This window comes from Streptomyces sp. NPDC030814, assembly GCF_055572155.1.
In genome coordinates this window covers 460,239-508,357 of sequence record NZ_JBVIDX010000004.1, presented here as the reverse complement: position 1 = coordinate 508,357, position 48,119 = coordinate 460,239, and the positions used below count along the sequence as shown (strand labels likewise).

General features: G+C 70.1%; 51 protein-coding genes, 2 tRNA genes and 3 pseudogenes (1 of these 56 only partly in view). 26 read left to right on the top strand and 30 right to left on the bottom strand.

Translation table 11 applies throughout. The features are described 5' to 3' along the window. Positions 1-289: 289 nt before the first annotated feature. The 3 genes from ACZ43N_RS12570 to ACZ43N_RS12560 form a co-directional block, all read right to left on the bottom strand. Entirely contained in the window at positions 290-706 is a 417-nt protein-coding gene (locus ACZ43N_RS12570; protein WP_468097060.1) for an antibiotic biosynthesis monooxygenase family protein, read from the bottom strand. A 156-nt stretch (positions 707-862) separates the two neighbouring features. Beyond that, positions 863-1,747: a DUF2797 domain-containing protein gene (locus ACZ43N_RS12565; protein WP_468097058.1), complete on the bottom strand. Its 885-nt coding sequence runs from the start codon at positions 1,745-1,747 to the stop codon at positions 863-865. Positions 1,748-1,867: 120 nt separating this feature from the next. After that, positions 1,868-2,317 carry a hypothetical protein gene (locus tag ACZ43N_RS12560; protein ID WP_468097056.1) on the bottom strand — a complete coding sequence of 150 codons (450 nt, stop codon included), beginning with the start codon at positions 2,315-2,317 and terminating at the stop codon, positions 1,868-1,870. Between the two features lie 87 nt (positions 2,318-2,404). Here ACZ43N_RS12560 and ACZ43N_RS12555 point away from each other — a divergent pair, with 87 nt between their 5' ends. Next, on the top strand, positions 2,405-2,875 hold the full coding sequence (locus ACZ43N_RS12555; RefSeq protein ID WP_468097055.1) for an MSMEG_6728 family protein: 471 nt from the start codon (positions 2,405-2,407) through the stop codon (positions 2,873-2,875). A gap of 167 nt (positions 2,876-3,042) precedes the next feature. Here the strand turns inward: ACZ43N_RS12555 and ACZ43N_RS12550 are convergent, their stop codons facing one another. Both ACZ43N_RS12550 and ACZ43N_RS12545 read right to left on the bottom strand, forming a co-directional pair. Next, complete coding sequence (locus tag ACZ43N_RS12550) at positions 3,043-5,010, bottom strand: tetratricopeptide repeat protein (protein ID WP_468097053.1); 1,968 nt, start codon at positions 5,008-5,010, stop codon at positions 3,043-3,045. Between the two features lie 92 nt (positions 5,011-5,102). Then, entirely contained in the window at positions 5,103-5,411 is a 309-nt protein-coding gene (locus tag ACZ43N_RS12545; protein WP_468097052.1) for a hypothetical protein, read from the bottom strand. Positions 5,412-5,819: 408 nt separating this feature from the next. On the opposite strand from ACZ43N_RS12545, the gene ACZ43N_RS12540 reads away from it, so the two are divergent. The 3 genes from ACZ43N_RS12540 (at position 5,820) to ACZ43N_RS12530 (ending at position 7,575) form a co-directional block, all read left to right on the top strand. Then, positions 5,820-5,981, top strand: coding sequence for a hypothetical protein (locus ACZ43N_RS12540; RefSeq protein ID WP_468097051.1), 162 nt, complete (start codon positions 5,820-5,822; stop codon positions 5,979-5,981). A gap of 334 nt (positions 5,982-6,315) precedes the next feature. After that, entirely contained in the window at positions 6,316-6,864 is a 549-nt protein-coding gene (locus tag ACZ43N_RS12535) for a hypothetical protein (protein WP_468097050.1), read from the top strand. Positions 6,865-7,023: 159 nt separating this feature from the next. Next, positions 7,024-7,575 carry a hypothetical protein gene (locus ACZ43N_RS12530; protein ID WP_468097048.1) on the top strand — a complete coding sequence of 184 codons (552 nt, stop codon included), beginning with the start codon at positions 7,024-7,026 and terminating at the stop codon, positions 7,573-7,575. Here the strand turns inward: ACZ43N_RS12530 and ACZ43N_RS12525 are convergent. Next, positions 7,532-8,323 carry an IS5 family transposase gene (locus tag ACZ43N_RS12525; RefSeq protein WP_468097047.1) on the bottom strand — a complete coding sequence of 264 codons (792 nt, stop codon included), beginning with the start codon at positions 8,321-8,323 and terminating at the stop codon, positions 7,532-7,534. The two genes, ACZ43N_RS12530 and ACZ43N_RS12525, sit on opposite strands and share 44 nt — an antisense overlap. A 478-nt stretch (positions 8,324-8,801) precedes the next feature. Here ACZ43N_RS12525 and ACZ43N_RS12520 point away from each other — a divergent pair, with 478 nt between their 5' ends. The 4 genes and pseudogenes from ACZ43N_RS12520 to ACZ43N_RS12505 form a co-directional block, all read left to right on the top strand. Then, entirely contained in the window at positions 8,802-9,449 is a 648-nt protein-coding gene (locus ACZ43N_RS12520) for a hypothetical protein (RefSeq protein ID WP_468097046.1), read from the top strand. 246 nt (positions 9,450-9,695) lie between these two features. Further along, the gene (locus ACZ43N_RS12515; protein ID WP_468097045.1) at positions 9,696-10,352 is read left to right on the top strand and encodes a hypothetical protein; all 657 of its coding nucleotides are present in this window, start codon (positions 9,696-9,698) and stop codon (positions 10,350-10,352) included. Positions 10,353-10,729: 377 nt separating this feature from the next. Next, positions 10,730-10,914: pseudogene (locus ACZ43N_RS12510) on the top strand (hypothetical protein); the annotation flags it as partial. Between the two features lie 908 nt (positions 10,915-11,822). Next, a pseudogene (locus ACZ43N_RS12505) lies at positions 11,823-12,185 on the top strand (tyrosine-type recombinase/integrase); the annotation flags it as partial. Between the two features lie 94 nt (positions 12,186-12,279). Here ACZ43N_RS12505 and ACZ43N_RS12500 read toward each other — a convergent pair. Beyond that, positions 12,280-12,352, bottom strand: a tRNA-Arg gene (locus ACZ43N_RS12500). A gap of 416 nt (positions 12,353-12,768) precedes the next feature. Beyond that, the gene (locus ACZ43N_RS12495) at positions 12,769-13,566 is read right to left on the bottom strand and encodes a GntR family transcriptional regulator (protein WP_468097044.1); all 798 of its coding nucleotides are present in this window, start codon (positions 13,564-13,566) and stop codon (positions 12,769-12,771) included. 169 nt (positions 13,567-13,735) lie between these two features. On the opposite strand from ACZ43N_RS12495, the gene ACZ43N_RS12490 reads away from it, so the two are divergent. The 12 genes from ACZ43N_RS12490 (at position 13,736) to ACZ43N_RS12435 (ending at position 21,593) form a co-directional block, all read left to right on the top strand. After that, positions 13,736-14,224 (top strand): hypothetical protein, encoded by a 489-nt coding sequence (locus tag ACZ43N_RS12490; protein WP_468097043.1) that lies wholly within the window; start codon positions 13,736-13,738, stop codon positions 14,222-14,224. 15 nt (positions 14,225-14,239) lie between these two features. Next, positions 14,240-14,761 (top strand): hypothetical protein, encoded by a 522-nt coding sequence (locus tag ACZ43N_RS12485; RefSeq protein WP_468097041.1) that lies wholly within the window; start codon positions 14,240-14,242, stop codon positions 14,759-14,761. Continuing rightward, a complete protein-coding gene (locus ACZ43N_RS12480) occupies positions 14,758-15,078 on the top strand; it encodes a hypothetical protein (RefSeq protein ID WP_468097040.1) in 321 nt (106 codons plus the stop codon). The genes ACZ43N_RS12485 and ACZ43N_RS12480 overlap by 4 nt, the downstream gene beginning before the upstream one ends. Continuing rightward, a complete protein-coding gene (locus ACZ43N_RS12475; RefSeq protein WP_468097038.1) occupies positions 15,075-15,284 on the top strand; it encodes a hypothetical protein in 210 nt (69 codons plus the stop codon). Before ACZ43N_RS12480 ends, ACZ43N_RS12475 begins: the two co-directional genes overlap by 4 nt. After that, the gene (locus ACZ43N_RS12470; protein WP_468097037.1) at positions 15,281-15,661 is read left to right on the top strand and encodes a DUF6907 domain-containing protein; all 381 of its coding nucleotides are present in this window, start codon (positions 15,281-15,283) and stop codon (positions 15,659-15,661) included. The genes ACZ43N_RS12475 and ACZ43N_RS12470 overlap by 4 nt, the downstream gene beginning before the upstream one ends. Before the next feature lie 73 nt (positions 15,662-15,734). After that, positions 15,735-15,956, top strand: coding sequence for a hypothetical protein (locus ACZ43N_RS12465; protein ID WP_468097036.1), 222 nt, complete (start codon positions 15,735-15,737; stop codon positions 15,954-15,956). 19 nt (positions 15,957-15,975) lie between these two features. Next, the gene (locus ACZ43N_RS12460; protein ID WP_468097035.1) at positions 15,976-16,281 is read left to right on the top strand and encodes a hypothetical protein; all 306 of its coding nucleotides are present in this window, start codon (positions 15,976-15,978) and stop codon (positions 16,279-16,281) included. 98 nt (positions 16,282-16,379) lie between these two features. Continuing rightward, a complete protein-coding gene (locus tag ACZ43N_RS12455; RefSeq protein ID WP_468097034.1) occupies positions 16,380-17,939 on the top strand; it encodes a DUF2637 domain-containing protein in 1,560 nt (519 codons plus the stop codon). A gap of 17 nt (positions 17,940-17,956) precedes the next feature. Next, the gene (locus ACZ43N_RS12450; RefSeq protein WP_468097033.1) at positions 17,957-18,229 is read left to right on the top strand and encodes a hypothetical protein; all 273 of its coding nucleotides are present in this window, start codon (positions 17,957-17,959) and stop codon (positions 18,227-18,229) included. Positions 18,230-18,231: 2 nt separating this feature from the next. After that, the gene (locus ACZ43N_RS12445; RefSeq protein WP_468097032.1) at positions 18,232-18,822 is read left to right on the top strand and encodes a hypothetical protein; all 591 of its coding nucleotides are present in this window, start codon (positions 18,232-18,234) and stop codon (positions 18,820-18,822) included. An 8-nt stretch (positions 18,823-18,830) separates the two neighbouring features. Then, complete coding sequence (locus ACZ43N_RS12440) at positions 18,831-20,918, top strand: FtsK/SpoIIIE domain-containing protein (RefSeq protein ID WP_468097030.1); 2,088 nt, start codon at positions 18,831-18,833, stop codon at positions 20,916-20,918. Between the two features lie 177 nt (positions 20,919-21,095). Beyond that, the gene (locus ACZ43N_RS12435; protein WP_468097029.1) at positions 21,096-21,593 is read left to right on the top strand and encodes a hypothetical protein; all 498 of its coding nucleotides are present in this window, start codon (positions 21,096-21,098) and stop codon (positions 21,591-21,593) included. Positions 21,594-21,881: 288 nt separating this feature from the next. Here the strand turns inward: ACZ43N_RS12435 and ACZ43N_RS12430 are convergent, their stop codons facing one another. Next, positions 21,882-22,088: a hypothetical protein gene (locus ACZ43N_RS12430; RefSeq protein ID WP_468097028.1), complete on the bottom strand. Its 207-nt coding sequence runs from the start codon at positions 22,086-22,088 to the stop codon at positions 21,882-21,884. Positions 22,089-22,248: 160 nt separating this feature from the next. On the opposite strand from ACZ43N_RS12430, the gene ACZ43N_RS12425 reads away from it, so the two are divergent. Both ACZ43N_RS12425 and ACZ43N_RS12420 read left to right on the top strand, forming a co-directional pair. Next, complete coding sequence (locus ACZ43N_RS12425; RefSeq protein ID WP_468097027.1) at positions 22,249-22,509, top strand: GntR family transcriptional regulator; 261 nt, start codon at positions 22,249-22,251, stop codon at positions 22,507-22,509. Between the two features lie 189 nt (positions 22,510-22,698). Beyond that, complete coding sequence (locus ACZ43N_RS12420; RefSeq protein WP_468097026.1) at positions 22,699-23,271, top strand: DUF4352 domain-containing protein; 573 nt, start codon at positions 22,699-22,701, stop codon at positions 23,269-23,271. 53 nt (positions 23,272-23,324) lie between these two features. On the opposite strand, the gene ACZ43N_RS12415 is transcribed toward ACZ43N_RS12420, so the two are convergent. The 15 genes and pseudogenes from ACZ43N_RS12415 to ACZ43N_RS12345 form a co-directional block, all read right to left on the bottom strand. Next, positions 23,325-26,891 carry a phage tail protein gene (locus ACZ43N_RS12415; RefSeq protein WP_468097025.1) on the bottom strand — a complete coding sequence of 1,189 codons (3,567 nt, stop codon included), beginning with the start codon at positions 26,889-26,891 and terminating at the stop codon, positions 23,325-23,327. Next, the gene (locus ACZ43N_RS12410) at positions 26,881-27,135 is read right to left on the bottom strand and encodes a hypothetical protein (protein ID WP_468097023.1); all 255 of its coding nucleotides are present in this window, start codon (positions 27,133-27,135) and stop codon (positions 26,881-26,883) included. Before ACZ43N_RS12410 ends, ACZ43N_RS12415 begins: the two co-directional genes overlap by 11 nt. A gap of 319 nt (positions 27,136-27,454) precedes the next feature. Continuing rightward, positions 27,455-28,078, bottom strand: a complete 624-nt coding sequence (locus tag ACZ43N_RS12405) for a hypothetical protein (protein WP_468097021.1) — start codon at positions 28,076-28,078, stop codon at positions 27,455-27,457. A gap of 205 nt (positions 28,079-28,283) precedes the next feature. Continuing rightward, positions 28,284-28,454 carry a hypothetical protein gene (locus ACZ43N_RS12400; RefSeq protein ID WP_468097020.1) on the bottom strand — a complete coding sequence of 57 codons (171 nt, stop codon included), beginning with the start codon at positions 28,452-28,454 and terminating at the stop codon, positions 28,284-28,286. After that, positions 28,451-28,672, bottom strand: coding sequence for a hypothetical protein (locus ACZ43N_RS12395; RefSeq protein ID WP_468097019.1), 222 nt, complete (start codon positions 28,670-28,672; stop codon positions 28,451-28,453). Before ACZ43N_RS12395 ends, ACZ43N_RS12400 begins: the two co-directional genes overlap by 4 nt. Continuing rightward, entirely contained in the window at positions 28,672-29,055 is a 384-nt protein-coding gene (locus ACZ43N_RS12390) for a hypothetical protein (RefSeq protein WP_468097095.1), read from the bottom strand. The genes ACZ43N_RS12395 and ACZ43N_RS12390 overlap by 1 nt, the downstream gene beginning before the upstream one ends. Positions 29,056-29,106: 51 nt before the next feature. Further along, a pseudogene (locus ACZ43N_RS12385) lies at positions 29,107-29,208 on the bottom strand (HGGxSTG domain-containing protein); the annotation flags it as partial. Between the two features lie 112 nt (positions 29,209-29,320). Beyond that, positions 29,321-29,962 carry a hypothetical protein gene (locus ACZ43N_RS12380; protein WP_468097018.1) on the bottom strand — a complete coding sequence of 214 codons (642 nt, stop codon included), beginning with the start codon at positions 29,960-29,962 and terminating at the stop codon, positions 29,321-29,323. 45 nt (positions 29,963-30,007) lie between these two features. Then, a complete protein-coding gene (locus tag ACZ43N_RS12375) occupies positions 30,008-30,226 on the bottom strand; it encodes a hypothetical protein (RefSeq protein WP_468097017.1) in 219 nt (72 codons plus the stop codon). After that, a complete protein-coding gene (locus ACZ43N_RS12370) occupies positions 30,223-30,492 on the bottom strand; it encodes a DUF6253 family protein (RefSeq protein ID WP_468097016.1) in 270 nt (89 codons plus the stop codon). Before ACZ43N_RS12370 ends, ACZ43N_RS12375 begins: the two co-directional genes overlap by 4 nt. Before the next feature lie 253 nt (positions 30,493-30,745). Beyond that, the gene (locus tag ACZ43N_RS12365; RefSeq protein ID WP_468097015.1) at positions 30,746-32,542 is read right to left on the bottom strand and encodes a toprim domain-containing protein; all 1,797 of its coding nucleotides are present in this window, start codon (positions 32,540-32,542) and stop codon (positions 30,746-30,748) included. A gap of 389 nt (positions 32,543-32,931) precedes the next feature. Beyond that, entirely contained in the window at positions 32,932-33,213 is a 282-nt protein-coding gene (locus ACZ43N_RS12360; protein ID WP_468097014.1) for a hypothetical protein, read from the bottom strand. Continuing rightward, complete coding sequence (locus tag ACZ43N_RS12355) at positions 33,210-33,398, bottom strand: hypothetical protein (protein WP_468097012.1); 189 nt, start codon at positions 33,396-33,398, stop codon at positions 33,210-33,212. Before ACZ43N_RS12355 ends, ACZ43N_RS12360 begins: the two co-directional genes overlap by 4 nt. 128 nt (positions 33,399-33,526) lie before the next feature. Beyond that, positions 33,527-33,874, bottom strand: a complete 348-nt coding sequence (locus ACZ43N_RS12350; RefSeq protein WP_468097011.1) for a helix-turn-helix domain-containing protein — start codon at positions 33,872-33,874, stop codon at positions 33,527-33,529. Next, positions 33,871-34,107, bottom strand: coding sequence for a helix-turn-helix domain-containing protein (locus ACZ43N_RS12345; protein ID WP_468097009.1), 237 nt, complete (start codon positions 34,105-34,107; stop codon positions 33,871-33,873). The genes ACZ43N_RS12350 and ACZ43N_RS12345 overlap by 4 nt, the downstream gene beginning before the upstream one ends. Before the next feature lie 93 nt (positions 34,108-34,200). On the opposite strand from ACZ43N_RS12345, the gene ACZ43N_RS12340 reads away from it, so the two are divergent. Together ACZ43N_RS12340 and ACZ43N_RS12335 are read left to right on the top strand one after the other, a co-directional pair. Further along, positions 34,201-35,040, top strand: coding sequence for a hypothetical protein (locus ACZ43N_RS12340; RefSeq protein WP_468097007.1), 840 nt, complete (start codon positions 34,201-34,203; stop codon positions 35,038-35,040). Continuing rightward, a complete protein-coding gene (locus ACZ43N_RS12335) occupies positions 35,037-36,545 on the top strand; it encodes a tyrosine-type recombinase/integrase (RefSeq protein WP_468097006.1) in 1,509 nt (502 codons plus the stop codon). Before ACZ43N_RS12340 ends, ACZ43N_RS12335 begins: the two co-directional genes overlap by 4 nt. Positions 36,546-36,605: 60 nt before the next feature. Here the strand turns inward: ACZ43N_RS12335 and ACZ43N_RS12330 are convergent. Then, a tRNA-Ser gene (locus ACZ43N_RS12330) sits at positions 36,606-36,699 on the bottom strand. A gap of 364 nt (positions 36,700-37,063) precedes the next feature. Between ACZ43N_RS12330 and ACZ43N_RS12325 the strand changes: the two genes are divergently transcribed. Both ACZ43N_RS12325 and ACZ43N_RS12320 read left to right on the top strand, forming a co-directional pair. Then, on the top strand, positions 37,064-37,615 hold the full coding sequence (locus tag ACZ43N_RS12325) for an SSI family serine proteinase inhibitor (protein ID WP_468097004.1): 552 nt from the start codon (positions 37,064-37,066) through the stop codon (positions 37,613-37,615). A 346-nt stretch (positions 37,616-37,961) separates the two neighbouring features. Continuing rightward, the gene (locus ACZ43N_RS12320; protein ID WP_468097003.1) at positions 37,962-43,073 is read left to right on the top strand and encodes a PAS domain-containing protein; all 5,112 of its coding nucleotides are present in this window, start codon (positions 37,962-37,964) and stop codon (positions 43,071-43,073) included. 91 nt (positions 43,074-43,164) lie between these two features. On the opposite strand, the gene ACZ43N_RS12315 is transcribed toward ACZ43N_RS12320, so the two are convergent. From ACZ43N_RS12315 to ACZ43N_RS12295, 5 genes are all read right to left on the bottom strand, one after another. Then, positions 43,165-44,823, bottom strand: coding sequence for a long-chain fatty acid--CoA ligase (locus ACZ43N_RS12315; protein WP_468097001.1), 1,659 nt, complete (start codon positions 44,821-44,823; stop codon positions 43,165-43,167). A gap of 143 nt (positions 44,824-44,966) precedes the next feature. Continuing rightward, a complete protein-coding gene (locus ACZ43N_RS12310) occupies positions 44,967-45,557 on the bottom strand; it encodes a SigE family RNA polymerase sigma factor (protein ID WP_468096999.1) in 591 nt (196 codons plus the stop codon). A gap of 231 nt (positions 45,558-45,788) precedes the next feature. Beyond that, positions 45,789-46,955: a lipid-transfer protein gene (locus ACZ43N_RS12305; protein WP_468096998.1), complete on the bottom strand. Its 1,167-nt coding sequence runs from the start codon at positions 46,953-46,955 to the stop codon at positions 45,789-45,791. Next, complete coding sequence (locus ACZ43N_RS12300; RefSeq protein ID WP_468096996.1) at positions 46,952-47,422, bottom strand: MaoC family dehydratase; 471 nt, start codon at positions 47,420-47,422, stop codon at positions 46,952-46,954. The genes ACZ43N_RS12305 and ACZ43N_RS12300 overlap by 4 nt, the downstream gene beginning before the upstream one ends. Next, positions 47,419-48,119 carry the 3' portion of a bifunctional MaoC family dehydratase N-terminal/OB-fold nucleic acid binding domain-containing protein gene (locus ACZ43N_RS12295; protein ID WP_468096995.1) on the bottom strand. 229 nt of this gene lie beyond the right edge of the window, so the window shows 701 of its 930 coding nt (coding positions 230-930); its start codon lies beyond the right edge, outside the window — the gene reads right to left on this strand; it ends in the stop codon at positions 47,419-47,421. Before ACZ43N_RS12295 ends, ACZ43N_RS12300 begins: the two co-directional genes overlap by 4 nt.

Genomic DNA, 48,119 nt, shown 5'->3' with positions numbered 1-48,119 from the left:
GAGGCCCTGTTCATATGCGCCCAGCACCCCGCGACCACCCGATCGGGACTCCTGTTCGACGCGCATCTCTCAAGATCGAAAAGACAACAGCTTCTGAGAAACGCACAGGCGCCTCTCAGGTAACACCTGGGAAGATCCCCGACTTGCGGGACACAGCCCCTCCTACCAGGGGCTTTCCGTGCGGCCCCACGGTGTTCGCCAGGGCGCCTCACCGTGGGTCCACAGCTTCCTCCCTCACAGGAAAGCGGGGCTGACAGCCCCGCCCTTCCCTCCTTTCACGCAAGCGCCGTCATGCTTCGGCGCCGCTCGCCAGGCTGCTCGCCGGGCCGCCTGCCTGACCGCCTGCCGGTCCGTGGCCCGTCCCCTCCTTCACGAACCCGTTGCTGCGCTCGACCTTGGCGACGTGCAGGGAGTAGCTCTCGTACCACTCGGCGCGCCCCCGCTTCTGCGCCGACCGGTGTTCCGTGTCTCTCCGCCACCGCTCGATGGCCTCGGCGTCCCGGAAGTACCCCACGGTGATGGCGAGACCGCCGGGTGTCTGGGCGTGGTCCATGCCGAGAAACCCCGGCACCTCCTTCACCAACTCCTCCATCCGATCCGCCGTCTCGCCGTAGCCGCTCTGGTCCTCGGTCCGCGTGGACGTGAACACCACGGCGTAGTAGGGCGGTTCGAATGCCGGGACAGGTGCTGTCCGCTGATCGCTCATGCCCCCTACTGTCGCGTCACCCCTCGGCCACCGTCCACGGCCTTTCCGTACGGGGATCCAAGAGGGATCGAAGTCTTTACCCGCCGCCGGTGCGGAGCGGGTGGCCACCGCCGCCGTCCGACCGTGGCCGCAGGCCCGACAGCCACAACGGGGCCCTCAGAACAACCCGTCCTGCACACCTCCCCCTCGCTCCCTCAACTCCCTCACCGGCACCGTGACCACGTCACGCGCGCCCCCGCCCGTGGGAGCGGTCAGCTCCCACCCGGTCATGAGCCGCGTGTCGAGGACGACGACTCCACGCCCGGTGCCCAGATGCAGATCGGGACCGGCGGCGGCGAGCACCTCACCGCCCACGACGCCACCCGCGACCAGCTCCCTCACCACCCCGTCGGCGACCGGCAGCCCGCCCAGCCCGAACACCTCGAAGTGATCGACAGCCTGGAACGCCACCGGTTCCAAGGACTCCGGCCACCCCGGCAGCCCGAGAGCGCTGCCGTGGACGGCCGCCAACTCCCCCGTACGCTCGGCTTCTTCCGGAAGAGCGGACCGGACCAGCCTCTTCTCGGCGTACGGAATCCGGTCCGGCACCTTCAACGCGGCCCGCAGCATCTCCTCGGCCCGCCGCGCGGCCATCAGCGGCCCCTGCCCGAGCCAGGCGAAGCACACCGCCCCCTGCTCCAGCAGCCGCGCCGACCCCCGCTCGACCGCCGTGATCCCGACCTTCACCATGCCGGGCCCGAACCACGCGAGGTACACGCGGTAGGGCCGCGGGTCGTCGGCGAGGGTGTCCGCCGCCACGGAGTGCGCCCGGTCGAGCCGCGCGCACTCCTCGCACCGCGCACCGGTACTCCGTCCAGGCACCCCCACCCTCCCGGGACACGCGTGCCCCCGAGCCCCGACACATGTCCGACCGCCCCCGTCCGCGACCCCGAAAGCCACCGCCTTCCCCCGAGGCAGAGGACTCCTCCGTCCGCCCTCCCACACCAGACAGGGCTCGCCACCGCCCCACCGCAGCCCGGTACATCTCCACGCGTGTGCCATCGCCCACGACATTAGAGGGCACCACTGACAATGCGTCCGGCCTGCGAAAACCCCGAGACGGCGGGGACGGATCGCGGTGCGGGCGCCGACGGCGGGGCGACGGCCCCCGGCGCGGGCCGCTCACGGACGGGAGTCGGGTCTGGCGGTGTGGGCGGGGTGGCCGACCGTGCGGCGCGCCTCTTTCATCTCCGCCTCGTAGAGATGGTCCCGGCCGTCGGCCAGCTCGGCCACGGCGCTCTTCTCCAGCTCCTTGAACGGCTCGTAGTACGTGTCGTTGTAGGCCTCGATGATCTGGAACGTCCAGTGCCCGGGGATGACGTTGCGCCCGACAATCTCCGTCTGCACCTTCTCGGCCCACTGTGGATGCCCGGCTTCCCGCAGCAGGCGCACCGCCCGGTCCAGCTCCAGATCGGCACCGCCGGTCAGCTGGTGAAAGTCATAGAGGTGGCCGCGGGCCCGCTCGGTCATCTCCAGCGCCTTGGAGAGCGCCCCGAGTGCCTCCACCGTCGTGTCGCTGAGGCCCTCGGGCCGCTGATGAGCGCGGTCGGGGCCGTCGTGGTGTGCATTCATGATTCCCGAAGTGCCCGTTTCCTCCCCATCCCATTCGGTTCAGTCGTGGTGTGTCACGGCCCCCGGCGCGGTACTCGTGACGCCACCATGCAGACGTTCCTGCCCTACCCCGATTTCCGGGCCTCGGCGCTCGTCCTGGACCGCCGCCGCCTCGGCAAGCAGCGGGTCGAGGCGCTGCAGGTGCTCCGCGGCCTCGTCGTACCGGGGTACGGCTGGCGCCACCATCCGGCGGTACGGATGTGGGCCGGATACGAGGAAGCCCTCGTCCGCTACGGCCTGGCCGTCTGCGAGGTGTGGCGTGAACAGGGGCACCAGGACAGCTGCGCGGCCACCCTCGTCGCCGACCTCCTCGCCTTCCGCCCCGGAACGCCGGTCCGCCACCAGCGCCCCCTGGCGGACGCCGGCGAACTACCCCCCTGGCTGGGCGACGACACCTTCCACCGCAGCCACCGCTCGGCGCTGGTCCGCAAGGACCCCGCCACGTACACCGCCCTCTTCCCCGACGTGCCGGACGACCTCCCCTACGTCTGGCCGGCCTCGGACCGGAGCTGCGGCTGAACTGAACGTCAGCGCCTGGCATCAGCCGCTGCCGCACCTCGCTGCTGTACGGCACGACAAAGCCCCCTCCGGGATGATCCCGAGGGGGCTTTGACCTGTGTGCACTCGGCAGGATTCGAACCTGCAACCTTCTGATCCGTAGCTCTATAGAGATCGGTTGAGGACGGTCAAACAGGTCGCTCTGGGGTGTCTGACGGGGGTTGGTGGTCGGGGGCGGTTGCTGGGGTTGCTGTATCTGGTTGCTGTACAGCTGCTGCGGCTTTGCGGGCGTAGGCGAGGTTGTTGCGGCTGGTCAGAGTATTGGGGTGGGTGTCACCCAGGACCTCCTCGCGCTGAGCGAGGGTGGCCTCAAACAGGGAGATGGCCCGCCCCAGATCCCCCACCGCCTCGTAGGCATGGGCGAGGTTGTTGCGGCTGGTCAGAGTATTGGGGTGGGTGTCGCCCAGGACCTGCTCGTACTGAGCGAGGGTGGCCTCGTACAGAGGGATGGCCCGCCCCAGATCCCCCACCGACCGGTAGGCGTAGGCGAGGTTGTTGCGGCTGGTCAGAGTATTGGGGTGGGTGTCGCCCAGGACCTCCTCGCGCTGGGCGAGGGTGGCCTCAAACAGGGAGATGGCCCGCCTCACATCCCCCGACGCTTGGTAGGCGGCGGCGAGGTTGTTGCGGCTGGTCAGAGTGTCGGGGTGGGTGTCGCCCAGGACCTCCTCGCGCTGGGCGAGGGTGGCCTCAAACAGGGAGATGGCCCGCCCCAGATCCCCCGCCTCCTCGTAGGCGTAGGCGAGGTTGTTGCGGCTGGTCAGAGTATTGGGGTGGGTGTCGCCCAGGACCTCCTCGCACTGAGCGTGGGTGGCCTCCAAAAGGGGGATGGTGCGGGCTGTGTGGCCTTGGTGGTAGAGACGGCTGGCGGCGGTGACGTACGCGTTGGTGAGGTGAGCGTTTTGGTGTCCGGGCGGGGTGGTGGCAGCGAGGGTGACCAGGTGGGGGGTGTGGGTGTCCCACTGGCTGTCGGTGATGTCCTGTCCCGGAGGCGGGGTCAGCTGGTAGAGGACTGCTCGTTCGGCGCGCTCGCGTCCTTGCAGGTGCCGAGGTGGTGGGGTCTGGCCGGCGGGCTGGGTGGTGCGCAGGACGGTTTGGACCAGGCGGTGGACGGTGACGGTGGTGCCGGTGTCGGTGACCATGCTGTAGGCGGCGAGGGTGCCGATGGCTTCCGCGATGTCGTCCGGGTCGGCGTCGGCGGGGGTGAGAAGGGTGTGGGGAATGTCGTCGGGTGCGAGCCATGCGGCGGTGTGCAGCACCTCCACGGCCTGCGGATGCTCTGCCTCCAGGGTCTGGAGCGTGACGTTCCAGATGCGGGCGATGGTGCGTTCGGCGTCGATACCGTGGGCGGTCCGGTCGAGTTTGGTGCCCAGACGCCGCCGGTAGGCGTCCAGGCTGACCCCTCGGTTCTGGGCGAGGTAGGCGCCGGCCTGTTTGACCGCCAGCGGCAGACACCCCAGATCGGCGACGAGCGCGCGGGCGTGCAGTTGCTGCTGCGGTGTGGGCGGGGTGTCCTTGAACACCAGATCGCACAGTAGGGTCGTGGCGTCGTCGTGGCCGAGGTTGCCCAGGCAGAGGGTGGCGGCGCTGTCGGGCCAGCCGGTGGTGCGGCGGCTGGTGGCCAAGTGGTGGCCCTGGTGCAGGGCGCCGGTGTAGGGGGCAAGGTCGGCGGGGTCCTCGACATTGTCGTAGATGAGCAGCCATCCCCGGTGCCAGGCCAACCACAGTCGCGCCCACGACACCTGCGCCCCGCGCCCGGCCGAGAGAGCCCACTCGGGGATCAGCGCCTTGGTGAGTTCGGTTAGGGAGGTCTCGATCTCGTCGGGGGAGGCGGCGTTGATCCACCAAATCAGGGTGTAGTCGCTTCGGTGGCGGTGGGCGTAGCGCAGGGCGAGTGTGCTCTTGCCGATCCCGCCCAGCCCGTGCACCGCCCCGCTCTGCGTGATCGCTCCCTCGCCCCCGCCCGTCAGGATGCGGCGCAACTGGTCCAGCTCTTCATCCCGGCCCAGGCAGAGCGTGGCAGGGGGCAGGTTAGAGGTGCCCGGGGCCACGGTGACCTTGTCCGGCGCCTGCAATGCTTCAGCCGGCAGAACGTGCACATCGCCGGTGTAGGCGGTACCGATACGCTGGGCCGCGATAGCCCGCCCGCCCGAGGCTTCGATCCGCGGCCCTGCCGCGGAGTCGTCCGTCGTCACGGCCGTGGCGGGATGTGACCGTCACCGGTGATCGCGGTGCCGATGTGCTGAGCGGCGATCGACCGCTCACCGGACGCCGTGATGGTGACCGCGCCCGCAGCCGGAGCGGGCAACAGGCACGACAACTCCTCCAGCAGCCCGGGGTCGTCCTGCAACGCGCGTCGCAGGAGCCTGCTCAGCACCGCCGCGGAGTAGGCGTCGTCCTGCTCGTCGGCGGCCTCGTCCACCACGCGCTCCAGCTCGGCCCGGCCCGCCTCGTTCCTACGCCGCCACAGCAGCTGAAGAATCCGCTGCCCAAGACCCACCGTGGCATCAGCGGCAACATCCTGCGCCCGCGTCAACACCGCCACCCCATACGCGCCCACCGCAGCCGTCAGATACGGGCCAGCCTGCTCCACTAACTGAACTACTGCAGCACCCACTTGATCCCCTTGTCCCGCGGCGGCTTCGAAGGAACCCAGCGTAGAAACACCGCCCCTGTCATGAAGCCAAAACGCCCGAACCACCCGCACCGGTTCCTTCACCACTCACCAACCCCCGGCGAGGACTGCCCTCACCGCAGGTGCCATCAGCTTGGGAAGCTGCGGTCATCTGTGGCTGGCTCGGGCACTGACCTGGGCGAACGTCCTGGTCGTGGTGGCCTCGGGCAGGGGGGCTTTCAACGTGGTTCCCCGCTCTATCTGGTGCGCTTGTGGTGCGGAGGGTTAAGCACCGTGGTCTGGAGCCGGCTCGATGACGTCGGCCCAGACCAGATCGCCCCACGGGTTTCCCTCTACGCCAAGGCGTCCCGCGACGACATCATCGAGGAACTGCGCGTGAGCCACCTCAACCGCTTCGCCCGGCCACCACAACGAGTCGCACTCGGTGCACAGTGAGAAGGGTGTCCCATCGGCTATGAAGCGGTATGGGTGGACCCAGTCCTGCCCACAGCGCGGACAGACTTGTTTGGTCGGCATGCCTGGCACCGTATCCCAGCGGGGGCGCACTCTTTCCAACTGTGTTGGTGGCGTCTGGGGCTGTGTGCAAGAGCGTTCACCTGCGTTCATGGGCGATTGGCCAGTGAGACGAGGACGGCGTGCGGTCCCCTCTGAACGGCCGTGAACGGGGTTGAATGAGACGGAAACTGAGACGGGCCCCGACAGAGCGGTGCTTCTGGCCGACCCGGAGATGGCCCCGCTTGCGACCTTGTCCAATGCCGTCCAAGGAACCATGCTCGCCTACATGACCATGATGTGTGGCCCCCTCGACAGCGTGCCGCTGGAGGGTCTCTTCCATGGCCTTGATGCTCCTGGCAGACAACGCATGCTCCATGCTGCAGCCGCGGTGGATGCCGCTCGCCCCACGGGCCAGGTGCCTCAGTGGCAGTGGTTTCCGGACCACATCGAGTGCCCTGCCGTCCAGAGTGACGGTGCTGTTCCGGAGATCCTGCTCTCTGAGATCTCCCTCTACGACGAGGGCGGCGACTGGCTTGAGGCGGCGATCGATGTGGAGTGGACGCCTGCTGGCCGGCTGAACGTCTGCGCAGCGATGGGCATGGCGTGTTGGTGCGCGGAGGATCACGGGACCCACTACGCCCCGCTTCTCAATGTGCCTGTCGACGACACCACCTCGCTGGATGAGGCGTTTGAAGTGGCTGCGCACGTCCTGGTGGACTGGCTTAGCGGATCCCGCGACCCAGCCCACTGGAGGGAGCGGGCGAATCTGCCGCAGCGCAGTTCATTTGCTCCCCCCCCGGCCGCGCAGGAACGCTCGGGGTAACGCGCTCCTGGCTGGCCAGCAGGAGAGAGACACCGAATGCGCTCTCAGAAGCTGTTGTCTTTCCGGGCTTGAGGACGGCGTTTTCGCTGGTCGGGCATGGGGTCGATGATCCTGTGGGAGTGGTGGTCTGTCGTGTCACCGCTGCTGTGGAGGTCATGGATGCCGTCGGTCGTGGGGCTGCTGGAACAGCGCGAGCTCGTCGCTCGCCGTCGCGTGGACGAGCTGCGGGAGGAAGCCGACCGCATCCAGGCTGAACTGACCGTGGCCGAGCGGGACTGGAAGGAATGGGCCATCGCTCGCTCGCGGGTGGGCGAGGTGCTTGCCCCGGCGGACGAGACCGAGCATGGCCACGACCAGGCCGACCGGACAGCACCGACCGCAGACGGGCAGGCCAAGGAGGCATCGCCATCCCCGGAAGCGGCGAAGACGAAGTCGCAGGTGCCGGTGTGGCGTGAAGGGCTTGCGTGGTCGGCGTTGTCGGCGGACTACCAGCGCATCCTCACAGCCCTCGCGGACCGGGCCCGGCTCGGGCAGGGGCCGATGACCTGCCAGGAGATGGCTGCTTTGTTCGGCATGGACGTGGTTCCGGCACGGGTGGAGGCGCTGAGGTCGAAGGCGAAACGCCTGGTCGCGCGCGGCTGGCTGGCCGAGCCGGCACCGGGCCGGTTCACGCCCGCCCCCGGGGTGATCGGGCCAGGCGGCGGGTCATGAGCAGGGTCATCGACCAGTAGATCATCGCCTCGGCGCTGGTGGTGCGGCGTTCGAAGTCGCGCGTCAGGCGGCGACTTCGCATCAGGTGGGCGAAGAGACGCTCGACGATCCACCGCTTGGGCAGCACCACGAAGCCACGCATGTCGTCGCTGCGCTTGACGATCGCCAGGACCAGGGCGAACGCGGCCAGGCAGTGCTCGACGAGGCTGCCGGTGTAGCCGCCGTCGGCCCAGACGAGAGCCAGACGAAGGTGCGCATCGGCGACTTGGTGCAGCAGCACCTGGGCGGCGGTGCGGTCGCCGACATCCGCGGCGGTGACCATGACGCCGAGCAGCAGGCCGAGAGTGTCGACCACGACGTGCCGCTTGCGCCCGTTGATGTTCTTGCCACCGTCGAAGCCGCGACTGTCGGCGCCGACGACGGCGTCCGCCTTGACCGACTGCGAGTCGATCACGCCCGCCGTCGGCTCCGCGTCCCGGCCCAGCCGCTCGCGGACCCGGGCGCGCAGCCGGTCATGGAACTCCTTGATCAGGGCGTGGTCGCGCCAGCGGCGGAAGAAGGCATACACCCGGTCCCACGGCGGGAAGTCGGCCGGCATCGCACGCCACTTGATCCCGTTGTCCACGAGATACCGGACCGCGTCCAGCAGCGCGCGGTGGCAATACCCTTCCGGTCGGCCGCCCCGCCCGCGCATCCAGCCCGGCACCGGCAGCAGCGGCCGGACCTCAGCCCACTCCCCGTCCGTCATGTCCGACGGGTACCGGCGCTGCCGCCCGGGCCGGTCAACCGCGTTGCCGTACACGTGCGCGAGGCAATCACACGATGGAGCGGCCGAGTTGGACTGCCCCGCCATCGACACGGAAGACTGCGGCACCGGGGCCTCCTGCTGCTCTCTGGATTCGACACCCACGAGCTGTTCAGGAGGTCCCTTCCTCATGCCCTCGCCACGGCAGGATCACCCGACCGGGAACCCACGTTCGACTGCCACCGCTCAAGATCGAAAAGACAACAGCTTCTCAGCTTGGGAAGCTCAGGTGTTCTGCAAGCGGTGACTGCTCTGACCTGCGACGGAACTTGAACCGCGTCCGAGCGGTTGCGGACTTGTTCCCCGCTGTTCCCCGTGGTTCTCCGCGAGATCTGGCACGCATCTGGCACGTCCGGCCGGTGCCTTGCCAGCATCTGGCCTGCTGCGCGAATCCCACTCGTACGCCCCTACGATGCGGGTCATGGGGACGTCTGATTCCACACCACTCATCCGCGCCTGCTGGCTCTCATGGCTCGCGGTCGCGACCGTCGATCAAGCGGAGTTGGTCAAGACCCTTGGCTTGATGGATGCGCGGGAGACCACCTGGGCCGATGGCGTGGAACTCATCGACGAGGTGGCACACGAGGAGGAGGAGCCGTTCTCCACAGTCGTCGTTACCCCGCCCATGCAGGGGTGGACCCTGGTCGTCGGACCGTACTTCGGCCTGTCCTATCCAGAGCAGACAGTGCACGTCACTGACCTGTGCCGAAAATTGAGCGCGTACTTCGGCAAAGCCCAGCTCTTCTTCCACAGCGAGCAGAACGACGGGGAGGCGTGGCTGATCGCCGAACACGGACAGATCCTCAGACGTTGGATCAGTGAGTACCCGGAGCTCGCCCTGGGTGAGCCGTTCGGAGTCGAGCGACGACTCCTCGACGCCTACGGCATCACGGGCAAGCCCGAGGATCTCGCCCCTGACAGCGACCTGGCCGGCGACTGGGCGGCGACCTGGGGGGATTGCTGGGCGACGACGGTCGCAGAGGAAAACAGCGTCGACCCCACGAAAGCCGCCGCCGATGTGGGCTCGATCAGCGGCATGCTGGTGGCAGCTGCTCCACCTTTCGAGTAAGCGCACGGCTTGCCCGCGGAACGACCACCGTCTCACACACGGCTCCGGAGGCCCCTTGGGTCCTGGGCAACGCGGCAGGGCACGGCCCTGCACGTGGGAGATCAGGTGGGACGAGTCCACGGATAGTCCACGGCTGTCGGAACACCACACGGGAAGCTCCCCCACACATCAACCCCTCGAGCTACCCATCACACTGTGGTCCCTGCCTCCCGGAGCCGAAGGCCCCGCCAGCGGCATGATGGCATCATGGCGAACCAAACCGCTGGCGAGTGGCTCGAAGTACAGAGTGCAGCACTCAAGTACATCACTGAAAACCGCAAGAAAATTGCCGCACAGGCAGAGGCCCGCTGCCCTCACGATGGACGTTTGCTTGCTGCGATCTACCCCGTAGGGGGGAAATTTTGGGAATGGCGAGTGGGGGAGCACCTGACGCGTGAGCAAGTGGTCAGGGAGCGTCTCGCCATGGCGGCGATGGAGTACGAGGCTCTAGTTGAAAGCGGCACCCACCGTGAAGAGGCCTGGGAGGGGACTCTGGGGTTGGCCAGCGCCCACAGCCTAGGGGATCGCGTGCCTACCTCACCCCCGAAGGTCACGGGACCATGCGCAGTTTCACCAAGGGAACACGACCCAGCCGACCTGGCGAGACTACGTGACGACCTCCCGAGAGGGGACTTCGCGAGCTGCGTCAAATGTCGGCGCACCTTCATGATCCAGACTCCGGTGATGATCTACGCCGCTGGATACGGCCTCATGAAGGGCACCAGAAAGCCGATCATCGTCCATCCTGGCCGGGTGAATCCCGTTCGTCCCGGTGACCGTGTTCCTGAGGGCATCCAGGTGTACGGGTTTGAACCTCCCTGGTATCCATCACCCTGGCGGATCATCGGTCTCCCGGACGAGTAGCTCATGTACCCTGGCTCCGACAATCTCAGATTCGCGCGTACGTGGCTCGTCGAACCTGTCCGTGATGTAGCGCACCCGGACCGCACCCGGAAGGGGTCGGTTTCGCGTGCCCACAGTAGCGTTTGTGGCGACTGCACTAGCTGGCGGAGTTGTTGTCGGGATCTTGGTTTTGGTCTACGCGACCGTTAGACGGATTACTCCCGAATCATTCAAGATCAGCGCCACCATTGCCCGGTGTGCCTCGTTCTCGGCCGAGATCAAGGCGGCTAGAGGTTCACGTCGTTGAGCTATGTGGCCGGTCGGCCGGGGCGGGACCGGCCCGGAGAGGCCGCAAGCACGGCCCGGCCGACGGGCCCGCCCGCGTAGCAGGCGGCTTGACGGCCGGGGCCAGCACGCGGGAGTTGAGACGCGGTCGGGGCACAGCAGTCCCCGGGCCGCGCTGATCTACCAGCACATGACCAGCGACCGTGACCGGGCCATCGCCGACCGGCTCGGAGCCATGATCCGCGACGGCGGGGGAGAGGCCTCCGGCGAGGGGATGTGGACTCTGCGTGGACTCTAGTGGCGCGCATGTGGACGGCCCCAAACACGACGAAGGGCCAGCCTGGGAGGTGCCCCCTCCTGAGCTGGCCCTTCCTGCAGTGGCCCCGGCAGGATTCGAACCTGCGACACCCGCTTTAGGAGTTCGATCCGAGCCCGGCGTTGTGGGGACTCGCCTCGCGCACTGGCGCCGTACGTGGTCGCCCGTTGTCGCCGCCGTCCGTGCTCGTTGATGTCAACGTTGGATGTCAGCGGAACAGTTGCGGGACCGGGCAGACCTCCAACGGTTCGTCCGGCCGGTCTGCCCAGCTCCACCAGACGTGCCGATCGGTACACCGCCACAGTGCCCGGCAGGCCCGCCGGCCATCGTCCTCCCGTTTGACGAGGACAAGACCGCCGGACTTCATGGGCTGGCTGCACTCGGGACAGGTCGGGGCCTCGTCGGTCATGCGGGGCACCCTAACGGAGCGACCGCTTCGTCCCGAAGCAACTAGGGCGGACGTTCGATCTTGGGCCGCTGCGCCCCTTACCTGCGCCGATAGTCCATAGCCGTCCGTGCTCGTCCGCCGTTGTCCGTGGGCGTTGTCACGCAGTTAAACACTCAGCACCTGCCGTCCGGTGATGTTCGGTGCCGCTACACCATCGACGACTCTTCACGCGCTCCCATCCCCTTCGCCGCTGGCGGAGCGATCGGTATCGCCCGTAGTGCCAGGTGGTCTCCCTCCCCGGTTGAACCGAGCTGCGCGCCATGCCGCCAGCGCGCTGATCAAGTTGGCGACGGCCGTCACTAGACCGGTGGCGACAGTAAGGATCACGACCGCGGCAGTCATGACTGTGCGCTGGCAGGGACGGACGGCGTCGCGCCTGAGATGAGCGGTGCCGTCACCGCGCCATCGTGCCGGGCCGAGTACAGGACTGCCACATCCAACAGTGCGGATGCGGCGCGCTCAGCAGACGGGAGACCGGAAGGCTGCCGGTGATCTCTGGCAGGACACGCGCGGCCTGGTCTTCACCACGAAGTGCGGCACGCCGATCGAGCCGGGGAACCTCACCCGCATGTTCGCCCTGCGGGCCCGCCGCGCCGGCCTCCGCGTGATCCCGCTCCGGAACACCCGGCACACGTGCAGCTCGCTGCTCGTCGCCCTGAAAGTGCACCCGAAGGTGGCTCAGCGCATCCTTCGACACTCGCAGATCGCCATGACGATGGAGGTCTACGCGGAAGCGAGCGAGGAGCAGGTGCGTGCCGCCCTCGGCAAGCTGTCCGCAGCGATGGGCGGCGGCGAACCGGGCTGACATCAACGCCTGACATCAACCGTTGCTGTACTTCGCTGCTGTACAGCACGACAAAGCCCCCTCCGGGATGATCCCGAGGGGGCTTTGACCTGTGTGCACTCGGCAGGATTCGAACCTGCAACCTTCTGATCCGTAGTCAGATGCTCTATCCGTTAAGCTACGAGTGCTTGTTCTGTTTTCTCACCGATCCCGATCCTTTCGGCCCGCTCTCGGCGACAGGAAGAACATTACATGACTGCCGTCGCCATGTGAAATCCGTTTGCCGCAGCCCTTGTGACCTGCGAAAACACCTCAGTGGGCGCCCTGGGGAACGACGAAGCCCCGGTCGCGGGGACCGGGGCTTCGGTGATCAAGCGCGGAGGCGGAGGGATTTGAACCCTCGATGGGCTTTAAGGCCCAAACCGCATTAGCAGTGTGTTGCCCCTCGTATGGCGGTGACGGGCCCCGACGTCCGGAGACGTTCCGCCGCAGGTCACAACACCTTTTCCGTCTGGCGTGGTTGATCCTCGACGGAACACGTACGGGCCACTTGGTGCCAGCGCCGTGCCATCAGGATTACGGCGCGCACCACGCCCCGGACGTGCTACTTCTCCGCCGACCTGACCGGCTCCACGGGCCAGCGCGCCGACGCGGCCCGCTGCAACCGGGACACGATCTCGGCCCGGTCCGACGGGATCACCCGCACCGACACCTCGACCGGCTGCTCCGTCTTCGCAGAGATCCCCGTGGTGGCCATCTCCAGCACGGGCATGGACGGGGAGATCTCCAGCAGCTTGGCCTCCTCACGCGTGGGCATCCGAGCGCGGGTCACCTCGCTCCACGACAGCGGCCCGTGCCCAGACTCCTCGATGCGGTCCAGGTAGCCGCCGGGCCCCGTGTCCGGTTCCCCGGCCTGCGGCGCTTCGGCGAGGGCGTCGGGGTGGATCCAGGTGTCGACGAGCTGGAACGGGGGCTCATCCACGGGGGAGGTGACGCGGCGCCGGCGCACCGTCTCGGATCCGACCTGGATACCGAGGGCCGCGGCTACGGCTGCGGGCGCCGGTTCCATGCTGGCGCGGGGGCGGCCGTGGGTCTGCCAGGGCTCTCCGGGGCTGCTGGCCGCCGGGAAGATGTAGCCGCGCTGCGGGTCGCGGGTGATCAGGGTTCCGCGCTGGATGCGTCGGCGCTCCCCGGGTTCGCGTACGACGATGCCAAGCCGCTTCACGGCGCGCACCAAGCCCTCGGATTGCAGCATCTCCAGGGCGGCCCGGACGGTGGCTTGACTGGCGCTGTAGGTCGCCATGATCTCGGCGTAGCCGGGAAGTGTGCTGCCCGGCGGATACTCGCCTTCCTCGATGCGTCGCCGCAGTTCAGAGGCGAGCTCTTCGTATTTGGTTGCCATGCCACCACCTTATCTCGTGCTGAACAGTATCGATACTGTTGACTCTAGTCGTGATGTTCGACATACTCAATGTATCGCTACTGCTCGCCAAGAGCAGGGCGGCCCCGTTCCGGCGCTACCAACACCAGAACGGGGCCTACGGACCACCTGAGATCACCAGGAGACCCGCGTGTTGCACCTTCTCACATCTCCTCGTACGACCCGCACCGTCCGCAGCTTGATCGGCACCGTCGCCGACGCCGTCCGTAGCGTCGTCGCCCCGGCCGCGCTCGTCGCCGACCAGGCCGAGCCCGTCCCCGCCGCCGACCCGGCCGACGTCTACAGCGCCGACGAGATGCCCGCCCTCGCGGACATCGAGCGCGCCGCCCTCAGCCTCGACCTCGCCAACGACAACGCCCGCCGCGCCGACCGCGCCAAGCGCGCCGCCCGCAAGGTCCTCGACCGCCTCCCGGCCGGCACGTACGGCACGTGGATCGTCGAGCGCGTCACCTCGTCCCGGCAGACCGCGGACTTGGACAAGATCCGCGCGATCTTCAAGGCGCACGGCCTCGGCCCGGTGCCGATGAAGACGAACGCCCCCTCGCTCAAGGTTCGTCGCGCCGAGATCGTCCCGGCCGACCCCACCACCGCCGTCGTCGCCGAGCTCGCCACCGTCTGAGGGGAACCGATCACCATGACGAACTCCGTCCGCCCCACCACCGGCAACACCCTCGGTCTCATGGCCACCCCCGCCTCGGCCTGCGTCGGGAACACCCGGCCCCGCGTCACCGTCGACCCGACATACCCCCGCGTCGACGCGCCCGCCGCCGACGACACCCGCATCACCTACCAGGCCGGCGCCCTCTACATCGCCACCGCCGCGTACGACGAAGCCCTCGCCACCAAGAACCCGGCCAAGACGCTCGACGACATCGCCGACGCCCTCCCCGAGGTCATGCCCCAGGTGTTCACCACCCTGGGCACCGACGAGGAGCTGGCCGCCGCGCTGCTGCCCGAGATCAAGAACCTGGTGTGGGCGTTCAACGCGATCGAGTACGCCCGCGCCGAGGCCGCCGACCACGGCTGCGGCTACCTGTTCGACTACCTCGCCGAGCAGCTGAAGAACGGCGCCGACCCGCACGCCATCCGCCGGGACGCCCTCGACGCCCCCGCCCGGCTCCGTGCCCTCGCCGAGCAGGCCGGAGGAGACCAGTGACCAGCCGCAACCCTGCGGCCGAGCAGACCCCCGCCACCACGGCGGGGGCCCTGCCCGGCCCCACCAGCAACCCGGGTGACGCCCGCGAACTGCGCCAGCTCCTGGAGGTCGTCCTCGACGCCGTCACCCTCCCCCACAACACCCCCGACTACGAGCGGCGGATCCTCGACCGCGCCCTGTGGGTGCGCGCCACCCTCAAGGGCGCCCTGGAGGAGGACCCGGCGGACATCGGATGGAACGCCGACTGGCTCCGCGGAAAGCTCGCCGCCGAGGACACCGACGCCGCTGCCCGCGCCGAGCGGGGTGAGACCCGATGAAGCGCCGCGAGACCCGAGCCGACGACAACGCCCGCACCATCCGCCTGCTGGACGCCACCGACCGGGCGTTCGAGTCGGAGCCCGCCGACGGCCTGGCCCTGGAGTTCGAGGCCGTCGTCATGGAGGGCTTACTGACCGACCGGGCCGTCCCGACCTATCCGCCCGCCGGCCACACCTACCCCCGCCGGGGAGGTGACCGGTGGTGACCGAGCCCCGAACGATCACCCTGTCCACCGCCGACCACGGCCCGGTCACGCTCGACGAGCCGGCCTGGTGCATGGGCCACGCCCACCACGACCCGACCACCGAACGCGTCGACCTCCTCCACAGCAGCCCCGACATCGAGCTCAGCTTCTGGTACGTCACGCTGCTGTCCGCCTGCCTGGTCCAGTCGCCGTACGCCAGCGACACCGCGCCCGGTCTCGGCGGCCGCACCCCAGGGGTGTCGGTCCACCCGCTCGGCCTCACCCTCGACGCCACGCAGGTGTACGACCTGGCGGCCCGCCTCGACACGTTCGCCGACCGGCTGCGCGACCTCGCCGACCAGCTGACCGGAGTCCTCGACGGGGGTGAGCCCCGGTGACGGACGCCGAACGCGAGGCCCTGCACCGCAAGCTCGCCGAGGTCAACCGCCGCTCCCGTGAGGGGTCTGGCCGGTGAGCGCCCGCTATCCCGTACGCCGCCCGACCGAGCAGGCCGCTCTCCGCGCGGTCGCCCGGTCGGCCCGGCCCCTCCCGCCTGTCCCGAGCCTGATGGCCGCCCTGGTCGCCGCCGTCGACCGCGACGACCGAGAAGGCATGTGCCTCGCCTCGCACCGTGTGGTGCGCGCCGCCGGCCTCGACCTCAGCCACACCAAGACCACCACCGACCGCCACTGACCCCCGGAAGGGACCCATCGTGAAGAAACCCACCGCGATCCAGGCCGTGATCCTCGCCTCGACCGCCGGCGTCGCCGCCCGCCTCGGCCACCAGCTGATCACCCACAACGTGAGCGTCATGGCCACCATCTCAGCCGTCCTGGCGGTGCTGTCCACCGGACTGTTCACCGCCTCCCGGCTGGCCTACGCCGGCCGCACCGTCTCCTACGCCTGCCCCGTCAAGGGCTGCGCCGTGAGCATCACCGCCCGCGGCGCCAGCGCCGCCCAGCATGAGCGGCTGCGCGCCCTGGCCACCGACCACAGCAAGCACTCCAGCGCCGCCTGACGCCTGCCTCTCCCTCCCGTACGGACGCTCCGGACGGGAGGGAGCGCGGGGAGTCGTCAGTCCGCCTCCACCCATCGACACGCACCTGGAGTCCACGAATGAAGCTCGCCACCCTGCCCCGTGCTGCGGCTCCGGTCGCGCCCGTTCCGGGAGCACCGACCGTCGCTTCGGACACGGCGGCTCCCGCTTCGGCTCCGCCCCATTCCACTCCGGACACGGCCGACACCGCCCCGGCTGCGGGCGGCCCGCCGTCGGAGAAGGCGGCCCGCCGCTCCGAACGCGCCCTGACGGCCGTGTCTTCGGTCGGCGGCGTGATCCTCGCCGGCATCGGCTTCACCGGCTCCTACGACACCCTCAAGGGGCTCGCCTTCAAGCACGGGTTCGGGCAGTTCTCCTACGCGTTCCCCATCGGCGTGGACGCCGGGATCGTCGTCCTGTACGCCCTCGACCTGTACCTGATCCGCCGTCACACCCCGTGGCCGATGCTGCGGACGCTGGCCCACCTGCTCACCGCAGCCACCATCGTCTTCAACGCGGCCGCGGCGCCCGGCCCGGTGTCCGCCGACCCGGTCGGCACGGCGATGCACGCGGTCATCCCGCTGATGTTCGTCGCCGCCGTGGAGGCCGCCCGCAGGCTCGTCGTCAGGGCTGCTGACATCGCGATCGGGGCTGAGAGTCAGACCATTCCCGCCGTCCGGTGGGCACTCGCCCCGGCCGCGACGACCGCCCTGTGGCGGCGCATGAAGCTGTGGGACAAGGCCTCCTACCAGGAAACCGTCCGGATCGAGCAGGAGCGGACCGTGTATGCGGCGATGCTCCAACGCAAGTACGGGCGGGGCTGGAAGCGTCGGGCCCAGGCGGATGAGCTGCTGCCCCTGACGATGGCCCGCTACGGCCTGACAGTTGACGAAGCCCTCGCCCTGCCCCGCCAGGCGAAGGAAGCCGAGCAGCTGCGCGCCGAGGAGAACGAACGCCTGGAACTGGAGGCGCAGCAGCGCGCCGAGCGTCGCGCCGCCGAGGCCCGCATCCACCGCATCCGCACGCAGGGTGACATCCGGGCCGCCGAGCACGAGACGCAGGCGTCCGTGGACGCGGCCGCGGCAGCCGCCAACGCCACCCGCACCGAGGCCGAACTGGCCGCCGAGGCGCAGGCCCGGATCGCTGAGCAGACTGCTCGTGCGATCGAGTCGGCGGAGGCCGCCGAAGCGAACAAGCGTGCTGCCGAAGCCGAGCAGGACGCTGCCGAAGCGCTTGCCGCCGCTGCCGAAGTGAAACGGCACGCTGCCGAAGTCGAGGCCGCCGTCGCCGAAGCGGCCGACCGCAACGCCGCCGCCGATGCCCGCCGGGCCATCTCCGAGCGGCAGATGGCCGAAGCCGAACAGGGCGCCGCCGAAGCGAAGAAGCGTGCAGCCGAAGCGCGGGCCCGTGCCGCCGAAGCCGAGCTCCGCGCGGTCGAAGCCGAGGACGCCGCACGCCTGTCGGGCCGGGAGCGGGCCGTCCGCAAGGTCGCCCGCATGGCCCTGACCCAAACCGCCGGCCACGCCGACCAGCTGCCGCTCGCCGCCATCACCGAAGCGTTCGGAGTGTCCGAGTCGACGGCCTCGGAGTACCGCAAGGACGCCGCCGCGCTCATCGCCTCCGGCTACCGCATCCACTGATTAGAGAGGGGACCGCCGTGTACGGCGCCCGCCGCACCGCCCTGATCGACCGGGTCGTCAGGTTCACCGAGGGCATCGCCCGCACCGGTCGCCTGTTCGCCCGTCTCGCCGCCAGTCAGACCGACTGGTCCCCGACCGGCCTGTACGCCGCCGCCGCCACCGCCCGGTTCATGGCCGCTCACGAGCTGATCGACCGGGCCGAGGCCCAGGCCGACGGCCCCGACGTGGACCTGGTCCAGGTCCGCACCCCGCTGTGGTTCGGCTCCACCACCCTGCATGAGGAGAACTGACGATGACTTCCCCCACCAACGGTCAGACGCCGTACAACTGGGCCACCGACAAGGGCTTCAGCCCGAAGGCCCCACGGCAGAACGCCCAGCCCTCGGCCCCCCGCGTGCAGAAGCAGCGGACCGTGAACGTCAACTTCGGCGGCAACGACGGTGGCGGCCGGAACAACGGCGACGGGAACAGCACAGGCCAGCCGCCTGCTGCCGCGCCCAGCAACCACCAGGGCGACGGCATGATCTCGGCTATCGAGCGGATCGAGTTCCGCGGGGCGAAGGACATCCTGGCCTGCGCCAAGGCCGTCAACCGCCTCGGCCGGGAGCTGCACTTCATCCTCTCCATGCGCGCCGAGGAGATCCAGGCCGTCCTGTCCACCCACAAGGGCACCTGGTACGTGTTCGGCGCGGACGTCCGCATCAAGGCCCGCCTGGTCGCCATGCACCTGAAGGTGTCCGCCGAGGCGGCCAAGGCCCTCGGGGTCGGCGCGCTGAAGATGGCGCACGCCTTTGACCGGCACTTCGTCAAGCCCGAGCAGGAAGCCAAGCGGAAGAAGAACGGCCAGCAGGGCCGCCGCGAGTTCAACATGGGAGACGTGTGATGGCCCGCGTGACGACCACCACCAACGGCACGAAGCAGCAGCTCAACACGGCCCTGGTTCCGCTCACCGTGGGCAAGGGCATCGTCGGCCAGATCGCCAGCCACCTGGCGGGCAAGGCCGCACCGTACGCCGCACCGTGGGCCGGCGCCTACACCCTGCCCCCGCTCGCCGGGTTCGCCACGAACCAGATGTGGGGCGACACCGCCCTGGAGGCCGGCCTGGCGTCCGGCGCCCTCGGTATCGGGGCCGTTGTCCTCAGCGCGGTGACCTGGCATGCGGCGGGCGGCAACAACAAGTTCCGCAAGTTCCGCCGCGTCCAGGCCACTGCCTCGGTCGCGGCCGGTATGGGATGGCTGACCTGCGCGACCGCCGCCGGGCCGTTCGGCCACCCGATGGTCGACGCCTGGCTCCTCGGTGGCGGGGTGTTCGCCGCGTCGTGGAACCTGCGCCAGCTGATGCGTAACGCCCACGACGAGACCGAGCAGGTTGAGGACAAGGGCGGCTTCGCGAAGATCGCCGAGGCGATCGGGCTGGAGAAACTCAAGGTCAAGGCAGCCAAGGGCAACGGCAAGGGCATGGTCAAGGTCCCCGTGGAGCTGGCCGCCGGGCAGACCGTGGAGGACGTCCAGGCAGCCATGCCAAAGCTGACCACGGCGCTGCACGTGCCCCCGTCCGGCGCCACCGTGAAGGGCGACCCGGACAACGCCGCCCGCGCGGAGATGTCCATCCGCGTCGCTGACCTGCTCAAAGACGGCGTGCAGTTCATCCCGCCCATCCGCCTAGGCATGCTGCCCAACGACCAGATCCCGCTCGGCCTGTACGCGGACGGCGACGAGTTCATCATCAACCCGTTCGACGCGCCGATCCTTCAGCATCTGCTGGTCATGGGCGTCACGGGCGCGGGCAAGTCGGAGTTCGCCCGCGGGCTGCTCGCCCACTTCATGACCCGCCGCAAGGTGTCCGTGATGCTCATCGACTGCTCGAAGGGACGGCAGTCCGTCGGCCACATCAAGCACGGCCTGGACGTGTTCATCAGCGAACCTCGGGAGGCGAAGCAGCTGCTCAAGGCGCTGCCCGCCGCCATCAAGGCCCGCGGTGACGTCCTCGCCGACGAGGGCCTGGACCAGTGGGAGCCGAGGTCCCGGCTCAACGCGGTCGTGCTGTGGGTCGAGGAGGCCGCAGACCTGGCCGACTTCGGGGAGCTGGACAACATCGCCCGCGCTGCCCGCTCGGTGGGAATCTGGCTGGTCATCAGCCTCCAGCGCGCGACGTGGACGAACGTGTCCACCGACGTCCGCGCCAACCTCCAGGCGTTCGCCTGCTTCGGCGTGGACGAAGCCTCCGACGCCGGGTTCGGCATGCCCGACAGCGTCACCGACGCCGGCGCCATCCCGGCTTGGGGCAGCTCCCGCCCCGGCTACGCGTTCGCCGGCGGCATGGGCATCCCCGAGGACCGCTGGACGATGGAGTGGCGCTCGGGCCTGACCGAACGGGAGTACCTGTCCGCGCTGGTCACGGCCGGTACGCCGCACCGCGACCCGCTGGACGACACCACCGCCAACGCGCTCGGCCTGGTGTACGCAAACCGCCAGCACCGCGGCACGAACCGCATGAACACCGACGTCAGCGAACTCCCGCCGATCGCCCGCCCCCGCCGGGAGCTCCCCGAGGCGGGCCCCGTCGCCGAACTCACCACCGAGGAGGAAGCGGCCATGTCCATGGAGATCGAGGACGCATACGACGAGGTCATGGGGATGATCCCGGGCGACCCGGAGCCGGACGCCCCCTACGCCCACCTCGGCCTGGACGACGACATGCCCGAGGACACCGACGTGGAGATGGAGTTCGAGCATCGGGACAAGATGCCCACGCCGCAGGCCAGGCAGCTGCTCGCCGAGCAGATCCACCAGTGGGTCGAGGGCAACCAGCTGACGTTCGCCCCGGCTGAGCTGAGCACGGTCACCGTCGCGGCCGGCCGCTCGACGGCCTGGTTGCAGGGCGAGCTGAAGCGGCTCGTGAAGGCGGGATACCTGCGGCACGACCGGTATGGCGAGTACGACATCGTCCACTCCCCGCTGGAGCCGGTGCCCGCATAGCAGTCACCCGCCGTGACCGATTGAGAGTCACGGGCCCGGCCTGAATCTGAGACTCAGGCCGGGCCGGGGCCTAAAGAAGAGTCAGCTGATTCCACCCCTGAGACCGGGTCTGACACCTCTGTGACTGTCAGACCCCACCCCACCCTGATAGCTACCGTGAGTGAGGGAACGACCGTCATGAACCAGCTGCCCGACCCGCAGCAGCCCACCGCCGGAGCGGCCGGGCAGCCAGCCCTCGACGACCAGGCCCGCCAGTTCCTCGCCGCCGTCGAGGACGCCATGCGCACCCCCACGTCGTACCGCGACGAGACGCCTGTGCCCCCGATCGGCACCGCTCTGCCGGTCCCCCAGCCCGGACGGCCCCCGATGAGCCAGAAGGCCACCGACGCCAGCGCGCTCATGCTGTCCGCCGGCGTCGCCTCCCTGCCGCTCGGCGCGGCCGTGACCGGCGTCCTGTGGGCCTCGGGTACCGCCGACCCGGCGGTGGTCGGGATGATCTGCGGGGCACCGGCGGCGCTCATCCTGGCGCTGAGCCGCCTGGTCCGCGGGGTGAAGCAGGCCGCCCCGGACGTGCACCACCACCACTACAACGGCGACGTCCACCAGGACCACCGCACGTACACCACCGAGACCCGCGGCATGTGGGCCAGCACCCGCAACCAGCTGCCCAAGTAGCCCCAGGAACGCCGACAGGGCCCCGCCTTCCCCGCGATGGGGAGGACGGGGCCCTTTTCGTATGCCCGGCCCGGCTGCTCCGCCTGGGGGTGGACTAGCAGCCGGACCGGGAGCTTAGGCACTCGGGGTGTGCGTAGACCCTGACGCTCAAGTCGTGGGCGCCCCAGTAGCCGCGCGCCACCCCCGCAGGCACCGCCTCCTCGCCGAGCAGGAGGAAGCACCACACACAGTGCGTGCCCTCCCGCACCCGCCGCGACAGACGCCACACCGTCGGCACCACGCCCGCGCTCACAGCTGCTGGTCCGCGAACGGCACCAGGTGGTGCAGCTCCCGGCACGGCCCGCACGCGAACGCCCCACCACCCGGGCCCGAACCCTGCTCGTGCGCGGTGATCAGCCGGAGCCCGGCGGCGTGCCCCTCATGCCAACTGCACCAGCCGTACGCGACCGGTGCGGGCCTGTCCTCGGCGGGCGTAGGTGTGCGAGTCTCACTCATGACGGTGCTCCCTCGAAGCGTCGTCCACGCCCCCGGCCGGTGACACGGCGCGGGGGCTTTCTCGTCTCCGCAGCGTAGACCTACTTGGTACGTCTTGGTACGTCCTCGGACGGGCTAGGCAGATCTATGCCCGCCTCAGTGGTCCTCCTACGGTCGAAGCATGATCCACCTCGACCGGGACGCCATGACGCCGCTGTACGTACAGCTCGCGAACGTGCTGCGCGAACGCATCCGGTCCGGCGAAATCCCGGTCGGCCGGCGCCTGCCCTCGCAGTCCGAGCTGGAGGAAGAGACGGGCGGAACAGTGTCGCGGCGCACCATCAAGAGCGCGCTGGAGCTGTTGGCCGCCGAGGGCCTGGTGCAGGGCGTACAGGGCAAGGGCGTCTTCGTGATCGCACTGCCCGCACCCGTCGAGGAGTAGCGGGCCTGGTCGCCGAGGGCCCGCCCCGTACGGGCGAGGCCTGGAAGGGTCCGCATTGGTGCGGACCCCTGGCGGTGACCAGCGGCCAGGCCGTCACACGACAGGGTCACAACCCGGACACACACCCCCCACACGGCCCTCGTACGCCAGATGATGCGGGTCTCCACCACGCACGTCCTTGGGGGGACCATGCGCCACACCACCCTGCCCGCTGCCGCACTACTCCTCGCCGCGCTCACCGCCTGCTCGGACGACCCCAGCAAGCCCACCGTGTCGAAGGCAACCGACACCCCATCCGCCACCACCACCAGCAGCACACCAAGCCCGTCACCGTCCCCGAGCGAGGACACGTTCAAGCTCGGGGACACCGCCAACATCAGCGCACCCTCGGAAGGCTTCGTGTTCTCGGCGGTCGCGCTCACCTACAAAGACACCGGGATCGTCGGGATCCCAGAGACCCTGCCCGAAGGGCACAAGTTTGCCGCCGCGGAAGTGAAGGTGTGCAACAAGGGCGACGAGACGTTCCCGGTCAGCCCGTTCGCGTGGTCACTGGCCTACGAGGACGGGGCGCGGGTGGACGCGACACACATCAGCGGCGGCGACTTCCCTCGGCCGCTTTATCCGCTGGAGGCGAAGGTCAAGGGCGGGGACTGCGTGCGTGGGCACATCCTGTTTGAGGCGCCGAAGGAGGGCCGGGCCGAACGCGTGCTGTATTCGCCGTCCGGGGTGGACGACTCGGTGGAGTGGCAGATCGGCAAGTAAGCAGGGAGCCCCCGAGCGCGGCCGTGACAGGCCGGGCCGGGGGCTCCGCATCCCTAGAGGAATCTTCGCGAGTCCCCGAGCACTACCTGAACGTCGCCACCCCGGGTGCGGATCGCCTTGCGCAGTTCCTCCAAGAGGAATGCGCTGTACTGCGAGCTGTTGCCCGCATGGATCTCCAGCACGACCTTCGGGACCTCAGCCCTGCCGGTCCCGGCCGCACGACGCGGTGCAGCCGCAGGCGCGTCCAGCATCGACGCCCACGCCATCTGCTTCGACTGCCCGGCCGGCCACACCGACGACCCGTAGGGCAGACGGACCAGCTCGGGCCCCTCCTCGCCGACGACCGTCAGCCCGCCGCCGATACCGCCCGCCGCCTTCTTCTTCACCTTCAGCGCGTCCGCGAGCCGGTCGAGAGACTTGACGAGCTTCTCCTGAGACTTGATCTGCGGCCCATACAGGTAGTCCGCCGTGGTCTTCCCCGCCGAACCGGCCGCCCCCGAGATCTGTGACTGAAGCCGGTTCAGCGTCTTGATCTCACTCGACCCGCCGCCCAGGATCGCCCCGGCTGTTTCCAGCCCTCCGCCCTCGATGCCGGCCTCGGCGACCTGCCTGAGCAGGGTCTTGGACAGGCCGCGCTTCCGCAGGTCCTTCAACGCCTTCGAGAACGCGGTCGCCTTGTCGCGGCTGCCGATCATCTGCGACATGAGGGTGTTGATGGTGACCTGGCCGTCGCTCGCATCCGCCGCACGGGTGATGTTCGACGCGGACAGGACACCGCCCTTGACGCTGCCCGACAGTTGCGACGCCGCCGACCTGAGGTCGCCGAGCTTGTCCTTGGCCTTGTCCAGCGCAGCAGTGGTCTGCTTCAGCGCGGACGCCATCTTGATGTGGCCGCGGCTGATCGAGTCCATGAGCCTGAGCAGGTTCCGCTCCGTGTTGCCGGACGTCGCGTCCCGGATCTCGTCGCGGGCCCCGCGCGCGGCACTGCGGGCGGCCCTGCCGATGGTGCCGCCCTTCGCCATCCGGGGTGTCTCGACAACGCCGGCGTTCAGCATCTGCATGAACTTCTCGCCGTACTTCTGTACGGCTGCGGCCCGCATGACGAACTCGCCGTTGGACAGCCAGGGGGCGAACACGTCGTCGGAGGTGCCGGTGCCCGGTCCCTCCACGAGGCCGCCGTCGGCATAGCCGCGCTTGAACGATCGGCCCGTGTAGAGGCCCCCCGTCGCGCCAGTGATGTCGTGCTGCGACCTGCCCGTCAGGTACTTCTTCTGGTACTCGGTGATGTACCGGACGGTGTGCTTGGTGAAGGTGTAGGCCGTCTTCCCGTTGAGGTTGTTCAACGCGGTCGACACGGCGCCGATCGAGCCGATTGCCTGGCCGTTGGCGGTGGTGACCTTCGTCTTCCCGTCCGGAAGCTGCTCGGTCTTGTAGCCCACCGCTTCCAGCGCGGCGATCGCCGCCGCATTGAGGGTGTCGACCTTCACAGACTTACTGTCGGGCGTAGCCCGGATCGCGGCACGCACCGTCTCCAGGCCCGTGATCGCCTCGTCCTTCTCGGCCTTGATGAAGGTCGTGATGTCCTTCGGGATACCGAGGAGTTCGTTGACGTACTCCTTCGCCTTCTTCTTGTTCCCGTCGAACGCATCGGTAGCGAGCCGCATCATCGTCTCGCGCAGGCCCTCAGACTCCTTCGAGAGCGACGCGATCGAGTCACCGGCCGCGACACCGGAGGCGATCAGCTCGTCGTGCGCCTTCGCCGCCCCAGACATCGCATCCCGGTTCGCCTGGCCAGCCCTCGTGTCCTCGTTGAGAGTGTTCCCGTGCTCCTTGAAGCTCTCGGTGAGGTCATCAAGGGACCGCTCGAACTGGGTCTGTGCATCGTGGGCGCTGCGATTGACTTCGTTCAGGGCGAGGATGCTGGCACGGAGGCCGTCGGCTGCGGTCTTCTGCGCTTCGAGTTTCGCCGACGTCTTCAGGGCCGCCTCGCCGAAAATGCCCATCGACTCGGCGGCAAGCTCACGCTCGAACTTCGCGTCGGCCAGCGCCGAGTGGTAGCCGTCCAGACGCTCCTTGACGTTGCCGAGACTCTTGCCCTGCTTGTCGGCCTCGTCGCTTAGCTTCTTCAGCGCAGCCTTCGCGATGTCCGCGTTCCCCGACTTGACCAGGTTGGCCAAGGAGTCGTCGAACGCGTCGATCTTCTCCTTGTCCTCCTCCAACTCGCCCTTGCCGAACAGGCCGAACCCGGTCGACAGGTCGTCCATGAACGTCAGGAACTTGTTGTCGGTGAACGTGTCGAACGCCGACGTCAGCTCACCCAGGTCCTCACCGAAGACCCGCGCCGCCTCACCGCTGACCTTGCCGGTACGGCCCAGCTCGCGCACGGAGGCGGTCATCTTGTCGATGCTCGGTGGGGCGTCCTCCCCAAGGTCGGACAGGGTCTTCACGGCGAGGCCGACTGCGATCACACCGGCCGCCACGACGGACGCCTTCGCCGCTGTACCCAAACTCAAGAAGGCGGCCCGCAGGCCGGCGAGGCCACCGCCCGCCGCGGTGGCCGTCGCACCCAGCGCGCCGATCTGCGTCCGCGCCGTCGTCAGGATCCCGCCGATCGCTGCGGCACCGGCACCGGCCAGGGACACGGCCTTCAGCGCCACGGCGGTTTGGAGCATGACGGTGACCAGCTCGGGCGGGAACGACGCCACCAGCCCGGCTGCCGCGTTGACGAGGGTGAGCATGCCCGGCCCGGCCTGTGCTGCGCCCTGCGCCACGGTGAGGATCGCATCGCCGACGTTCGCGAGGGTGTCCTCCACCGCGGGCCCGTTCTTCGCCGCGAAGTCCATGAACACCTGGAGCGGCCCGGACGCCTGTCCTTCGGACAGGGCGCGGGAGAAGTGAATGATCCCGTCGACGGCTTCCTTCAACGACCGGTTCGCGAACGTCGCCAGCCGCTCCGACAGGGCATCGAAGCCCGGCGTAGCAACCGCGCCCCCGGCGATGGTGACGAGCCGGTCCAGTTCCGTCGACGCGCCCTTGACCATGGGGGTGAGCTTCGGGATCACCTGGCCGAGGACGGTGAAGCTCTTCTCGACCGGGGCCATGGTGAACTTCGCCGTCGAGTCGGAGAAGTCCCGGAAGACACCCTTCAGGGTGCCGAGCGCCACCGAGGCGCGAGCCGTCGCCTGCGGCATGGACGCGAGCTCGACCTGCACCGCACGCTGCGCCTCCGCGGCCTGCTTGCTGCCGCGGCCGTGCTGGGCGACGGCGTCGCTGTACTTCTTCTGTGCTTCGCCGGCTTCCTTCAGGCTGCTGACCTGCCCGGCCAGCGCGGCACCGAACGCACCCAGGGCGACACCAGCACCGGCGGTCTTCACCGCCACGCCGCCCGCCGTGACGGCCATCTTCGCCATGATCGGGACGGCGGCCGTCGCCAACGGTATGAGCGCACCCTTGACGCCGCCGATCGACCTCCCGAGCTGGCTCATCGACCGGGACATCGCGTTGCCCTCGGCGACGAACCGGCCCCGCATGTCCCGCAGCTGGCCCTGGGTATCGCGGAACGCGCGGATCGCGTCCCCGTTGTTGGCAGTGATAGTGATCGTTACCGCGTCAGCAGACATCGGACGCCCCCTCACCGCGCAACAGCGCGTACAGCTCGGCGTCGTCGACCGCCGTCCACGCATCGGGGTCAGTGAACCCGAGCCACCGCAGGAAGTCCCCGAAGTCGTCGACCGTCCACGGCATATCGGCCGCCGGACTGTTGACCAGCCGGGCGAACGCGCGCACGAACTTCCCGACCAGCGGATCACGGATCTGACCGGCGTCCGCGAGTTCCTTCACCCGCCGGTACTCAGCCGTGGTCACGCCGGGCAGGTGCACCGCGAACCCAGCCGCCGCCACCCGAGGATTCGGTGAGGCGGCCCACCGCTCGTCACGGATGAAGACTTGACCAGGGCGCGGCCTGCGAGGCTTGCCCGCCTTCCGCCGCCCCATCAGCCCCGCCTCCCCGCCGCAGGGCCCAGAGGCTCCAGAAGGGCCGCCAGGACCCCGCCAGGCGCCCCGTCGCGGGCAGCCTGCCCCGCCTCCTCGACGGCCGCACAACGCTGGAACGCCAGCCATATCGCGGCGCCGACACCGTCATCGTCCGGACCGCCCGCCCCGTACGCCTCGGCGTAGGGCGCGGTCACCGCTCGGCCGCCCTCAGCAGATCCTCACGAGCCGCCTGATCCGCAAGCCCAGACACCTGCCGCCACTGCGCCACCGGATGCCGCGGATCCCGTGCAGCCACCGTCGACCGCACCACCGCCGCGAGCAGCGAACCCGCATCCGCCGGCCGCCACACCTCACCATCGAGGTGCACGACACCACCCGCCGTGCCCCCCATGTCCTGCCCGTCGTCCGCCGACAGACCACGCGCCTTCAGCTCCGCCGCCGTCGACCGCACCACAGCCTCGTACGCGCCCGTAGCGGCAAGCACCCGGGCCGCCGCCCGCTCCGCCTCCACCAGCGCGCTCACGGCCTCGTCACGGGCCTCAGCGAGCCGCTTCGCGACCGCCTTCCGCTCCTTCGCCGGGAACCCCGCCTCCGCCGTCTCACGCGCCCGTGCCGCCGCCTGCTCTGAGGCGAAGCGGGTACGCAGCTGACGAAGCCGGTCCCGTGCGGCGTGCGCCTGCGCGCGAGCTATCCGCAGCTCCTGCACCGCCCGCTCGGAACCCGCGTCCGCGTGGTGCGCCTCGGCCTGGTCGAGCTTCACCTCGGCCGCCTCGACCGCAGTCACCTGCTCGTCGATCTCCTGTTGGGTAACCACAATGCGTCTCCCTCATTCGATGGCTGCTATTCACGTCACGGCATAACCGAATAGCTGTAAACATTCTAGCCGCTTTACCTGCACAAATGGTCTAGAATGGGGGTGCGTTCGAGGTTGTGGTCACGGCAAAAGGCCCGGCCCCCGGTCTCCCCGGGGCCGGGCCTCCGCATGTCCACCCTCCACAAACACCGCGCCTACTGCGCCATCACCACGACCACGACCCCACCTCCCACTCCCCGGACTCCAACGCCGCCGCCACCTCGGCCAGCTCCTCCTCGTCGAGGACATCGAGCAGCGCGTTGATCTCCTCACCCAACGCACGAGCCTCCGGCGGACCCTCCTCCAGCCAGCCCGCCGCCACCCCAAACGCCCTCACCTCAGACACCCACCCTCAACACCGACGATCTCGTACGCCAGCACCGAGTCCCCGCCGATCAGGCTCAGCCGGTACACGTCACCGTCCTGCCGCTCCCGAGCCCGCCGGCCGCCGGCCTCCCACAGCAGCGCCCCGAACTCCGCCGCCTCCACCACCGCACTCCGCTCACCCGGCCGCCCGAACTCCAGCCAATCCGCCGCCCGCTTCAACCCGTCCATCACTCCACACTCCGAAGGTGTCGTGCCGCCGCCCTACGCGCCGTCTCCGCCTGCTCCCCATGAATCCCCGCCGCCTCCAACGCAGCATTCAACGCACCCACCACAGCATCCGCCTGCCGCTCCGTCACCGCCACCAGCCGCTCGTCAATGCCCAACCGCGCAATCGCCGACAACACCGCCACCGCCCGATCCATCGCCCGCTCGTAAAGCTGGACTTCGGCACGCAGCTGCTCCGCCCCGTTCGCACCCCGATACCGGATCCCGTCCTCCAGCCCGTTCACCAACGCAGCCGTCGCCCGCTGCCACGCCAACACCTCACCCGCGAGCAGCAACAGCTGCGCCAACGGATCCTCAACCGGCGCCACACCCAACTCGGCCAGCACGCCCCGGGCCTCCACCTCCACCTGCCGACGCACCGCAGCCGCCCTCGCCTGCGGCGACGCACCCCCATGCTTCCGACACACCGCCTGGCCCTTCATCGGCCGGTTCCGACACGGATCGCCGTTACTGCGGCGCGCGGAACACCGTGGACCCATGGACGGGTCGGGCCTCGGTGGACCCATGGAATCGGTCATTGGGTGCTCCTCTCTGGGATGCTGGCCGGGTGGCCGGCCCGGTTCCCGCGGGCCGGCCGTTCTCGTGTGCGGGTCAAGCGGTCACGCCGACTTCGGCGAGGAACTCGGCGTGCTTCACCGGGTCCTGGAGTTCGCGGGCGCTGGCCTCCCACATGGCGCGCCCTCGGAGAACGCTGTCCTGGTGGGCGGCGCACGCCGTAACCCGAAGAGTGCTGACCTCGGTCGGGCGCAGCTGGTCGATGGTGTTGCGGACGCCGATGACCGCAGGCTTACGGCAACTTCCGTGCCCGTAGGTGCACTCCCCGGTGTGGACGCGGACGGTCTGCACGATGTGCGTGGTGTCGCGGCCGTCGCCCAGCGCGATGACCGTGACCTTGTCCGCACGGTTCAGCAGCTCGTCGACGTGGCACGGCTGGTCGAGCGGGCAGCGGCAGGCGAACAGCGTGTCGTCGTCGACGACGGCGGCCAGGCATTCCAGGTCGGGGTTCTCGTCGAGGTGCTGGCGGTAGAGGCTGAGGGATTCGGCGAGGGTGTGCCGTACCCCGCAGACGGGGCACGGGGTCTTGCGGCCGTTGTCGACGGGGTGCGGGTTCGCGAAGGGCGACTCGGGCAGGTGGGGGCGCCGACGTCCGGACCAGTGGGCGTTGTCGGGCATGACGGGGTGGAACATGTCGCCGGTCACCTGGACTCGGCGAGGGTGCGGGATGTGGGTCATCGGTCCTCCTTCGGGTTGGCCGGCCGCCGGTCGACGGCCGGAGTCTCAGTGGTCGGTGTCTCCAATTGGAGACACGGGCTCGTCGTCCTGCCGCTGCTCGGCCTCGGCGAGGTTGCGGAGCTTCCGGGCGTGCCGGTGGGCGAGACCCGCTCGGCGGGCTTCGGCGAGGCTGGCCCTCCGCTCCTTCGCCGCCTGGACCTTGATGCGCTGCGCCTGGATGCGGGCCTGCACGGCGCGCTCCACGGCGCTCGTCGACTCGGTCACGACGCCTCCGATCCGGCCGGCTTCCCGATGGGGAGCTGGCTGATGTGGAAGAGGGCCCAGTCGTCCTCAGTCATGTACCGGTGGAAGTTGGGGACGTTGCTGGCGATGGCGGTCTTGCCGTTGCTGTTGAGGTACTGCCCGACGAGCTGGCCGTCGTCGCCGACGGTCCATGCGATCAGCGGGCGCTGGTGGTAGGTGGTACGGCCGTCGGTCGCGAGGCCGGTGAAGACCGCGACGTAGCCGCGGGCGGGAATGAGGTCTGCCATGAGGACTCCGTTCAGCCTGTGGTGCTGGTTGCTTCTGAGGACACTTCTCGGGGCTAGGACACCCAGGACACCTCTTGACCTGCGTAGGACAGGGCAGGACACCTGTCCTGTCCCCCCTCTCGCGCGTCACGCGAAAGAGATTTGATGTCCCTTTTCTCTTACTTAGGGAGCATGTAAAGAGGCTGCCTTTCTGGGATACGCAAGGGGGCCAGGACAGGTGTCCTGGGTGTCCTGAACCCCAAGAGGGCTGGACCTAGGTGGCTACATGGACCCACCAGTCACCGTCCTCCTCGACGGTTCGCAACACCCCCTTGGCGACGCCCCGTTCGATCACGCTTGGAAGCTCACCCCGGTATCGAGAGTGGAACTTCTGAACCAGGTCGGTCCGGCTCATCCGGCCCCCGGCGCTTGCAAGGTGGTCGAGGACCTTCCGCAAGCGGGCCTCCCGCTTCATTGCAGCCGCGTCCAGAGCGTCACCCTTGCGGGTGGCAAGCTCGACCTCCGCGTCTTCGGCAGCCTTACGCGCGGCGGCAGCCTCCCGTTGCGCCAAGCCGACCAGGTCGTCCCGGACCGCGCACGACGTCGCCCACAACATCTCGGCGAGACGCCAGTCCTCCAGCGTCATGTGGAATCGACCGTCGAGGATTGCGAGGAGCGCCGCGAACTTCATCTTCATGACGGGCTCGTGGCCGTTCAGTTCGTCGTCGTCGATACCGCCTGTACGGATCGCGCGCAGCCGCCTCTGCCGCATCTCTGCCGCGACCTCATCCGGAACCCGCAGCGTCACCGGACTGTCGTCGTGGGACGCGTCAAGGGCAGGAACAGTGATCGTGCCCGGATGCTCAACCACCGCATCGGAGATCGTCACGTCACGCGCCCACAGCCACAGGAAACGCTGCGGCGTGCCCGTGCCGGCGTCCTTCAACAGGGTCGTGGCGATCGACGGCTGAAGCCCGACGAGGACACCCATTGCGTACGACATGGGCGCCACGTACCGCTTCCGTTCCTGTGTGGCGTTCGTCTGCCCAAGCGCCTCACCCATGGCGGCCCGGCGGATCGTCTCGCCAAGGGTGGACCCGCCGCGCTCCTCGATGTCGCCGATGGACTTGCCCTCGTCGACGTAGACGAATGCGTTGTGATGGATCTGCCTGCGGATCGCCACCATTACGGGGTCACCCTTGTGGGGCCCCTTCTGGTGGATCTCGCCGGTGGGTTCTTCGACTGTGCCCATGAAGATCTCAGTGAGACCTTCACCAGAACCGATCGGAAGCGCGTCACGCTCCTGTAGGCGATCCGGCGTTCGGAACGCCTCTCGCGCGGCCCGGGCGGACTGGCTTTTCCCGGCGGACGGTCCGCCGACCATCGCAACCGGAAGGTTCAGGGACGCACGCCCCATGGGGCTCTCCGCAGTGAACGTGTGGGGGATGGCACCCGACACGCGGGCCATGATCGCGCCGAGTGTCGTGTCCGCGGGCAGCAGCTTCGAGTGGGCCAGGCGTCGGATGCTCTTCAAGGACTCTCGGGAGTCCCAGAACTCCAGCGGAAGCTGGGTCGGCGGGATCTCCGGCTGATCGTCCGCACACCCGGAAGGAGCGTCCACGGGGACCAGGTCGTCAAGGGTTCCGCCGGCCGCGAAGTGATCGGTCACGTCCTTCGCGCGGTCGGACTCCAGGACGCGGTAGGCGAACCCGTGCCGCTCCAGGGAATCGGCAACCTTCTCCGCGTGCTCGCGGCCCTTCGGGTCGCGGTCGGCGACCACGATCACCTCGGCCGCGCCCTTCAGCGACTCGGTGTACTCGTCTGCCCATCCCATGCCGCTTCCGCCGGGCATGGTGGTGGCGGTGATACCCATGGCGGCGAGGGTCTCGACGTCCTTCTCGCCCTCGACGACGGTGACGAGCTCGCCAGCCCGCGCGGCCTTGACGACGTCCGGCAGCCGGTAGAGGACTCGGCGGATACCAGACGTGCCGTAGTAGCCGTCCGCGCTGATCTGCCTGAAGTCCTTGTGCTGGCCGGGGATCTCGATCCGTACGACCTCGAACAGGAGCACGCCGTTCTCGTCGCAGTACGGGTAGCTGGCAGTCTCGCCGCGAAGAGGCCTCTTCGCCTTCGTCCGGGCCCGTGGGGTCTTCGGCGGGGAAGGCTTCGGTCGCGGACGGGGCGGCGCCGTGGACGGACCCTGTCCGCGCTCGCGCGGCTCGTCGTACAGATCTGCCACAGTCCATCCGATCGCGGTCAGGTACTGGTCGTCGCCGTCGCACTTGTGGCAGTGGATGTCGACCTTGCCGTCGCCGCGCCGCACGGACACGGTGTCGGGGCTGTCGCCGTCGTGGCATAGCCCACGGGTGCGGAAGCTGTCGCTGCGGTCCATGCGGGTCGGCTCACCGAGGTCGCGCAGGACGTCACGGAGTCTGTCGATGGCGGTGTAAGCGATGGTCGTCACGCTGCACCGCCGAAGTTGTCGATGTTGATGGTGTCCTCGGCCTTGCTCTTCGCGACCTTCTCGGCGAGGGCGAGCAGGTCGGCGATCCAGTTGCGGGCGCAGCTGCGGACGGCCCGCGGGGAGGGCTGCTCGTCGAGATGGGCACGGATGCTGTCGAGGACAAGCACTCGCCGTGCGCGTTCGCGTTGGTACTGCGCGAGCAGCCGCTCGCGTTCGTGCATGTCGGAGTCCCCGGCCGCTGAGGCGACCAGGGTTCCGAGCGCGGGGCGGCCAGTCACACGGCCCTCAGCAGGCGGAGCGCGTGCAGCTCGGCGCGCACCTTGCCGCGGTCAGGCGCGGTCAGGGCGCGCAGCTGCGCGGCGGACTTTCGGGAGCCGTGCCGCATCCTGGCGCTGCGGGGGCGGTAGCCGTGGTGCGGGCCGCCGCGCTTCTTCCGCGGGGGCTGGTATGCGAAGCTGTCCACAGGCGTGGTGCCTTTCTGTGTGGACGTGACCCCGGGATTGCTGGCGAGCGATGGCCCGGGGTTCGTCGTTGGATGGGTTCGGCGTCGAGGCCGGTCGCTGGTGGTGATGACACCGACGACCGGCCGCTTCATGCGCCCCGGAGGGGGCGGATCACCGCCGAATCAGCAGGGGTACAACCGCATGAGGTATGCGGTGTGCTGGCTGTGACCTGCGGAGATTCGACGTGATGGCACTGTGATGGCACAGTCGGGTTGACCTGCGGAGCAGGCTCCAAGCCGTACAGAAGAGCGATCAGATCCCGCGTCGGAATCTTGATCTTCCGGCCGAGGGTGAGCACTCGGGTCACGGTCCACTCGCCGCGCCGTATGGCCGCGTACACGGTGTCCTTGTTGACGCCGAGGATCGCCGCCACCGTCGGCACGTCTGTGACCGGGCCGAGTGCCTCGACCGCCTCGCGCGTCCACGCGGCGGTCACGCCGCGCCCCGCATGGCGCGGATGGCGGACACGTAGCGGTCGAGCATCGCGCCCTTCGGGGTGCGGGTGCCGGCCTCCCAGTGGCTAACGGCCTGCCGGGTGACACCGATTGCCTCAGCGAGCTCTCCCTGGGAGAGGCCCGCCGCCTGACGGATGGCTCGTCGCTCCGCGGGGGACGGGAGGTCCTGGCGCAGGCGCAGACGAGCACGAACGCGTAGCGCTGTGGCTGTCATGTGGCCAGCTTGGCAGACCTGGGGACTTGAGGTCAACCAGGTCTGCCGGGCTGGTGTGTTGACCTACCGTTGCGTTCTTGCCATGCTCGCCAGGTGACGAATCCCGATACCCCCACCCCGCCGGGCAACCCGGACGAGATTCACATTCGCGCGGACGTACGCCCCGGCGCCCAAAGCGCTGCCGAAGGGGAGGTAGTCGCCGCGTTCGAATGTCGCCCCAGTACGGATGAGTGGCTGGCCACCGGCGACGTATCGCGCGTCGCTCAGGGATTGGTGATCTCCCGCCTTGAGCTCACGGCCAAGGACCAGAGTGGCAGCGGCATCACGGGCAGTCTGCTCCGCCGTATCCAGATCACTGACATCCTGCACGTGGCCCGAGCACACGTAGCGCTTGCCGTCCACGGCGGCCCTGAGTTCCCGGCCACTGCGCAGGAGACAGGATCGAGCCGCAGCGGGGGCCGCGCCGCCCTCAGTGACGAGTTGCTTCGCAGCGTCGCCGTCGCCTACCTAGCTGAGACTGCTCCCGGCCGGCCAGCCGGGGCGGTCAAGCGCATCGCTCAAGAGTTCGGTCGCCCCGACGAGACGATCCGCTCGTGGATTGCCCGCGCCCGAAAATCGGGGTGGCTCGGGCCGAGCGTCAAGGGTCGTGCCGGGGCCGAGCCGGGGCCGCGGTTGCGGGACCTGACTCCCGAAGAGTTCGGCCGGATCTTCTCCGACGCGTACGACTCACCCCCGGAGAACGTCGCCCAGTTGGCCGCAGGCCTTGAGGACATGCCCAAGGACCGCGCCCAGGCCGCCTCTCGCGCCTGGTTCACCAAGGACCGGCAGCACGAGAGCAACCGCGCGGCCCTCGAATACGACCGTCAGCAGCAGGCCGAGCAAGAGACGCGCGCCGAGGGTGTCGGCGATGACGACGAGAAGGAGACGGAGTGAAGCCGTACAAGGCCTGCTCGTGCCGCGACCCGCAGACGAAGAAGCTGCTCGGGAAGAAGTGCCCGAACCTCAGCAAGAAGGGACACGGCGCCTGGTACGCCCGGTACGAAGCTCCGCCGTCCGCCGAGGGCAAGCGCCGGCAACCACGCATCGGACCGTTCGACACCGAGCGCGAGTGCAAGGCCGAACTGGGCAAGGTCCTCGGCACGGCCGCCAACCCGAAGGCGCACGACGAGCGGAAGACCACGTTCGGCGAGTACCTCGAGCGCCGCTACGCCTGGCGCGTGTCGGAGGCCGAGACGGGCGAGGGCCTGAAGAAGTCGACGCTGGACGCCGAACGTGAAGCCATCGACCTGTACGGCCGGCCGGGCCTCGGTCACATCAAGGTCGTCGACCTCACCGACGAGCACTTCCGCGAGCTGTACGCCGCGATGCGCAAGCTCAACCGGCCCGAGGAGCAGGGCGACCGGTCGGAGATCCTCCGCCGGTTGAAGGATGCCCGCGCCACCCGCGACGGCCGGCGCCTGCATTCCCGGCCGATCGGTGAGTCCCGTATCCGCCGGGTGCACGCCGTCCTGCACGGCGCGATGACGGACGCGGTGAAGCTGTCGAAGATCCGCCCGGACAATCCGGCTGACGGGGTCTGGCGCTCCAAGGGCGGGAAGCGTAAGCAGGGCCGCGCCCGCCCCCTGCTGTGGACCGCCGAGCGGGTCGAGGCGTGGGAGAAGAACGGCGTCGTTCCCGCGAGGGTGATGGTGTGGACGGCCGATCAGACCGGGAACTTCCTGGACTTCGCTGAGGCGTCCGGCGAGCGGCTGTATCCGGCGTTCCACCTGGACGCGTACTACGGGCCGCGCCGCGGCGAGCTGGTCGGCGCCGAAGAGAAAGACCTCAGCCTCGAACGGAAGCGGCTGCACGTCCTCCAGGCGCAGGCCGACGACGACCTCGACGACACCAAGACCGACGCCGGATACCGGCAGATCCCCCTCGACGACGAGACCGTCCGCGTCCTGAAGGCGTGGCACAAGCGGAAGCTGGAGGAGCGGCTGGCGTGGGGCGAGGCGTACGAGGACGCCGGCCGCGTGTTCTCGTACGAGAACGGCGCTGCGCTCAAGGCGGAGTATCTGTCGAGCCGGTTCAAGATCCTGCTGGAGCGGCACGCCAACATCCGCGCCAAGGGCAGGGAGGGTTGGTCGGTCGAGCGGATCGCTCGGAAGTACCGGACGACCGAGGCCGCGGTCGAGGTGGCGCTACGGCTGACGCTGCCACCCATTCGCTTCCACGACTTGCGGCATGGCGCGGCCACGATGCTGCTCGCCGCAGGGGTGTCGGACAAGTTCGTCAGTGAGGTGCTCGGCCACGCGTCGACTGCCTTCACCAAGGACGTCTATGCCGTCGTCGCGGAGGAGATGGCCGAGGACGCCACGCGCCGGATCTCGGCGTTCATCCCGCGCCAGAACCGCCTTTCTGCGGTTGGTGCCATCACTGTGCCATCAGGGGGCTGAAAGTGCCCCTGAACACAACTCAGGGAGCCCAGCCGATTTCGGCCGAACTCCCTGGTCAGGTGGCGGAGGCGGAGGGATTTGAACCCTCGATGGGAGGTAAGTCCCAAACCGCATTAGCAGTGCGGCGCCATAGACCGGACTAGGCGACGCCTCCAGCACAACCGCCCGCGCGAGCGCGAGTGGTGCGTGCAGATGATGACACAGCCGAGTGGGCTGTCACCAATCGCCTCCCACGGTACTAGGCGGAGAGGCCGCAGGGCAAAGCCGTATGCCACGTCGCGGCGGGTCGGAGGACGTCGGGAACGGTTCGTCAGGGACGTCCGGGATCGGCGCGGCGGGCCGGCCGGGAGGGAGCCGGGAGGGAGCCGGGAGGGAGCCGGAGGAGGAGGGGGCGGGAGGCGCCCCGGCACTCGTCGTGGCCGCGCGGTGCCCGCCTCCCCTTGCCGCGTGCGACCCGGCGCGCGTACCGCACCCTCCGTCCACCGCAACCGTGCGTCCCGCGAGGCGTTAACCAGGTCATGTTGCAGAGCCTTCCCCCCACACCGCCGCACGCGTCCTCTTCCGCGGCCGCCTCTCGCCGTCCCGCCCGCCGGTTCCTCCTCGGTGCCGCCGCCTCCCTCGCCGCGGCCGCCGCCGGGGCGTTCTCGCCCGCGGCCGCTCCGGTCGCGTACGCAGCCGACGCGTCGCCCCGCGCCGACGGCCTCCTCCCGCGTACGTCGATGCCCGCGTCCGCCGCCGGGCCGCACGACCGGCTGGTCGTCACGGTCAGCGGCGTCGGCGGCAGGGCCGACGGCCGGTTCGAGCTGCACTGCCACCCCGAAGGGGGCAATCATCCGCACGTCCGGGACGCCTGCGGGCAGCTCGACCAGCGGACCATCTGGGGCAAGGACCCCTTCGCCCCCGTCCAGCCGGGAAGTATGTGCACGATGCTGTACGGCGGACCGGCCACCGCCCATGTCACCGGGACCTGGGCCGGCCGCCAGGTCGACGCCCGCTTCGACCGCGGCAATGGCTGCGAGATCGCCCGCTGGGACGCGCTCGTACCGGTGCTTCCCGACCTCCGTCAGTAGCGGAAGGCCCCGGCCCACTGCCGCGGCACGCCGTCGACGGACAGTCCCGCCGCCCCCGCCCGGCCCGTATCCGCCGTCGTCCCGACCCCCTGCCCCGATAACTCCGACGGCATATGCCCATAAGCCCGAGCGGGGGCGTAGGCGCCGTACATATGTGCCGCAGGGCGTGTTGCTCGGCAAAACACACGGTCACGGCATCTCCGTATGTTCGGTGTGCGACCTCCCTCTCATCCGGCGTCGCGAGCGCAACCTCTGCCCGTAGACTCCCTCGCGTGACACGTTGCGGGCCGGTTGGCAAGATGGCCCAGGCGGTCGGCAAGATGCGGTAACAGGGAGGAAGCGTCTCGTGAGCAGCAGGCCATCCCGAGGCGCTGCTCGCCTCGCAGCCATACTGGACGCACTGCCCGATGCATTGGTCCTGGTCAACGCCAATGGGACCGTCGTCAACGCGAACACCATCGCCCTGGAGGCCTTCGAGACCCCGGGTACCGCCCTCGTGGGGCGCGGGCTGCTGGACCTCCTCCCCGAGTTCGACTCACGGCTCATCCCGGGCTCGATGCGCCGGCCCGACACCATGGACCCCACCGGGCGGACCAAACCGACCCGCATGATCGCCCGCCGGACCGACGGCAGCGAGTTCCCGGTCGAGGTCACAAGCGCGAATCTGGAGAACGGGCAGCAGGCGTACGACGGTTACGGCTACACCAATGACGAGCTGCTGATGCTGGTCGTGCGCGACCTCTCCGGCACCGTCGACACCGAGGCCGAACTCGCGCGTTCGCAACGGCAGACCGAGATGATCCTGCGGGCCGCCGCCGAGGGCGTCATCGGGACGGACACCGACGGGCGGATCGTCCTCGTGAACCCGGCCGCCGCGCAGATTCTGGGCTACCGGGCCAGCGATCTCGGCGGGCGCGAGCTGCACACGCTCGTCCTGCACTCCCGTGAGGACGGCTCCCCCTTCCCGTACGGCGAGTCGCCGCTCGCCGACACCCTGCGGTCCGGGCGCAAGCACCGGGTGCGCGGGCAGGTGCTGTGGTCCAAGAGCGGCGACAAGGTGTCGGTCGATCTGACGACCGCGCCGGTGCGCGACGGGGACCAGCTCGTCGGGGCCGTGATGACGTTCACCGACCGGCGGCCGTACGACCAGCTCGCCGAGGAGAAGAACGCCGAGGCCGAGCGGCACGCGGAGGAGCTGAAGCAGCTCGCCCAGGAGCACGCCGAGGAACTGGAGGGCGTGCGGGAGAAGCACACCGCCGAACTCGCCGAGCTGCGCGAGAAGCACGCCGAGGAACTCGCCGCCGGAGACGAGCGCTACGCCGCGCTCGGTGAGCGGGAGAAGGACCGCTACGAGGCGCTGGCCGCGCGGCACGAGCAGCTGCTCGCCGTGCTGGGCACCTCCCTGCGCGGCCCGCTCGACCAGCTCCGCAGCGAACTGGGCACCCTCGCCGCCGACGACGCCGGGCAGCTGTGGCCCGAGGCCAACCAGGTGCTCCACCACCTCACCGCCGGCTACTCGCGGATCACGACCCTGATCGACAACGTCCTCGGGTACCAGCGGATCGACGCGGGTGAGGACGACCTCGTCCGTACGGCCGTCATGCTCGACGCGGTCGTGGCCGCCGGCGTCGACGGTGCCGTCGAGCTGGTCGGTCCGGGGCGGGTGCAGTTCGCCGTGCACGCGCCGCCCATCGAGGCCGAGGTGGACCAGGCCCGCCTGGCGACCGCGCTCGCGCACCTCATCGCGGATGTCGCCGGCGTCGACGCGACCGGCAACGCGCCCATGTCCGCCGGTGGCTACATGGACAACACCGTCGTCGTGGCGGCGGCACAGCGCGGCGAGGTCGTACGGATCGAGGTGCGCGGGCCCTACGCCGGGGGAGACCCGGTGCACCAGCCGATCGTCCAGGGGATCGTGCGCGCGCACGGCGGTGTGCTGCAGACACACGAGGTGCCGGGGATGAGCGGCAGCGCGTATGTGCTGGAGGTGCCGCTCGGAGGAGGCGCGGGGACGGTTCCCGCGCAGGCCCCGGTCGTGGCCGTCGACGAGTCCGAGTCCCCTTCGGAGTCGGCTGCCGCCGCCGGTGCCCTGGCCGCCGGTGCGGAGATCTCGCTGCCCGAGCAGGCCGCCGGTGGTGCCGGTGGTGGGCGGCGACGGGCCCGGCGGTCGTCCGTGGACGCGTTCCTGGAGGGCGACGACACCCCCGAGGCGGAGGCCGCGTCCGCCGCGCCTCCCACCGGGCGCCGCCGGCGCCGGGCCGAGGACGCCGCGGGCGTCCCCAGCGCCGGAGAGGCACCCGTGCCCGCGCAGGGCGGCGCCGACGAGGCCGAGGGCACCGGGCGTCGGCGCGGCCGGGCGGCCGCGGCCGACGGCAGCGGTGAGCCCGTGGCCGCCGAGGGCGCGGTCGTCATGGCGGCCGAGCACGCCGCCGGAACCGCTGCCGCCGCCAACGGGCTCGGCGGGACCGTGCCACCGCAGGGAGTCCCCGCGCCCAGCGGACGACGGGCGCGCCGGGAGCCCGCCGCTCAGAACGCGCTGCCCCCGGCACTGCCCGCCGGTCCCGCGCCCGACGCCGCGAACGGCGGCACCGGCTCCGGCTCCGGCGACACGGCCGGCGGCCAGCCCACCGGGCGCCGTCGTCGTGCGCTGGCCAACGCGGAGGAGCGGGCCGCCGCCGAGCCCGCGGGACGTGCGGTCTTCGCGCTGCCGCCGGCCGAGGCCGACCGAGGGCCCGAGTACGCGCAGAACGCCGGGCTCGGTCCACTGCCCGTCCCCGTGCCCATGCCCGCGGTGCCAGGGGCACCGGGTGCGCCGGGCACTGCGGGTGCGCCGGGCGGAGAGGCGTACGAGGGTGAGGGCGGCCAGGAGGCCGCTGCCCCCGGGGGGATCGGTCCCGCCGGTGGGGCCGCCCTGCCCACGGGAGGGGTCGTACCCGCTGAGGGGGCCGCTGCGATGGGTGGGGTCGTTCCGACGGGTGGGGCCATGTCCGCCGGGCAGCCGGTCCCTGCCTCCGGGCCCGTGCCCGCCGGGCAGCCGGTTCCAGCCGCAGGGCCCGTGCCCGCCGCGGGGCTCGCCCAGCAGGCCGTTCCGGCTCAGGTCCAGGCACCGGGTCAGGCAGCCCAGCCGCAGGTCCAGGGTCAGGCCCAAGGTCAGGCTCAGCCGCAGGTTCAGGCCGCTGGGATGCCCGGTGTCGCCGCCGGGCAGATCGCCGTACCGGCCGCCGATGCCGCGCAGCCGCCGGGGGTCGGACAGGCGGTCGCCACCGGTCAGGTGCCGGGGGCTGCCTCCGGCGGGGTGGACGACGGGCGCCATGACGCCGCGCTGCACAACCCGGCGGACGACCACACCCCGCCGCAGCCGCACCCGGTACCCGCTCCGACCGGCCGCCGCCGGGCCGTCCGCCCCGCAGCACAGCAGGGTGACGCCGGGGCCCAGGCCGCTCTCGGACAGCCGGTGCCCGCCCAGATTCCCCCCGGCCAGGCCGTCCCTCCGCAGATGGTGCCCGGCCAGCCGGTGCCCGCGCAGGGCATCCCGGCCGGACCACAGCCGGCCCCCGCACAGGGTGTTCCCACGGCGGCCGCCCCCACGCAGGCGGCGGCTCCCGGTCAGCCCATCCCCGCCCAAGGTCTTCCGGGCGCCCCGCAGTCGGCGCCCGCCCAGGGTGTTCCCGGTGCCGCCGCACCGGTCGCCGTCGTACCGCCCCAGGGTGTCGTCGGCCCTGCTCAGCCTGTGCCCGCCCAGGGCGCGGTCCCCGGTCAGCCCGTCGCCGCTCCGGTCATGGGCGCGCAGCCCGTGCCCGCCGAGCAAGCCGCTGCCGTACCGCCCCAGGGTGACCCACAGCAGGTCCCGCCCCAGTTCGTGGCCGTCCCTGGCCAGCCCGTACCCGGGCCGGGTGCCGTGCCGGGCACCCGGGGCGCGCCCCAGTCGGTGCCCGCGCAGGCCGTACCCGGCGCCGGACAGGCCGTCCCCGCTCAGGCCGCGCCGCAGCCGACACCCGAAGCCCAGCCGCAGCCCCCCTCCTGGCCCGACCCCGGTCACGACACCTCCGGCACGGGCACCCCCGTGGCGGGCGCGCAGGCCCCGCTGCCTCCGCAGTCGACGCCGTCGTCGGGCACCCCTCTGCCGCCGGAGCGTGCCGTGCAGCAGCAGCCGCGGGTCGCGCAGCCGCTGCCCGCCGAGGCGGCACCGGCCGCCGCGCCCGCCGCGGCGCTCGACCCCAACTCGACGCAGGGACGGGCGATCAGCGTGCGGACGTTGGGCCAGGGGGTCCCGTTCGCCCGCCAGGGCGCCCCGCAGGCACAGGGTCAGCCCCGGCCGGGATCCACGCCGGCGCCGAACCAGCCCGGCGGTTCCGGCCGGCGCCGCAAGCTCGGTACGCCGCCCGCGCCCGCCAATGACCGCCCGGAGTCGGCCGCGCGCCCCCACCCGCAGCCCGCACAGGCCAAGGGCAACAGCAGCGGGCAGACCCCGCTCCCCGCTCAGACGGGCCAGCCCTCGCTGGCCGGGCAGGTGCCGCTGCCGCCCCATTCCTCGCTCGCCGGGCAGGTCCCCCTGCCGCCGCAGCCGTCCCTCGCCGGGCAGTCCCGGCTGGTCGGCAACACCGAGGGGGCCGGGCGGTCGTACGCCATAGGCGCCCCGGACGAGAACGCGGACGAAGGGCCCGAGCCCCTGGACGGGCCCGGCGGTGCGGTGGAGGTCCCCGACCGGCCCCAGCCGCAGCCCATGGACGACGAGTTGCCGCCGGAGCCCTTGGACAACCCGCGCCGACTGCTGGTGTGGCCCGCTCCGGATGCGCCCACGCACCAGGCGCTCAGCGAGCGCGGCTACCGGCCCGTCATCGTGAACTCGCGTGAGGACGTCGACGCGCAGATCGCCGCCTATCCGGCCGCCCTCTTCGTGGACCCGCTCACCGGTCCCATCACGCGCACGGCCCTTCAGTCGCTGCGGCAGGCCGCGGTCGCCGCCGAGGTGCCCGTGCTCGTCACGGCGGGGCTCGGACAGGCGACGCGCGACGCGGCGTACGGGGCCGATCCGGCCATCCTGCTGAAGGCGCTCGCGCCGCGTGACTCCGAGCAGCACCCTCCGCGTGTCCTGCTGATCGAGGAGCACGCGGAGATCGCGCTCGCCCTGACCGCCACGCTCGAACGGCGCGGCATGCAGGTCGCGCGGGCCGCGTCCGACGCGGACGCCGTCACCCTGGCCGCACAGATGCGACCGAACCTCGTGGTGATGGATCTGCTCCAGGTCCACCGTCACCAGGCCGGGATCATCGACTGGCTGCGAACGAACGGGCAGTTGAACCGCACTCCGCTCGTCGTCTACACCGCCGCCGTAGACCAGGCCGAACTCCCACGCCTGGCCTCGGGGGAGACCGTTCTGTTCCTCGCCGAACGGTCGACGAGCCCGGACGTCCAGACCCGCATCGTGGACCTCCTGGCACGCATCGGCACGAACTGAGGCTGCCAGAACGGCACTGGGGGGCACTGTTTCACGTGAAACAGTGCCCCCCCAGTCGTGCGGGTCTTCTCAGACGGTCAGACGGCGGACCTCAGATCTGCGTCACGTCCAGCTGCCCCTCCGCGTACTGCTTGCGCAGCACCTTCTTGTCGAACTTGCCGACGCTCGTCTTCGGCACCGACTCGATGATCGTCCAGCGCTCCGGCAGCTGCCACTTCGCGATGTGGCCCTCCTCCGCGAGGAAGGAACGCAGCGCCGCGAAGTCCGTGCTCGCGCCTTCCTTCAGCACGACGGTGGCCAGCGGGCGCTCGCCCCACTTCTCGTCGGGTACGGCGACGACGGCGGCCTCGGCGACATCCGGGTGTGCCATGAGGGCGTTCTCCAGCTCGACCGACGAGATCCACTCGCCGCCGGACTTGATGACGTCCTTGGCGCGGTCCGTGAGGGTGAGGAAACCGTCCGGGCTGATGGTGCCGACGTCGCCCGTCTTCAGCCAGCCGTCCTCGCTGAACTTGTCCTCGGGCCGGAGGTGCTCGGCGCCCTGGCCGCCGTAGTACGCGCCCGCGATCCAGGGGCCGCGCACCTCCAGCTCACCGGCGGACTCGCCGTCCCAGGGGAGCCGCTCGCCGCCGGGGCCGGTGAGGCGGGCCTCCACGGCGGCGGGGAATCGGCCCTGGGTGAGCCGGTACGCGAACTCCTCCTCCGAGCCGGCCTCGACATGGGCCGGGGGCCGGGCGATCGTGCCCAGCGGGGACGTCTCGGTCATGCCCCAGGCGTGGCAGACGCGCATGCCGAGCTTGTCGAAGGCCTCCATGAGGGAGGGCGGGCAGGCGGAGCCGCCGATGGTCACCTGGGTGAGGGAGGAGACCTCTCGGGGGCGGGCGTGCAACTCGGCGAGCAGGCCCTGCCAGATGGTGGGGACAGCGGCGGCGTGGGTCGGCTTCTGCGTCTCGATCATCTCGGCCAGCGGGCCCGGCTGCAGGAACCGGTCCGGCATCAGCATGTTGACGCCGGTCATGAACGTCGCGTGGGGCAGGCCCCAGGCGTTCACATGGAACTGCGGGACGACGACGAGGGAGAGGTCCGTGTCCGTCAGGCCCATGGACTGGGCCATGTTGACCTGCATGGAGTGCAGGTAGATCGAGCGGTGGGAGTAGACGACGCCCTTGGGGTCGCCGGTGGTGCCGGAGGTGTAGCACATGGCGGCGGCGGAGCGCTCGTCCAGCTCGGGCCAGTCGTAGGTGGTCGGTTTGCCGGCGATCAGATCCTCGTACTCGTGCACCTGGACGCTCGCTCCGGCGAGCAGCGACCGGTCGCCGGGGCCGGACACGACGACGTGCTCCACCGGCTTGAGGTGCGGGAGGAGCGGCGCGAGGAGGGGGAGCAGCGAACCGTTGGCGATGATCACCCGGTCGGCGGCGTGGTTGACGATCCAGGCGAGCTGCTCGGGGGGCAGGCGGAGGTTGAGGGTGTGGAGGACGGCTCCCATGGAGGGGATCGCGAAGTACGCCTCGACGTGCTCCGCGTTGTTCCACATGAGGGTCGCGACCCGCTCGTCGCCCTCGACCCCGAGGTCCTCGCGCAGGGCGTGTGCCAGCTGGGCGGTACGGGCGCCGATCTCGGCATAGGAGCGACGGTCGGGTTCCCCCTCGCCGGTCCATGTGATCACCTGCGACGTCCCGTGGATGACCTGCCCATGGGCCAGGATCCTGGAGATCAACAGCGGTACGTCCTGCATGGTGCTCAGCACGGCGTCCTCCCGGGGCGGCTCTGCCTACGCGGTGGTAACGGTTGCGCTGATTCTGCTCACATACCGCGCGGTATGTCACTAGGTGCCGGGATGATCGATCAGAGAGCGTTACCCGGGGAGCTTGATCGCATCCGCATGTCAGGTCAACGACCGGGCTGGCGGACGGGTTCCAGCTCCGGGTCCTCGCGGAGTTTGCCCAGTGCCCGCGACACGGCCGACTTCACCGTGCCCACCGAGACCCCGAGGACCTCCGCCGTCTGTACCTCGCTGAGGTCCTCGTAGTACCTGAGGACGACCATCGCCCGCTGCCGGGCCGGCAGCTTCATGATCGCCCGCCACATCGCGTCGTGCAGCGCCTGCTGTTCCGCCGGGTCCGCGGTGTGGACACCCTCCGGCTCCGGCAGCTCCTCGCACGCGAACTCGTCCACCTTGCGCTTGCGCCACTGGGACGTCCGCGTGTTCAGCAGCGCCCGCCGTACATACCCGTCGAGCGCCCGGTGGTCCTCGATCCGCTCCCAGGCGACGTACGTCTTGGCCAGCGCCGTCTGCAGCAGGTCCTCGGCGTCGCTCGGGTTCGCCGTCAGCGACCGCGCGGTCCGCAGCAGCAGCGGCTGGCGGGCCTTCACGTACGCCGAGAACGACGGATACGACAGGGTCACCCGGGGCGGGCTCGGCAGGGTCCGTGTCGCCGGTACAGCGGCGTTCGAAGCGCTGGTGCAGACGAGTGTGGTCATGGCTCCACGCTAGGAGCGGGCCCGCCCCGGCGGATCGGCCGCAGGTCCCTAAGACGAATCCCCCTCAGGTTGTAGGAGTGGGGCAGACCCCACCTACTGGAGATGGATGAACGGCCCCCATGTGCTGAGGGTGGGCCCCTGAGAAGCGCCCGCACGAGGGGTACGGAGCCCACCTGGTCGCGGGGTGCGCCGAGCTCCCGCACGAGGCATTCGGGTACGAGGTCGTCGCCCTCACCCGTCCGCGCCCAGCACCAGACCCGAGGTCGGTACTCCGGTGCCCGCGGTGACCAGGACGTGTTCCGTGCCGTTGATCTGGTTGACCGCGGTGCCGCGGAGCTGCCGTACCGCCTCCGCGATGCCGTTCATGCCGTGCAGATACGCCTCCCCGAGCTGGCCGCCGTGCGTGTTCAGCGGCAGCCGTTCCGCCGCGACGAAGCCGGCCGCCTGCCCGGCCGCGCAGAAGCCGAACTCCTCCAGCTGCATCAGCACGAACGGCGTGAAGTGGTCGTAGAGGATGCCCACGTCTATGTCGCCGGGCCCGAGCCCGGAGGTGCGCCACAGCTGGCGGGCGACGACGCCCATCTCGGGCAGCCCCGTCAGGTCGGTGCCGTAGAAGCTCGTCATCTGTTCCCGGGCCCGTCCGGCGCCCTGGGCGGCGGCGACGATCACCGCGGGCGGCTTGGGCAGGTCCCGCGCCCGTTCCACCGAGGTCACGACGAGGGCCTGGCCGCCGTCCGTCTCCTGGCAGCAGTCCAGCAGCCGCAGCGGCTCGACGATCCAGCGTGAGGCGGCGTGCTCAGCGAGCGTGATGGGGCGCCCGTGGAAGTACGCCGCCGGGTTGGTCGCCGCGTATTTGCGGTCCACCACCGCCACATGTCCGAACGCCTCGGCGGTCAGCCCGTGCGTGTGGAGGTACCGCTGCGCCGCCATCGCCACCCACGACGCGGGGGTGAGCAGCCCGAACGGCAGCGTCCAGCCGAGCGCCACCCCTTCCGCCGACGGCTCCCGGTGCCGCACTCCGGCCCCGAACCGCCGCCCCGACCGCTCGTTGAACGCCCGGTAGCAGACCACGACCTCCGCGACGCCCGTCGCCACGGCCAGCGCAGCCTGCTGCACCGTCGCGCAGGCCGCCCCGCCGCCGTAGTGGACGCGGGAGAAGAACGACAGTTCCCCGATGCCGGCGGCCTGCGCGACCGTGATCTCCGGGCTCGTGTCCATCGTGAACGTCACCATGCCGTCCACGTCCGCCGGTGCGAGCCCCGCGTCGTCCAGCGCGGCCCGCACCGCCTCCACGGCCAGCCGCAGCTCGCTGCGCCCCGAGTCCTTGGAGAAGTCGGTCGCCCCGATCCCGACGACGGCGGCCCGCCCGCCGAGGTGGTCCTTCGTCCGCACGCTCATACGACGCCCTCCGCCGGACCGGTGACGGTCACGCTCGGCTCCCTTCCCACGGTTCCTTCCCCTGTCCCGTCCGCCGTTCCGTCCGGTGGCGGGAGGGTGACGGTGACCGTCCCCGTGACATGTCGGCCGATGCCGTTGTCGCCCACGATCCGCACGGTCGCCGTGTCCCCGTCGACCGCCTCGACCGTCCCGGTCAAGACCATCGTGTCGCCCGGGTAGTTGGGCGCACCGAGCCGAATGGAGACCTTACGGAGGACGGCAGACGGGCCGAGACAGTCGGTGACATAGCGCCCGACCAGCCCGTTCGTCGTCAGGATGTTCATGAAGACATCGGGCGATCCCCGCCGCCGCGCCAGTTCGGGATCGTGGTGCACGTCCTGGTAGTCGCGCGAGGCGATGGCTCCGGCGACCACGAGGGTCCGTGTGATCGGGATCCGCAGCGGAGAAAGTCCGTCCCCGGCCCTCATGCCCGCACCCCCTCCTCCGCTCGGAACACGGGCAACTCCAACTCCTCGTCGAAGCGGACGAATTCGAGCCGTACGGTCATACCGATCCGCACCTTGTCGTACGGCACCCCGATGACGTTGCTGATCATCCGCACTCCCTCGGCGAGTTCGATCAGACCGACGGCGTACGGCGGATCGAAGGCCGGGAAGGGCGGGTGGTGCATGACGACGTACGAGTGGACGGTGCCCTCGCCGCTCGCCTCGACGGTGTCCCACTCGGGCGAGCCGCAGGCGTTGCACCCCGGCAGCCACGGAAACCGCAGCGCGTCGCATTCGGCGCAGCGCTGGATGAGGAGGCGATGCCGTGCGACGCCCTCCCAGAAGCCGGCGTTGTCGCGGTTGACGACGGGCCGGGGGCGTCGCCGCTCGTTACTCCGGTTCGGGGATGACGGGGCGGAGGCGACGGCGTTCGGGGTGTACTTGAGGATCCGGAAGCGATGGGTTCCGGCGAGTGCGTCGCCGACCCGGACGTCCATGCGGGTGGTGACGAAGTACCCGGTGCCGAGCTTGGTGGTCTTCCGGTCCGACACCGACTCGATGACCGAGTCGAAGGTGATCTCCTCACCCGGGCGCAACGCCCGCAGGTACTCCTGCTCGCAGTCGGTGGCGACGACGGAGGTGTACCCGGCGTCGTCGAGGAGGGCGAGGAGTTCCTCGT

What these genes read in the sequence shown, in the direction of transcription:
- ACZ43N_RS12445 (WP_468097032.1), top strand. Translation starts at nt 18,232, where the DNA reads ATGACTTCCCCCACCAACGGTCAGACGCCGTACAACTGGGCCACCGAC.
- ACZ43N_RS12495 (WP_468097044.1), bottom strand. Translation starts at nt 13,566, where the DNA reads ATGGCAACCAAATACGAAGAGCTCGCCTCTGAACTGCGGCGACGCATC.
- ACZ43N_RS12345 (WP_468097009.1), bottom strand. Translation starts at nt 34,107, where the DNA reads ATGACAGCCACAGCGCTACGCGTTCGTGCTCGTCTGCGCCTGCGCCAG.
- ACZ43N_RS12430 (WP_468097028.1), bottom strand. Translation starts at nt 22,088, where the DNA reads ATGAGTGAGACTCGCACACCTACGCCCGCCGAGGACAGGCCCGCACCG.
- ACZ43N_RS12570 (WP_468097060.1), bottom strand. Translation starts at nt 706, where the DNA reads ATGAGCGATCAGCGGACAGCACCTGTCCCGGCATTCGAACCGCCCTAC.
- ACZ43N_RS12425 (WP_468097027.1), top strand. Translation starts at nt 22,249, where the DNA reads ATGATCCACCTCGACCGGGACGCCATGACGCCGCTGTACGTACAGCTC.
- ACZ43N_RS12485 (WP_468097041.1), top strand. Translation starts at nt 14,240, where the DNA reads ATGACGAACTCCGTCCGCCCCACCACCGGCAACACCCTCGGTCTCATG.
- ACZ43N_RS12555 (WP_468097055.1), top strand. Translation starts at nt 2,405, where the DNA reads ATGCAGACGTTCCTGCCCTACCCCGATTTCCGGGCCTCGGCGCTCGTC.
- ACZ43N_RS12530 (WP_468097048.1), top strand. Translation starts at nt 7,024, where the DNA reads ATGCCGTCGGTCGTGGGGCTGCTGGAACAGCGCGAGCTCGTCGCTCGC.
- ACZ43N_RS12300 (WP_468096996.1), bottom strand. Translation starts at nt 47,422, where the DNA reads ATGAGGGCCGGGGACGGACTTTCTCCGCTGCGGATCCCGATCACACGG.
- ACZ43N_RS12370 (WP_468097016.1), bottom strand. Translation starts at nt 30,492, where the DNA reads ATGGCAGACCTCATTCCCGCCCGCGGCTACGTCGCGGTCTTCACCGGC.
- ACZ43N_RS12565 (WP_468097058.1), bottom strand. Translation starts at nt 1,747, where the DNA reads ATGGCACACGCGTGGAGATGTACCGGGCTGCGGTGGGGCGGTGGCGAG.
- ACZ43N_RS12475 (WP_468097038.1), top strand. Translation starts at nt 15,075, where the DNA reads ATGAAGCGCCGCGAGACCCGAGCCGACGACAACGCCCGCACCATCCGC.
- ACZ43N_RS12415 (WP_468097025.1), bottom strand. Translation starts at nt 26,891, where the DNA reads ATGTCTGCTGACGCGGTAACGATCACTATCACTGCCAACAACGGGGAC.
- ACZ43N_RS12305 (WP_468096998.1), bottom strand. Translation starts at nt 46,955, where the DNA reads ATGAGCGTGCGGACGAAGGACCACCTCGGCGGGCGGGCCGCCGTCGTC.
- ACZ43N_RS12435 (WP_468097029.1), top strand. Translation starts at nt 21,096, where the DNA reads ATGAACCAGCTGCCCGACCCGCAGCAGCCCACCGCCGGAGCGGCCGGG.
- ACZ43N_RS12560 (WP_468097056.1), bottom strand. Translation starts at nt 2,317, where the DNA reads ATGAATGCACACCACGACGGCCCCGACCGCGCTCATCAGCGGCCCGAG.
- ACZ43N_RS12520 (WP_468097046.1), top strand. Translation starts at nt 8,802, where the DNA reads ATGGGGACGTCTGATTCCACACCACTCATCCGCGCCTGCTGGCTCTCA.
- ACZ43N_RS12515 (WP_468097045.1), top strand. Translation starts at nt 9,696, where the DNA reads ATGGCGAACCAAACCGCTGGCGAGTGGCTCGAAGTACAGAGTGCAGCA.
- ACZ43N_RS12525 (WP_468097047.1), bottom strand. Translation starts at nt 8,323, where the DNA reads ATGACGGACGGGGAGTGGGCTGAGGTCCGGCCGCTGCTGCCGGTGCCG.
- ACZ43N_RS12420 (WP_468097026.1), top strand. Translation starts at nt 22,699, where the DNA reads ATGCGCCACACCACCCTGCCCGCTGCCGCACTACTCCTCGCCGCGCTC.
- ACZ43N_RS12395 (WP_468097019.1), bottom strand. Translation starts at nt 28,672, where the DNA reads ATGGACGGGTTGAAGCGGGCGGCGGATTGGCTGGAGTTCGGGCGGCCG.
- ACZ43N_RS12325 (WP_468097004.1), top strand. Translation starts at nt 37,064, where the DNA reads ATGTTGCAGAGCCTTCCCCCCACACCGCCGCACGCGTCCTCTTCCGCG.
- ACZ43N_RS12310 (WP_468096999.1), bottom strand. Translation starts at nt 45,557, where the DNA reads ATGACCACACTCGTCTGCACCAGCGCTTCGAACGCCGCTGTACCGGCG.
- ACZ43N_RS12380 (WP_468097018.1), bottom strand. Translation starts at nt 29,962, where the DNA reads ATGACCCACATCCCGCACCCTCGCCGAGTCCAGGTGACCGGCGACATG.
- ACZ43N_RS12535 (WP_468097050.1), top strand. Translation starts at nt 6,316, where the DNA reads ATGCTCGCCTACATGACCATGATGTGTGGCCCCCTCGACAGCGTGCCG.
- ACZ43N_RS12455 (WP_468097034.1), top strand. Translation starts at nt 16,380, where the DNA reads ATGAAGCTCGCCACCCTGCCCCGTGCTGCGGCTCCGGTCGCGCCCGTT.